The organism is Pseudomonas sp. o96-267, from assembly GCF_003935465.1.
GTDB lineage: Bacteria > Pseudomonadota > Gammaproteobacteria > Pseudomonadales > Pseudomonadaceae > Aquipseudomonas > Aquipseudomonas sediminis.
Map to the genome: position 1 here is coordinate 1 of NZ_RHQP01000029.1, position 55,705 is coordinate 55,705.

Annotated in this window: 57 protein-coding genes and 1 pseudogene (1 of these 58 cut by a window edge); 33 read left to right on the forward strand and 25 right to left on the reverse strand. The window is 57.7% G+C overall.

Annotated features, from left to right (window positions below; genetic code table 11):
• The first annotated feature begins 129 nt into the window (after nt 1–129).
• Nucleotides 130–381: a hypothetical protein gene (locus EGJ86_RS18380; protein ID WP_125836097.1), complete on the forward strand. Its 252-nt coding sequence runs from the start codon at nt 130–132 to the stop codon at nt 379–381.
• 121 nt (nt 382–502) lie between these two features.
• Here the strand turns inward: EGJ86_RS18380 and EGJ86_RS18385 are convergent, their stop codons facing one another.
• The 3 genes from EGJ86_RS18385 to EGJ86_RS18395 form a co-directional block, all read right to left on the reverse strand.
• Entirely contained in the window at nt 503–1,315 is an 813-nt protein-coding gene (locus tag EGJ86_RS18385) for a TIGR02391 family protein (RefSeq protein WP_125836098.1), read from the reverse strand.
• A 47-nt stretch (nt 1,316–1,362) separates the two neighbouring features.
• Nucleotides 1,363–2,130 carry an NYN domain-containing protein gene (locus tag EGJ86_RS18390; RefSeq protein ID WP_125836099.1) on the reverse strand — a complete coding sequence of 256 codons (768 nt, stop codon included), beginning with the start codon at nt 2,128–2,130 and terminating at the stop codon, nt 1,363–1,365.
• Nucleotides 2,131–2,325: 195 nt separating this feature from the next.
• Nucleotides 2,326–3,912 carry a hypothetical protein gene (locus EGJ86_RS18395; RefSeq protein ID WP_125836100.1) on the reverse strand — a complete coding sequence of 529 codons (1,587 nt, stop codon included), beginning with the start codon at nt 3,910–3,912 and terminating at the stop codon, nt 2,326–2,328.
• A 136-nt stretch (nt 3,913–4,048) separates the two neighbouring features.
• Between EGJ86_RS18395 and EGJ86_RS18400 the strand changes: the two genes are divergently transcribed.
• The 8 genes from EGJ86_RS18400 to EGJ86_RS18435 all read left to right on the forward strand — a co-directional run bounded on the left by EGJ86_RS18400 (nt 4,049) and on the right by EGJ86_RS18435 (nt 13,719).
• Complete coding sequence (locus EGJ86_RS18400) at nt 4,049–4,327, forward strand: AbrB/MazE/SpoVT family DNA-binding domain-containing protein (RefSeq protein ID WP_372237975.1); 279 nt, start codon at nt 4,049–4,051, stop codon at nt 4,325–4,327.
• 183 nt (nt 4,328–4,510) lie between these two features.
• Complete coding sequence (locus EGJ86_RS18405) at nt 4,511–6,910, forward strand: type I restriction-modification system subunit M (RefSeq protein WP_125836101.1); 2,400 nt, start codon at nt 4,511–4,513, stop codon at nt 6,908–6,910.
• Nucleotides 6,907–8,091 (forward strand): restriction endonuclease subunit S, encoded by a 1,185-nt coding sequence (locus EGJ86_RS18410; RefSeq protein WP_125836102.1) that lies wholly within the window; start codon nt 6,907–6,909, stop codon nt 8,089–8,091. The genes EGJ86_RS18405 and EGJ86_RS18410 overlap by 4 nt, the downstream gene beginning before the upstream one ends.
• Before the next feature lie 13 nt (nt 8,092–8,104).
• Nucleotides 8,105–9,049, forward strand: coding sequence for a hypothetical protein (locus EGJ86_RS18415; RefSeq protein WP_125836103.1), 945 nt, complete (start codon nt 8,105–8,107; stop codon nt 9,047–9,049).
• Nucleotides 9,046–9,573 carry a hypothetical protein gene (locus EGJ86_RS18420; protein ID WP_125836104.1) on the forward strand — a complete coding sequence of 176 codons (528 nt, stop codon included), beginning with the start codon at nt 9,046–9,048 and terminating at the stop codon, nt 9,571–9,573. Before EGJ86_RS18415 ends, EGJ86_RS18420 begins: the two co-directional genes overlap by 4 nt.
• A gap of 42 nt (nt 9,574–9,615) precedes the next feature.
• On the forward strand, nt 9,616–12,723 hold the full coding sequence (locus EGJ86_RS18425) for a type I restriction endonuclease subunit R (protein WP_125836105.1): 3,108 nt from the start codon (nt 9,616–9,618) through the stop codon (nt 12,721–12,723).
• The gene (locus EGJ86_RS18430; protein WP_125836106.1) at nt 12,713–13,432 is read left to right on the forward strand and encodes a M48 family metallopeptidase; all 720 of its coding nucleotides are present in this window, start codon (nt 12,713–12,715) and stop codon (nt 13,430–13,432) included. The genes EGJ86_RS18425 and EGJ86_RS18430 overlap by 11 nt, the downstream gene beginning before the upstream one ends.
• An 80-nt stretch (nt 13,433–13,512) precedes the next feature.
• A complete protein-coding gene (locus EGJ86_RS18435; protein ID WP_125836107.1) occupies nt 13,513–13,719 on the forward strand; it encodes a DUF4113 domain-containing protein in 207 nt (68 codons plus the stop codon).
• On the opposite strand, the gene EGJ86_RS18440 is transcribed toward EGJ86_RS18435, so the two are convergent.
• The 5 genes from EGJ86_RS18440 to EGJ86_RS18460 all read right to left on the reverse strand — a co-directional run bounded on the left by EGJ86_RS18440 (nt 13,662) and on the right by EGJ86_RS18460 (nt 19,075).
• Nucleotides 13,662–14,501, reverse strand: coding sequence for a hypothetical protein (locus tag EGJ86_RS18440; protein ID WP_125836108.1), 840 nt, complete (start codon nt 14,499–14,501; stop codon nt 13,662–13,664). The genes EGJ86_RS18435 and EGJ86_RS18440 overlap by 58 nt on opposite strands.
• 133 nt (nt 14,502–14,634) lie before the next feature.
• Nucleotides 14,635–15,012 (reverse strand): hypothetical protein, encoded by a 378-nt coding sequence (locus EGJ86_RS18445; RefSeq protein ID WP_125836109.1) that lies wholly within the window; start codon nt 15,010–15,012, stop codon nt 14,635–14,637.
• Between the two features lie 208 nt (nt 15,013–15,220).
• Nucleotides 15,221–16,582: a DUF1329 domain-containing protein gene (locus EGJ86_RS18450; protein ID WP_125836110.1), complete on the reverse strand. Its 1,362-nt coding sequence runs from the start codon at nt 16,580–16,582 to the stop codon at nt 15,221–15,223.
• A gap of 256 nt (nt 16,583–16,838) precedes the next feature.
• Entirely contained in the window at nt 16,839–18,005 is a 1,167-nt protein-coding gene (locus EGJ86_RS18455) for an alkane 1-monooxygenase (protein ID WP_125836111.1), read from the reverse strand.
• Between the two features lie 35 nt (nt 18,006–18,040).
• Nucleotides 18,041–19,075, reverse strand: a complete 1,035-nt coding sequence (locus tag EGJ86_RS18460; protein ID WP_125836112.1) for a 2Fe-2S iron-sulfur cluster binding domain-containing protein — start codon at nt 19,073–19,075, stop codon at nt 18,041–18,043.
• Between the two features lie 146 nt (nt 19,076–19,221).
• Between EGJ86_RS18460 and EGJ86_RS18465 the strand changes: the two genes are divergently transcribed.
• Nucleotides 19,222–20,238, forward strand: a complete 1,017-nt coding sequence (locus tag EGJ86_RS18465) for an AraC family transcriptional regulator (RefSeq protein WP_125836113.1) — start codon at nt 19,222–19,224, stop codon at nt 20,236–20,238.
• A gap of 286 nt (nt 20,239–20,524) precedes the next feature.
• Here the strand turns inward: EGJ86_RS18465 and EGJ86_RS18470 are convergent, their stop codons facing one another.
• The 6 genes from EGJ86_RS18470 to EGJ86_RS18495 form a co-directional block, all read right to left on the reverse strand.
• A complete protein-coding gene (locus EGJ86_RS18470) occupies nt 20,525–21,307 on the reverse strand; it encodes a hypothetical protein (RefSeq protein WP_125836114.1) in 783 nt (260 codons plus the stop codon).
• 9 nt (nt 21,308–21,316) lie between these two features.
• Nucleotides 21,317–21,580 carry a hypothetical protein gene (locus EGJ86_RS18475; RefSeq protein WP_125836115.1) on the reverse strand — a complete coding sequence of 88 codons (264 nt, stop codon included), beginning with the start codon at nt 21,578–21,580 and terminating at the stop codon, nt 21,317–21,319.
• Between the two features lie 49 nt (nt 21,581–21,629).
• Entirely contained in the window at nt 21,630–22,283 is a 654-nt protein-coding gene (locus EGJ86_RS18480) for a hypothetical protein (protein WP_256672474.1), read from the reverse strand.
• Between the two features lie 535 nt (nt 22,284–22,818).
• Complete coding sequence (locus EGJ86_RS18485) at nt 22,819–23,124, reverse strand: hypothetical protein (RefSeq protein ID WP_125836117.1); 306 nt, start codon at nt 23,122–23,124, stop codon at nt 22,819–22,821.
• 486 nt (nt 23,125–23,610) lie between these two features.
• Nucleotides 23,611–24,009, reverse strand: coding sequence for a hypothetical protein (locus EGJ86_RS18490; RefSeq protein ID WP_256672475.1), 399 nt, complete (start codon nt 24,007–24,009; stop codon nt 23,611–23,613).
• A 2-nt stretch (nt 24,010–24,011) separates the two neighbouring features.
• The gene (locus EGJ86_RS18495; RefSeq protein WP_125836118.1) at nt 24,012–24,458 is read right to left on the reverse strand and encodes a hypothetical protein; all 447 of its coding nucleotides are present in this window, start codon (nt 24,456–24,458) and stop codon (nt 24,012–24,014) included.
• A 231-nt stretch (nt 24,459–24,689) separates the two neighbouring features.
• Between EGJ86_RS18495 and EGJ86_RS18500 the strand changes: the two genes are divergently transcribed.
• The gene (locus tag EGJ86_RS18500) at nt 24,690–25,199 is read left to right on the forward strand and encodes a hypothetical protein (RefSeq protein WP_125836119.1); all 510 of its coding nucleotides are present in this window, start codon (nt 24,690–24,692) and stop codon (nt 25,197–25,199) included.
• Nucleotides 25,200–25,204: 5 nt separating this feature from the next.
• Here the strand turns inward: EGJ86_RS18500 and EGJ86_RS18505 are convergent, their stop codons facing one another.
• Together EGJ86_RS18505 and EGJ86_RS18510 are read right to left on the reverse strand one after the other, a co-directional pair.
• Nucleotides 25,205–26,383 carry a helix-turn-helix domain-containing protein gene (locus EGJ86_RS18505; RefSeq protein WP_125836120.1) on the reverse strand — a complete coding sequence of 393 codons (1,179 nt, stop codon included), beginning with the start codon at nt 26,381–26,383 and terminating at the stop codon, nt 25,205–25,207.
• A 236-nt stretch (nt 26,384–26,619) separates the two neighbouring features.
• Entirely contained in the window at nt 26,620–28,251 is a 1,632-nt protein-coding gene (locus EGJ86_RS18510; protein WP_125836121.1) for an NAD+ synthase, read from the reverse strand.
• A 328-nt stretch (nt 28,252–28,579) separates the two neighbouring features.
• On the opposite strand from EGJ86_RS18510, the pseudogene nadE reads away from it, so the two are divergent.
• Nucleotides 28,580–28,888, forward strand: a pseudogene (gene nadE, locus EGJ86_RS18515) (NAD(+) synthase); the annotation flags it as partial.
• An 85-nt stretch (nt 28,889–28,973) separates the two neighbouring features.
• Here the strand turns inward: nadE and EGJ86_RS18520 are convergent.
• The gene (locus EGJ86_RS18520) at nt 28,974–29,159 is read right to left on the reverse strand and encodes a hypothetical protein (RefSeq protein ID WP_125836122.1); all 186 of its coding nucleotides are present in this window, start codon (nt 29,157–29,159) and stop codon (nt 28,974–28,976) included.
• 131 nt (nt 29,160–29,290) lie between these two features.
• Nucleotides 29,291–29,857: a dCTP deaminase gene (gene dcd, locus EGJ86_RS18525; RefSeq protein WP_004423764.1), complete on the reverse strand. Its 567-nt coding sequence runs from the start codon at nt 29,855–29,857 to the stop codon at nt 29,291–29,293.
• A 300-nt stretch (nt 29,858–30,157) separates the two neighbouring features.
• Between dcd and EGJ86_RS18530 the strand changes: the two genes are divergently transcribed.
• Complete coding sequence (locus EGJ86_RS18530; RefSeq protein ID WP_004423761.1) at nt 30,158–30,367, forward strand: cold-shock protein; 210 nt, start codon at nt 30,158–30,160, stop codon at nt 30,365–30,367.
• A gap of 307 nt (nt 30,368–30,674) precedes the next feature.
• Here EGJ86_RS18530 and apbC read toward each other — a convergent pair whose 3' ends face one another.
• On the reverse strand, nt 30,675–31,763 hold the full coding sequence (apbC, locus tag EGJ86_RS18535; protein WP_106732988.1) for an iron-sulfur cluster carrier protein ApbC: 1,089 nt from the start codon (nt 31,761–31,763) through the stop codon (nt 30,675–30,677).
• Nucleotides 31,764–31,925: 162 nt separating this feature from the next.
• On the opposite strand from apbC, the gene metG reads away from it, so the two are divergent.
• The 10 genes from metG (at nt 31,926) to EGJ86_RS18585 (ending at nt 41,922) form a co-directional block, all read left to right on the forward strand.
• Nucleotides 31,926–33,962, forward strand: a complete 2,037-nt coding sequence (gene metG / locus EGJ86_RS18540) for a methionine--tRNA ligase (protein WP_125836123.1) — start codon at nt 31,926–31,928, stop codon at nt 33,960–33,962.
• Nucleotides 33,963–33,983: 21 nt separating this feature from the next.
• Nucleotides 33,984–34,751, forward strand: coding sequence for a DUF4349 domain-containing protein (locus tag EGJ86_RS18545; RefSeq protein ID WP_125836124.1), 768 nt, complete (start codon nt 33,984–33,986; stop codon nt 34,749–34,751).
• Between the two features lie 133 nt (nt 34,752–34,884).
• Entirely contained in the window at nt 34,885–35,469 is a 585-nt protein-coding gene (gene rsxA / locus EGJ86_RS18550; protein WP_013714594.1) for an electron transport complex subunit RsxA, read from the forward strand.
• Nucleotides 35,466–36,041 (forward strand): electron transport complex subunit RsxB, encoded by a 576-nt coding sequence (rsxB, locus tag EGJ86_RS18555; protein WP_017361671.1) that lies wholly within the window; start codon nt 35,466–35,468, stop codon nt 36,039–36,041. The genes rsxA and rsxB overlap by 4 nt, the downstream gene beginning before the upstream one ends.
• Complete coding sequence (gene rsxC / locus EGJ86_RS18560) at nt 36,038–38,482, forward strand: electron transport complex subunit RsxC (protein ID WP_125836125.1); 2,445 nt, start codon at nt 36,038–36,040, stop codon at nt 38,480–38,482. Before rsxB ends, rsxC begins: the two co-directional genes overlap by 4 nt.
• Nucleotides 38,483–38,622: 140 nt before the next feature.
• Nucleotides 38,623–39,654, forward strand: a complete 1,032-nt coding sequence (locus EGJ86_RS18565) for an RnfABCDGE type electron transport complex subunit D (RefSeq protein WP_125836126.1) — start codon at nt 38,623–38,625, stop codon at nt 39,652–39,654.
• A gap of 2 nt (nt 39,655–39,656) precedes the next feature.
• Nucleotides 39,657–40,292 carry an electron transport complex subunit RsxG gene (gene rsxG, locus EGJ86_RS18570; protein WP_125836127.1) on the forward strand — a complete coding sequence of 212 codons (636 nt, stop codon included), beginning with the start codon at nt 39,657–39,659 and terminating at the stop codon, nt 40,290–40,292.
• Nucleotides 40,289–40,996, forward strand: coding sequence for an electron transport complex subunit E (locus EGJ86_RS18575; RefSeq protein WP_125836128.1), 708 nt, complete (start codon nt 40,289–40,291; stop codon nt 40,994–40,996). Before rsxG ends, EGJ86_RS18575 begins: the two co-directional genes overlap by 4 nt.
• Nucleotides 40,993–41,631: an endonuclease III gene (nth, locus tag EGJ86_RS18580; RefSeq protein WP_084341346.1), complete on the forward strand. Its 639-nt coding sequence runs from the start codon at nt 40,993–40,995 to the stop codon at nt 41,629–41,631. Before EGJ86_RS18575 ends, nth begins: the two co-directional genes overlap by 4 nt.
• Before the next feature lie 111 nt (nt 41,632–41,742).
• Nucleotides 41,743–41,922 (forward strand): PA3496 family putative envelope integrity protein, encoded by a 180-nt coding sequence (locus EGJ86_RS18585; protein WP_106732995.1) that lies wholly within the window; start codon nt 41,743–41,745, stop codon nt 41,920–41,922.
• 56 nt (nt 41,923–41,978) lie between these two features.
• Here EGJ86_RS18585 and gloA read toward each other — a convergent pair whose 3' ends face one another.
• The 3 genes from gloA to EGJ86_RS18605 form a co-directional block, all read right to left on the reverse strand.
• Entirely contained in the window at nt 41,979–42,371 is a 393-nt protein-coding gene (gloA, locus tag EGJ86_RS18590; RefSeq protein ID WP_106732996.1) for a lactoylglutathione lyase, read from the reverse strand.
• Between the two features lie 213 nt (nt 42,372–42,584).
• The gene (locus EGJ86_RS18600) at nt 42,585–43,802 is read right to left on the reverse strand and encodes an argininosuccinate synthase (RefSeq protein ID WP_075746225.1); all 1,218 of its coding nucleotides are present in this window, start codon (nt 43,800–43,802) and stop codon (nt 42,585–42,587) included.
• 114 nt (nt 43,803–43,916) lie between these two features.
• Nucleotides 43,917–44,864, reverse strand: coding sequence for an OmpA family protein (locus EGJ86_RS18605; protein WP_125836130.1), 948 nt, complete (start codon nt 44,862–44,864; stop codon nt 43,917–43,919).
• Between the two features lie 153 nt (nt 44,865–45,017).
• Between EGJ86_RS18605 and pyrC the strand changes: the two genes are divergently transcribed.
• From pyrC to EGJ86_RS18620, 3 genes are all read left to right on the forward strand, one after another.
• Nucleotides 45,018–46,064, forward strand: a complete 1,047-nt coding sequence (pyrC, locus tag EGJ86_RS18610) for a dihydroorotase (RefSeq protein ID WP_125836131.1) — start codon at nt 45,018–45,020, stop codon at nt 46,062–46,064.
• Nucleotides 46,061–46,735, forward strand: coding sequence for a ribonuclease T (rnt, locus tag EGJ86_RS18615; RefSeq protein WP_099522109.1), 675 nt, complete (start codon nt 46,061–46,063; stop codon nt 46,733–46,735). Before pyrC ends, rnt begins: the two co-directional genes overlap by 4 nt.
• A gap of 176 nt (nt 46,736–46,911) precedes the next feature.
• Nucleotides 46,912–47,130: a bacterioferritin-associated ferredoxin gene (locus EGJ86_RS18620; RefSeq protein WP_004423711.1), complete on the forward strand. Its 219-nt coding sequence runs from the start codon at nt 46,912–46,914 to the stop codon at nt 47,128–47,130.
• A gap of 69 nt (nt 47,131–47,199) precedes the next feature.
• Here EGJ86_RS18620 and EGJ86_RS18625 read toward each other — a convergent pair whose 3' ends face one another.
• On the reverse strand, nt 47,200–47,571 hold the full coding sequence (locus EGJ86_RS18625; protein WP_125836132.1) for a DUF5064 family protein: 372 nt from the start codon (nt 47,569–47,571) through the stop codon (nt 47,200–47,202).
• Between the two features lie 95 nt (nt 47,572–47,666).
• Entirely contained in the window at nt 47,667–47,984 is a 318-nt protein-coding gene (locus tag EGJ86_RS18630; protein ID WP_064494293.1) for a DUF2288 domain-containing protein, read from the reverse strand.
• 295 nt (nt 47,985–48,279) lie between these two features.
• On the opposite strand from EGJ86_RS18630, the gene EGJ86_RS18635 reads away from it, so the two are divergent.
• The 6 genes from EGJ86_RS18635 to EGJ86_RS18660 all read left to right on the forward strand — a co-directional run bounded on the left by EGJ86_RS18635 (nt 48,280) and on the right by EGJ86_RS18660 (nt 54,285).
• A complete protein-coding gene (locus EGJ86_RS18635; protein WP_125836133.1) occupies nt 48,280–49,401 on the forward strand; it encodes a branched-chain amino acid ABC transporter substrate-binding protein in 1,122 nt (373 codons plus the stop codon).
• Between the two features lie 115 nt (nt 49,402–49,516).
• Nucleotides 49,517–50,440, forward strand: a complete 924-nt coding sequence (gene livH / locus EGJ86_RS18640; RefSeq protein WP_099522111.1) for a high-affinity branched-chain amino acid ABC transporter permease LivH — start codon at nt 49,517–49,519, stop codon at nt 50,438–50,440.
• Nucleotides 50,437–51,708: a high-affinity branched-chain amino acid ABC transporter permease LivM gene (locus tag EGJ86_RS18645; RefSeq protein WP_372237976.1), complete on the forward strand. Its 1,272-nt coding sequence runs from the start codon at nt 50,437–50,439 to the stop codon at nt 51,706–51,708. Before livH ends, EGJ86_RS18645 begins: the two co-directional genes overlap by 4 nt.
• Entirely contained in the window at nt 51,705–52,472 is a 768-nt protein-coding gene (gene livG, locus EGJ86_RS18650; protein ID WP_099522112.1) for a high-affinity branched-chain amino acid ABC transporter ATP-binding protein LivG, read from the forward strand. Before EGJ86_RS18645 ends, livG begins: the two co-directional genes overlap by 4 nt.
• A 3-nt stretch (nt 52,473–52,475) precedes the next feature.
• Nucleotides 52,476–53,177, forward strand: a complete 702-nt coding sequence (locus tag EGJ86_RS18655; RefSeq protein ID WP_125836134.1) for an ABC transporter ATP-binding protein — start codon at nt 52,476–52,478, stop codon at nt 53,175–53,177.
• Between the two features lie 247 nt (nt 53,178–53,424).
• Complete coding sequence (locus EGJ86_RS18660; RefSeq protein WP_125836135.1) at nt 53,425–54,285, forward strand: DUF6279 family lipoprotein; 861 nt, start codon at nt 53,425–53,427, stop codon at nt 54,283–54,285.
• 19 nt (nt 54,286–54,304) lie between these two features.
• On the opposite strand, the gene ung is transcribed toward EGJ86_RS18660, so the two are convergent.
• Complete coding sequence (gene ung / locus EGJ86_RS18665) at nt 54,305–54,994, reverse strand: uracil-DNA glycosylase (RefSeq protein ID WP_125836136.1); 690 nt, start codon at nt 54,992–54,994, stop codon at nt 54,305–54,307.
• Nucleotides 54,995–55,141: 147 nt separating this feature from the next.
• On the opposite strand from ung, the gene EGJ86_RS18670 reads away from it, so the two are divergent.
• Nucleotides 55,142–55,705, forward strand: the 5' portion of a protein-coding gene (locus tag EGJ86_RS18670; protein WP_125836137.1) for an HDOD domain-containing protein. The gene runs 252 nt beyond the window's last position; only the first 564 of its 816 coding nucleotides appear in the window; the start codon lies at nt 55,142–55,144; its stop codon lies beyond the right edge, outside the window.

The window sequence follows — 55,705 nt, forward strand, 5'->3', positions numbered from 1 at the left end:
CGTCTTGCTCATGGTGTCTCCGGTTCGGAGCGACAGTGTCGCTCATGAGTCGGTTACACAAAAATTCGTACACCCTCGGTTTCGAGACAGCCAAGGGTCGCGTTAGCGGCCCTTTTTATTGAGCAAGATATGACGCGCGTTCAAGAGAGGGCTCTGTGGGCGGTAGTGCTAACGGCCTTTGGCGCCCAGAAGGTGGAGCAGATGATCAGCGCTCACCTGAGTCTGATGCAGCGTAACGGTCAGTTCGACGAGCAGCTGGGCTTGGTGAGTGCTGAGGGCATGGCGGAGTTGGCGGGGATTCTGTTGGCCAATATTGAGACAGGTGAGCGACCACTGCTGGGTTCACATCGCACGATGAATCGACGCACTTTCGTGTGTTGAGACAGGCAAAGAGCCAACTGGCAATCCTCATCCTGGCCGACCTCCCGATTGACCTTGACCCTCCGGGGTTGCGTAGGCTGAGGGCTCAGCTTGATCTGAGTGTTTGAGCGCCAGGAGAGCTCTACTGGCCTCCAGCCAGACTGACACCATCAAGCTTGCGGTGAACCAGCGACACCAGTGAGAAGATGTCTAGCGCGTCCTGTTCAGACATGGGCCAATTGGTTTTTGTCGCATGGGCTAGAGGGTTACGAACTGCCCCGAACAAACCAATCAGCAGGTTGGCAAAGCCTCTTTGCTCGCTTTTCTCGGATTCGGTGTTCAGCGGCCCTAGTGCCAATACGGGGGACTGACCAGTGAAGGCCTTATTGACCAGGTCAGCGCCATCACCGCCCAATCCAGAAAGATCGCGGATCCTTTGTGCGACCCCCTTGGTCGCCTCAAATACGGCGTGAAAATAGTTCTCATCCAGTAGCTCAGAGCGGCAGTATTTATAGACTTCCTCGTGTACAGATCGGTTTTCCAAGGCCGATTTGAGTTTGCCTGCGCGGGCGAGAGCGGCGTCTAGGGTCGCTGCCCGATTAGCATGGCCAACCTTGCCGTCGTCGCGTACATAAAAGCCTGAAAACGCCAGAACCACATTGAGTTCGTTGCGTCTCCAGATGAAGGACTCACGGTCTCTGGCATAGCTCACTGGGTTCATCGCTGCGTTGATGAACTGAATGAGGTGATTGCCGACCTGGTGCTTGTTTTGGGCGGCGGCGAGCGCGTTGTAGAGGCGTTTCCATTTGGTATTGCCGGGGTCTACATCCTCAACCCGGATCTCTTGTAGTAGCCAGCCGATCTGGGATCCGCTAAGGCCTCGTGCAGTATCGGCCAGTACGCGGGAGACAGCCTCAAGGTCTTGAGGGCTGAAGGGTAGTATCCGATTACTCAAGGCCGGTCTCCGTTAGGCTATTCATGCGCTTTGCTTGCGAGATGAGGTCAAGCAGAGGTCGCAAGGGCAGGCTCTTGGCTTTGTGCTGACGTCTGTTTGCGAATGGTTCGGATAACCATGGCCGTCCCGCGCATCTCAACATCGAACAGCTCCGAGGTGCGTATGAGATCGCCCAGTTTCTGATAGCCATAGTTCACCACAGAGAACGAACTGTTGTTGTGGATGTAGTCCGATGCCCTGCTGAGAAGCGACCAGCCATCATCCCCGGCTGTTTGGTCTGCCGCGTTTCGAAGCAAGCGCACTAGGGATGTGTCGCAACGCAGCTCATTTCGAGACTTTTTCCGGGGTTGTTCGTCCTGAGAAACCTTGTCGTCGTCTGCGGCCCGTACAAGATTCTCCACGTAGATGAACGACGTGCATGCATGCACAAAGGCAGAAGGAGTCTTCTTCTCGCCAAAGCCATACACCGGGAAGCCACTTTCTTGAAGGCGTAGAGCCAGTGGAGTGAAGTCGCTGTCGCTGGTCATCAGGGCAAAAGCGTCGATGTTCTTGCTGTACAGCAGATCCATCGCATCGATGATCATGGCTGCGTCAGTTGCGTTCTTGCCCTTGGTGTAGGCGAACTGCTGCATCGGGCGGATAGCGAATGGATGGAGCCGCTCAACCCAGCCAGAGAGACCGTCGCTCTTCCAGTCACCATGAGCATGTCGTACGTTGACCATGCCGTATTTGGCGAGCTCTTCCAGCACGCCTTCAATGGCACTGTGACTGACGTTGTCGCAATCGATCAACAAAGCAATTCGTTTCTGGTGCATCAAGTGTCGTCCTTGTAAGACTGCGTTTGCTTGAACGTTGCAACCATGCGCAGGGGCTATGCAAGCGCTGTAATTATATTGGTGATTCTGAGAGGTGCTTGCCCCAGAGCGACTCTCCAGCCTGTTATTATGTGCATGTTCAACTTGAGCGGTTAACATAATTTCATTACCACCATCTGTCCCTGAACGTAAACGCTATAGTTTCTTGCCATTAAGCAACCACCCAGTCAATATGTCGATTTCCTGAATGATCAGACGATTCTTTCCAGGGAGATTGAACTTAGGCAAAAGCGTTTCGGGATCACGGGTGGAGCCAGGAGTGTACCCTAGTAGACCAGCATATTTTGCGGCTTCGCCTCCCAATGAATCATAAAACCGGTCAAATACCTCTTCTTCACCATTGCGAGATAGCACTTTAAACTGCGATTTGCAGAATGCGCATACTTGCACATAAAAAGGAATGAACAGAGGGCCTGCGGAATACTTAGCCTTTTCAAGTGCCTGCTTGAAATGTTTTAGTGCGCTTTCACTGGCGCCGGTTAGCATGAATCTACTAGCCAATGACCAGTCTTCAATCCACGCTGGAGTGTTTGTTAAGTTGGATAGCCATTCTTTTTCAAAAAACTTCAGATAATCCTTTTTGTATAGAACTGCAAGCCCGTCAGGTATGGCGGTGTCGCAGGACAAAAATGCCCCTATTGATCTAAGGTTTGTCAAGAATTCATGGTACGCTCCAAACGCATCATCCAATAATTTCTCATCGACTACGTCGTCATGCAGTATCTGATCAATGCAGTCGCTGATTGGAGTGGCGCTGTCTAGGGTTTTAATCTTTGGGTATTGGGGTTGAGTGCTGGGGTCAAAATCGCCTATCTCGGTGGCATGCATATACAGGTTGTGGGACACAAAGGCACAAAAAGCTTTGTTGGCAAACCCATGCCCCTCAGCCTCCGCAGGCAAAAGACACGCAAGCGGCTTGATAAATGGATAAATAACTTCCCATTTTATTTTGCCTTCCTTGCTCATTCGCTCAAATACCTGCTTTGACTGCGTACTGACCGGCTTTGACGAGAAATCTAATCCCCATAGCTCGCTGTCAGTCAGGTTGCAGTTAACGGATTGCTTACGAAGAGCGTGAAACTGGTGAAGTTTGTACGGTGTCACCCCAGTTTCCTTACAGAATTTCTCGACAAACTCACGCAGAGGCCATCTGCTCGTTTCTGTACTCTTACCGAGGACTCCCCTTGGCTCCACATCGGAGATAGCTCTGACCAGGTCGATCATTGTGCCTGCAAGAAAACCTTGGTAGGCATCAATGCAGTCTTCAGATGTTGCCGAGTACTCCCTTATGAACTCTCTGTAGTGTAGCAACGCTGAAGTGTAGAGTTTCGCTGCAAGATCGGAAACTTTCGAGGCTCCGTATTTCTCATGGACGAGAATCTCGATATAGCCTGTTAACTCCCTGAGTTCTTCGTATGAGGAGTAATCCTCTTTGGCCAGATAGGACACATAGGACTGAATGGTCTTGCTCTTTTTTACTTCCTGCTTTGATTCCGGTGCGATCTGAGTCGTGACGGACACAAGCTCGTCGAGAGACCCATAAGTGCCGTTCTCTCTCTTAATTGCCTCGAAAGCAGATCTCAATGCTTCCCGCCTGGCCTTTTCACTGGCAGGTACATGAAACTCGACACTCTTCCCGTCGCTGCTCCAAAGGCCTAGGCAGTCACATAGCACCTTGTTGAAATGACCGAGTGTTGGGAACTGAAAGGCTGTAGATAACATTTTGGCTCTCGCTCTATCGATTTCTCGTCACTTTAAAGTGAGGCCACAAGTTTTCTAGGTATCAAAATGTCGATGGCACTGTCGTGTAGTTCAGAATGCCAAAATGTGGCTTCAGCGCTTTGCGGTTGGTAACTGTATGGCAACGTTGCTCCCTCCCGATGAAACCGTCCTGCCCAAGGCGATACTGGGCCATACTGAGTTCTTTAACCGTGAGATCAAAGCCATGGCTACATCAGAGAGCTGGCGAGTTGTCTGCCAAGACCCAGGAGATGGTAGCGGAGACGTCATCGTTGAGCTTCCTCCGGCGCTACTGGAGAAGCTTGGCTGGGCTGTGGGAGATGATCTGGTCATTGAGGGCGACAAGGAAGGAATCTCTTTAAAACTCAAGCCTCGATCCGCCGATGCCGCATCCTAGAGGCTGATGTGGCGTTGGCGCCTGTCTTTCAGAAATTCAGCATCTCGATGGCAATTCTGCTGCCGCCCATAGATGAGGCCTGCTCCACATTTCTGATACTCTCGCCCCATCCTTCGGCAGGGACGCGGACGAGGTCATGAGCCTCAGCTACCTGCCATTTCGCATTGCAAGGTAGTACGCCCGATGGCAATCAAGAAATCCGAACTCTATTCCTCCCTCTGGAAATCCTGCGACGAGCTGCGTGGCGGGATGGATGCCTCGCAGTACAAGGACTATGTCCTGGTGCTGCTCTTCGTGAAGTACGTTTCGGACAAGTACGCAGGCGACCCCAACTCGCTGATCGAGGTGCCGGAAGGCGGCAGCTTTGCCGATATGGTGGCGCTCAAGGGCGACAAGGAGATCGGCGACAAGATCAACCAGATCATTGCCCGCCTGGCCGAGGCCAATAACCTCACCGGCGTCATCGACGTGGCCGACTTCAACGACCAGGAGAAGCTCGGCAAGGGCAAGGAGATGGTCGACCGCCTGTCCAACCTGGTCAGCATCTTCAACTCGCCGGGGCTGGATTTCCGCAGCAACCGCGCCCAGGGCGACGACATCCTTGGGGATGCCTACGAATACCTGATGCGCCACTTCGCCACCGAGTCCGGCAAGAGCAAGGGCCAGTTCTACACCCCTGCTGAAGTGTCGCGGATCATGGCCCAGGTTATCGGCCTGGCCGGTGCCACCGACAGCAAGCAGAGCATTTACGACCCGACCTGCGGCTCGGGTTCGCTGCTGCTCAAGGCCCACGACGAAGCCAAGAGCGTCACCGGCCTGGATCTGGCCATCTACGGCCAGGAAATGGACAACGCCACCAGCGCTTTGGCCAAGATGAACATGATTCTGCACGACTGCCCCACGGCGGAAATCTGGAAGGACAACACCCTTTCCGCCCCGCATTTCAAAGACTCGATGGGCAACCTCAAGCTGTTCGACTTTATCGTCGCCAACCCGCCGTTCTCAACCAAGGCCTGGAGCAATGGCTTCAACCCGGCAGAGGATGAGTACAGCCGCTTTAGCTACGGCATCCCACCGGACAAGAACGGTGACTACGCCTTCCTCCTGCACATGCTCACTTCACTGAAGAGCACCGGCAAAGCAGCGGTGATTCTGCCCCACGGTGTTTTGTTCCGTGGTGGTGCTGAAGGTTTGATCCGCAAGCGCATCCTCCAGCAGGGCTATATCAAAGGCATCATCGGCCTGCCCGCCAACCTGTTCTATGGCACCGGCATTCCTGCCTGCATCATCGTGCTGGACAAGGAAGGCAGTGCTGGTCGCAAGGGCCTGTTCCTGATCGACGCCAGCAAGGGTTTTATCAAGGACGGCAACAAGAACCGTCTGCGTGAGCAGGACATCCACAAGATCGTCGATACCTTCACCCAGCAGATTGAGGTGGAGAAATTCGCTCGACTGGTGCCAATGGCTGAGATCGAAGCCAACGACTTCAACCTGAATATCCCGCGCTATATCGACACCAGCGAAGCAGAGGATCTTCAGGACATCGAGGCCCACCTGCATGGCGGCATTCCCGAGCGGGATATCGAGGCCCTGCATCCCTACTGGCAGGTCATGCCTAACCTGCGCGGCGCACTGTTCGAGCCCCTGCGTCCCGGCTATCTCAGCCTCAAAGTCGCCATCAGCGAGATCAAGCCAACCATCTTCGGTCACGCCGAGTTCGACGCTTTTCGCCAGACGGTGGCGGGCCTGTTCGAGGCCTGGCGCGCCGATCACCGCCCGAACCTCGCCGGCATCGCCATTGGCGACCAGCCCAAGGCACTACTCAAAGAGTTGGCAGAAGACCTGCTGCATCGCTTCGAGGCCGCGCCGCTGCTGGATGCCTACGACGTCTACCAACACCTCCAGGACTACTGGTACGCCACTTTGCAGGATGATGTGTACCAACTGGTGATCGATGGCTGGCAGCCGCTGATCGCCAGCGGCCCAGCCAAGGGCGAGCCCAATACCGATCTGCTGCCGCCCGAATTGATAGTACGCCGCTATTACGCCGCCGAGGCTGCCGCCATCACTGAGCTGGAAGCGAAGCGCGACGTCATCAGCCGCGAGCTGGAAGAGCTGGACGAGGAGCAGGGCGGAGAAGACGGCCCATTGGTTGAAGGCAAAACCGATAAGGGCAAACTCACCTCCGCCAGCGTCAAGGCTCGCCTCAAGGCGATCAAACACGACCTCGACGCCGACGAAGAGCGCCAAGCGCTGGAACACTGCCTGGCGCTCATCGAGCGTGAAGCCGAAGCCAGCAAAAAGGTCAAAACCGCGCAGAAAATGCTGGATGCCAAGGTGCAGGCCCACTACGCCCAGATCAGCGAAGCCGAGCTGAAAACCCTGGTGGTCGACGACAAATGGCTGGTCACCCTGCAAACCGATGTACAGACCGAACTAGATCGCGTCTCGCAGGCACTCACCGGGCGTATCCGCCAGTTGGCCGAGCGCTATGCCACACCGCTGCCGGCTCTGAATGCCGAGGTGGAAGCACTAGCGGCCAAGGTCAATGCGCATCTGACCAAGATGGGGTTTGCGGTATGAGTGCCGAGGTAAAACCGGGGTATAAACAGACTGAGTTGGGAGTGATCCCGGAGGACTGGGATGTCAGGCCGCTCGGGCAATTGGTTCATGCCGTCGAGTATGGCTCCTCAGCCAAATCCTCTTCTTCGGGAAAAATTCCTGTGCTCAGAATGGGGAATCTACAAGAAGGTAAAATAGACTGGAGTGATCTCGTTTTCACTGATAACGAAAGCGAGATCGCGAAATACCTTCTTAATCCAGGGGATGTCCTGTTCAACAGGACAAACACCATTGACCTCGTCGGGAAAGCCGCTATTTACAAAGGCACCCGACCAAGCATATTTGCTGGCTATCTAATCAGGATAAAAGAAAAAAAAGACCAGATTGACTCCCGCTATCTTAACTACTTCCTTAACTCTAAATTCGCCAAAAATTATGGTCTGAAAGTCCTTAGTGTCGCTGTTGGGCAGGCGAATATTAATGGACAAAAACTCAAGACATACCCAGTTGCACTGCCACCTACAGTTGATGAACAAATCTCTATCGCCACAGCAGTATCAGAGATGGAGGAGTTTATCAGCAGCCTAGAGCAAATGATCGCCAAAAAGCGTGACATCCAGCAAGCCGTTATGCAACAACTCCTCACCGGCCAACGCCGCCTGCCAGGGTTTAGTGGGGAGTGGGAGGTAAAACGGTTAGGTGACGTTGTAGAGATAAAGAAAGGGCAGTTGATTACAGAAAAGCTAGCATCACCAGGAGATATTCCAGTTGTTGCAGGCGGAAAGAAGCCAGCATATTTCCACAGCGCAGCAAACCGCAGTGGAAAAAACATCACGATTAGCGCGTCAGGAGCAAGTGCTGGCTACGTCGCTTTTTTTGAGACACCTATATTCGCATCCGATTGCTCCACGATTGGAGAGTCGGACAAATACGAAATCCTCTTTGTTTATTATTTTTTAAAATCTCGCCAAGAAGATATTTATAAGGCCCAAACTGGTGGAGCACAACCTCACATTCACCCGGCTGACATATATCCGCTAGTGGTCACCTGGCCCGACAAGGCAGAGCAGACTGCCATCGCCACCATACTCTCCGACATGGATAGTGAACGAGCCATGCTCGAAGCCCGTCGCGACAAAGCAAAGCAACTCAAGGTGGGTATGATGCAGCAACTTTTGTCAGGCAGTTTGAGAATAATATAGAGAGGAAGGTAAGTTGAAAGTAAAGCTATACGGATTCGAAGTTGAGTCTAGTTCTTCAAGCATAACCATAGACGCCCTGATGGCAAGCATGGAGAAAAAGTCCGGACTGCCAGACAACTCCAGAAATATCGAAAGAAGGATATTTATCGACTGTAGTTCACATGCCGAATACCACTCAGGACTTGTTGTTACCGTGAAGGATCAAAAGCGGTTTTGCCGTTTAGAGGGAAGCGGCGGACAGATAAAAATCGCCGTGGAGAACTTAAAGGGAGACGACAAGCTTATGGAGTTTAATTTTTTTGTATTGAACAAAAAGAACGGAATAGGCTTATATCAGCACTATCATAACTCATGTGGCCTCAACATATTTGGCGCGTATCTAAGCTCTGAGTTTACGAATCTACGGCAGTCCTTAATTGATGATGAAACAGAGGCACTAGAGCTCGCTAATGGATCCATAAGTGAGTCACAGAAAAAAGAAATTCGGAGAAAGTTTAAATCAAAGCTTATATTCTCACAGCTCGTCAGAAAAGAATCACTAGAGAAGATCCTGGGTGAATATAAGAAGCTAAAGGCTTTTGAGTACGAATTCTCCGCAATAGACTCCAAGGTGCGTGAAGGTATACCTCTCTCTAACTACGCAAAAAAAATACGAGAGAAATTGACCTTTGCCAGCGGCTGGGGAGTCCCGATTCTATCTTCTGCTATTTCAGAAGCAATTGATAAAATCAAGCCGAGCACTGGAAGAATATACGCAACAAACCAAGAGGGCGACGATGTCTCCATAAGGGTTTTCAATATTCCCGATAACTTTGGCGAGGAAGATTTCGACGACGTAGCTTTAAAGCTCAACAACCTTAATCTGCAAACTTTCTCATCACATCAAGTATCGCTTGACTTAATAGCTGTCTGTAAGTCAAAAGATTACAGGCATATTTTTGAGGCCAATGTCAAATGAAAAAGACTGCACTCTGGCTGCTGCTTTTTGCGCTATTGATTGCAGCTGCCGGATATATAGTCAGCTTACTCATTTTTTGCGATCCGCTCACTACAAAATCACTTACTTGTCACCCGCTAAAAAGCTTTCCCGAATATTACGCCGACAATATTAGAGGCCATCTATTTGCTGGCTTCTTGGCGCTCGGAGGCTTTCTGCTCTCGCTAAAAACCTTCATTATCGTAACAATGAAGGAAAATGTTTATGACAATCCTAAATATATTGAAAAATGGCAGTCGGCAAATAAAGAAAACCCAAGCCTTAAGCTCTACTTGCCACTAAAGCAATTAAGTGACTTCCTGTATTATGCAATTATTGCATCTATCTCCACAGCTGTATTTCAGTTGACTATTGGCCTGTATGAGCATTGGATTACTGCACTAATCTCTACAGCCTCATCAATATACGCCACATTGCTTTTGTCATGGTGTCTGCTGCTAATAAAACGAAATCTTGATACTTGGTTTGAGTATCTGGACACCTAATAAAATGGTCGTTCTTATTTTTAATTTGACGCAGGAAGTAATATGAGCCTAGTCGGCCAGATTGAGAAAAGAACCCAGCTGCGCGTTGGTATGTTATTTCAGCAGAAGCTGGGCTATAAGCACCTCGGCGACTGGGCCGACCGCCCTAACAACGCCAATATCGAGGCGGAACTGCTGCGTGGCTGGCTGCTTGAGCAGGGCGCTGAAACTAATCTCGCCAGCCGGGCCATCTTCGAGCTGAACAGAGCTGCCAATGACGCCAGCAAGGGGCTTTATGACCGCAACAAGGCGGTCTATGAGCTGCTGCGCTACGGGGTGAAGATCAAGCCTGAGGTGGGTGAGAACACTCAGACGGTGTGGCTGATCGACTGGAAGCATCCTGAGCGCAACCACTTCGCGATTGCCGAGGAAGTCACCGTCAAAGGCGCTGATGCCAAGGCGCATACCAAGCGCCCAGATATCGTGCTCTATGTAAATGGTATTGCCCTTGGCGTACTGGAGCTGAAGCGTTCCAAGGTGGCAGTCAACGAGGGCATCCGGCAGAACCTGGATAACCAGAAGGCTGAATTTATCCAGCCGTTCTTCTCCACCATGCAGTACGTGATGGCTGGTAACGACACTCAAGGCATCCGTTACGGCACCATCCAGACTGGTGAGAAGTACTACCTCACCTGGAAAGAGGAAAACGCTGACAGCGCCGCTGCCGACAACCTGCTGGATCGGCATCTGCTTCAGCTGTGCAACAAGACGCGCTTTCTGGAGCTGATCCACGACTACATCGTGTTCGACAGTGGGGTGAAGAAGCTCTGCCGACACAACCAGTACTTTGGCATCCGCGAGGCGCAGCGCTACCTGCGTCGGCGCGAGGGCGGGATCATCTGGCACACCCAGGGCTCGGGTAAGTCCCTGACCATGGTCTGGCTGACCAAATGGATTCGGGAAAACATCCAGGACTCGCGGGTGCTGATCATCACCGACCGCACTGAGCTGGATGAACAGATCGAGAAGGTGTTTACCGGCGTCAATGAGCAGATCGTGCGCACCACCAGCGGTGCCGATCTGATCGACAAACTCAACCAGCCTTCACCCTGGCTGCTGTGCTCGCTGATCCACAAGTTCGGCACCCGCGAGGATGCCGATGTAGAAGACTTTGTGGATGAGCTGCGCAAGAGTCTGCCGCCAGACTTCCACGCCAAGGGCGACCTCTATGTGTTCGTCGACGAGTGCCACCGCACCCAGTCCGGTGAGCTACACAAGGCGATGAAGGCCATCCTGCCCAATGCCGTGTTTATCGGCTTCACCGGCACGCCGCTGCTAAAGGCCGACAAACAGAAGAGCATCGAGGTGTTTGGCCGCTATATCCACACCTACAAGTTCGACGAAGCGGTGTCCGATGGCGTGGTGCTCGATCTGCGCTATGAAGCCCGCGACATCGACCAGAACATCACCTCGCAACAGAAGATCGATCAGTGGTTCGAGGCCAAGACCAAGGGTCTGAACGACCTGGCCAAGGCCCAGCTCAAGCAGCGCTGGGGCACCATGCAGAAAGTGCTGTCGAGCCAGTCGCGGCTGGAGAAGATCGTCGCCGACATCCTCCTCGATATGGCCACCAAGCACCGCCTGGCCGATGGCCGGGGCAATGCGATGCTGGTCACCAGCAGCATCTTCGAGGCCTGCAAGTGCTATGAGCTGTTCTGCAAGGCCGGCATGGGCGATAAGTGCGCCATCGTCACCAGCTACAAGCCTTCGCCTGCTGACATCAAGGGTGAAGCCACTGGCGAAGGACTGACCGAGAAGCTGCGTCAGTACGCCATCTACAACCAGATGCTCGGCGACAAAGATCCGGAGACCTTCGAGAAAGAGGTCAAACAGCGCTTCATCAAAGAGCCGGGCCAGATGCGCCTGCTCATCGTGGTGGACAAGCTGCTGACCGGTTTCGACGCGCCTTCAGCGACCTACCTCTACATCGACAAGCAGATGCGCGACCACGGCTTGTTCCAAGCCATCTGCCGGGTCAACCGCCTGGACGGTGAAGACAAGCAGTACGGTTACATCATCGACTACAAGGACTTGTTCAAGCAGCTGGAAGGCGCCATCGGCGACTACACCAGCGGCGCACTGGATGGTTACGACAAGGCCGATGTGGCAGGCCTGCTGGAAGACCGGCTGAGCAAAGCTCAGGAAGACCTGGAGGAAGCCCGCGAGACAATCAAGGCCCTGTGCGAACCGGTGGAGAGGCCCAAGGACACGCCAGCCTATATTCGCTTCTTCTGCGGCACCGACTCAGGTAACGCCGAGGTGCTCAAAGCCAACGAACCGAAGCGCCTGAACCTGTACAAGATGACCTCAGCACTGATTCGCTGCTTCGGCAATCTGGCCAACGAGTTGGAAGAAGCCGGGTATAGCGCCAGGGAAATCAGCGAGATCAAGGATGAGGTTGATCACTTCACCAAGGTGCGCGACGAGGTGAAGCTGGCCAGTGGCGATTACATCGACCTGAAGGCCTATGAGCCGGACATGCGCTTTCTGATCGACACCTACATCCGCGCCGATGACAGCGAGAAGATCTCCGCCTTCGACGATATGTCGCTGATCGAGCTGATCGTCGAGCGTGGTGTCGATGCGGTGGACGCGCTGCCCAAGGGCATCCGCGAAAGCCAGGAAGCCGTGGCCGAGACCATCGAGAACAACGTGCGCAAGCTGATCATCGACGAGTCGCCGATCAACCCGAAGTACTACGAGACCATGTCTTCGCTTCTCGATGCGCTGATCGCCAAGCGCAAGGAAGACGCCATCAGCTATCAGGAGTATCTGGATGAGGTGGTGAAGCTGGCTCAGCAGGCTAAGAACCCCACCAGCTCGACCAACTATCCTGGCTCGATCAATAGCGCTGCCCGCAAAGCGCTTTATGACAACCTAGGACACAATGCAGGCTTGGCATTGGCTGTAGATGCCGCTGTGCTAGATAGCCGGCAGGACGACTGGCGTGGCAATGCCATGAAGATCAAGCGCGTGCGCCTGGCGATCAAGAATGTGCTGGATCAGTGGGGTAAAGACGCCGCTGAGGGCTTGGGCAACTATTCGGCAGGACAGGACAACGAACGGCTGGATGCCTTGCTGGAACTGGTCAAGCATCAGCATGAGTATTGAGTCCCGCAGCATCACGGTCAGCGGTTTGACCGTGGAGGTCGTGCGCAAACCGATCAAGAACCTGCACCTGGGCGTTTATCCGCCGCAGGGGCGCGTGCGGGTGGCTGCTCCGATGGCGGTCGACGATGAAGCGGTGCGCCTGGCTGTAGTGGGCAAGCTGGGTTGGATCAAACGCCAGCGAGCAAAGTTTCAGGCCCAGCCCCGGCAATCCCAGCGGCGCATGGTCAGCGGCGAAAGCCATTACTTCCTGGGGCAGCGGTATCGCCTGCGCGTGCACGAGAGTAGTGGCACAGCACTGCATATAGCGCTGCGCGGGAAGGCCTGCATGGATCTGTTCGTACGCCCGGAGACCACCGTCGAGCGACGCGAGCAGGTGCTTCAGGACTTCTATCGCGCCGAATTGAAACGCCTGGTGCCAGAGCTACTGGAAAAGTGGCAGCCGACGTTAGGTGTTGAAGTGCGCGCCTGGGGCATCAAGCGCATGAAGACCAAGTGGGGCACCTGCAACATCGAAGCCCGGCGCATCTGGCTTAACCTGGAGCTGGCCAAGCAGCCGGTGCAGTGCATGGAGTACATCCTGGTGCATGAACTGGCGCACCTGCATGAGCGGCATCACAACGAGCGTTTCACCGCCCTCCTCGACCTGCATTTGCCACAATGGCGAACACTGCGCGAGGAACTGAATAGTTCAGTGCTGACAGAGTTTTAAGGGCTGACACATCAACCCAGTGTGGTGAGTGGACGCCAGATCTTTTAGCGCCCAAACCAAGGTCTGGCGCTGAGCGGTTGATGGCTGTTGTCGCCCAGATCAATGATCATGAAGGCCGTGGCACTTTGCGTATTGGCCGAGTATCGGCGAAACCGGTGTGGGCGATGCGCCGGCAGATGCTGAGTCAGAGGTTTACGACAAGGTGGGATGAGGTGATCGGTGTTCGTGGCTACTCGATACATCCGCATGCGGTGCAAACGCGATATTCTTTTAAATATAGCCCCTGACTGCAAATTTCACAGTTAGAAAATGGACGGCTAACTTCTTCAGACTCAGCCCGAAATGAGCTTATGTACAAGTCAGATATCCCCATGTTGCAAATGTCATCGTAGCTATATTTGCTTTCACACTCAGCGCAGGAAAACGTCGCGTCTTCTGCCGCTCCTGATCGAGACGGTTGTACAAGGGGCGACGAGCAGCTAAGGCAACAAAACTCTAAGAATATTTTTTTGATAACATCATGGTGGAATACTAGAGAGCCTATGGCTAGGGTATTCTTTTCAATTTCGTATTCATATACTTCATAGGCATGCAGAAGGATCTGCCAAGCTTCGTCACCAAGTACGTCCCTAGCATCCAGCTTTAAATTATGCGACAAAAACCGACTGATTATTACGAAACAATCTGCTAACAGCTCAGCAATTTCATCTTCAGATAAAGGGCTAAAAAAGTGTTCTATTTCGTTGCGGTGTTTATTGATACGATCAAATGCATCCCATTCGACAGGAATTCCAAGAGATTTAAATCGACTTTTAATTCCAGCAACATCAATAGTTTTGTTACCAACCCCCTTCCAGATCACCGCACCCTGTGAATCTATAGTAGGAACGACATTTTGCTTGATCAAAGCCGCATTGGTTTCTTTCCCACTCAACAAAAATAACTTGTGTTTGAAGAGTAGCAGGATACCTGCGTAAATATTCCTAACGCTAGAAACTAATCGCTCATCAGATTGATAGTCATCTAGACCAATCTGAATCGAGCGAATGGCGTTATCTAGTAGACTCACTAAAAACTCTCCACTAAAAACATGAACGAAACAGGTGTGGCTTTACTAGCAGACTTCGGTATATGGCATTCCTTGCAGGTATCATTACTGCGTCTCATGGCCGGTAGCAGCTCTAGTCAAAGCGACTCTCATGTCATTCTGACTTGGAGATCGTCTCCCTTACAATTGCAGAGTGTTTGATCTTGCCCTTTGTTGCCGTGACCGTCTGCGTAGTCGTCAAAACCTCAAGCTTGATCTCAAACTCGTCGCTGTAAAGTCTGTTCTGAAAGAGACGGGTCAGATGCTCAGCGAACTGCTCCGCCAGCTCACTACTGTCGAGATATAGCGTCTTGTATGAAAGCCGGCCAGTGGGTGTCGAATACAAGCCCTTCACGACGTCATCGCCCCGATAGTGACCATCACGCAAGTTCGAAGGAACCAACCTGCTGGGCATCTCGACTCTGATCGTGGCGTACTCGACAACCGACTTGTTCTTGAAGTCTCCAGCATCGCGTAGCTTTGTGTGCTTCATGACTAATCATCCTTTCTGGTTAGAAGCAGAGTGCCAGTTCGTTCGATGAATAGCGACTGGCCGATTCCAGCCTGTTGCTACCGGCAACTGTCGGCCAAAAGCAGACATCCGCTCGCAAAAATGCCCGGCTTCCACCGGGCAAAGGGAGATAGGGCTGAAGCCCTTCGTCTTAATCAGCGCGCAGATTAGGGTTGGGCGCAGGGGGGAGTCAACGAACACCAGCTAGGCGTAATGCAGCAGGGGTAAAATCACTTTCCGAAGCGCGGAAGGTAAAGTCGTAACCCTGTTTTTCCTCATTCTTCATCCCCATCGCTAGATACCGGCCCGCTTGCAGGTCATAGATTGCTTCCAGCGTGAACCAAGGCACTTGCACGTTGTAGTAGTACTGGGAATGTGCCTCGGACACCCGCCAGAGATTGCCGCGCCCGTCGTAGTGATCAATCTCGGCGGCCTGCCAGGTGTCTTCATCGATGTAGAAATCACGCTTTCGATAGACGTGTCTCTCTCCTGGCTTCAGCGTCGCGGTGACGTGCCAGACACGGTGCAACTCATAGCGAGATAGATCTTGATTGATGTGTCCCGCCTTGAGAATGTCGCTGTACTTCAGCCTTGGAGAGTCCAGTTGGTAGCTGTTGTACGGGATGTAGATTTCCTTCTTGCCAACTAACTCCCAGTCGTAGCGATCTGGTGAGCCGTTGTACATGTCGAAGTTGTCCGAAGTTTGTAGGCCATCTGAGGCCGTACCAGGGCCGTCATAAGACACTTGCGGCGCGCGGCGGACACGGCGTTGGCCAGCATTATAGATCCATGCCAAGCGAGGTTCTTTAACTTGGTCGAGGGTCTCATGTACCAGCATCACATTGCCTGCCAGTCGAGATGGCGCGGTCACACGTTGCTTGTAGTAGAACAGGACGTTGCTCAGTGTGTTGGCGTCGTAGTCCCTTAGGTTGCCGCGATAACTGAACTCCTCCTGAAAGTAAACCATGGTATACGCACCATTCACTTGAGGAGTTGCTTGTGTAACGAACCGGCGCATGCTGCCGCCACGGTAGCGCGTGATGTGGTTCCAGATCACCTCCAGCCCGTTTTTCGGAATTGGGAATGGGTACGCTTCTTTGAAATCCTCAAGGCCGTTACCGCTTTTCACCAGCTTGGTTGATATCGCGTTGATCTTAGCGGCTGCTGCGATATTGGGAGGAACACTCGCCGATCTATGAGTCGGATACACCGGAATTCGATACGTCTCCGGGTAGCGCTTAAACATCGCGTACTGCCCCGGCGTTAGCCTATCTCGATATTGATCGACGTTCTGAGCCGAGATCACGAACAAAGGACTCTCGCCGCTAAACGGGTTCGCTAGAAAACCTTTGCTATCCACTGCACCGGCATTCTTTGGCAAGCCCCCCGTCCACGCCGGAATCGAGCCATCGGCATTCCCAGCCATCTCGGCCCCTAAAGGAGTCAAGGTGGCCCCCAGCTTCGCTGCTTCTTCAGGAGATACCGCTGCAATGGCTCCGGTAGCGAACACGGCCATTGCCAGCACACCAGTTGTTAGTAGATGTCTGTTCATACTGTTCTCATCATTGTTCTTGTTTTCAGAGCTGAATGGGCTGAGCGCCCTAGCTGATATGTGCAGCCAGCAAGTGAGGCAGACGTGACGCGTCCAAACAGAGCCAGCAAATACAGTGGCTGGATGCCCTCATAGCCAGTAACTGTCAGGCACAGGTGTCCGCTATCGGCAAAGCCGATACTCATGCAGCGAACTCACTTGATTAGCGAAATGTCGACAGCCTGGGCAGGACAGGCTGTCTTCTGCGACAGAGCCGCTAGCTCGTCGCTGCCTTCATGGCGGCGATTCCGCTGTGCTTATTAGCTTCGCGGGCCAGTTGTCGTTCTTCTTCATTGGCGAAGTCGCGATCCCATGCCAGCACCTTAGGCGTCATCAAGTGGTGCCACAGCGGTGGGATCAGGGCGACCACGATTGTTGTCAGGTAACCACCAATCATCATTGGGGCATCAGGGAATGGCCTGAGATCCTGATATGGCACCTCGCCTTGGGCGTGGTGATGAGAGTGACGAGTCAGATTGAACATGGCCCAGGAGCTAATCCGTTTATTGGTGTTCCAGGAGTGACGAGGCTGCACCGGTGTGGCCGGGTTGCGCACCATTCCGTAGTGTTCCATGTAGTTGACGATCTCCAGCAGAGCCTTACCCCCCAACGCGCAAAGGGTGAAGAACAAGGCCGCTTGCCAGCCGCCAATGACGTATGCCGCAGCGACTAACAGCAAGCTCATCAAATGCCCCCGCAATACGGCATTGTGCCAACCGTATCGGCTTTTCCCCTTGCGAGTGAGGCGGCGTGTCTCGATCTCCCACGCGCTCAGATTGCCCTTGAGGGTCGATACCAGAACATGGAAGTAGACGTTGCGCCCGCGCGGCGCAGTTGCTGGATCTTCGGTGGTGGAGACATAACGGTGATGACCATAAACGTGCTCAATGGAGAACACTGTGTCGAAACTAAAAGCCAGTAACCAGCGGCCTATCAGCATAGACACCGGGTCCCAGGTACGGTGGGTCAACTCATGAGCCGTAATAGTTCCGATGATGCCGATCATCAGTGCTGTCAGCAGCCAGGCTGAAAAGTGATGACCAACAGCCGTAGCATCTCGCGCAGAGAGTAAGTCATAGCCGCTGAGCTGACTCAGCGCAGCACCGAACCCCAAGACATCACCGTCGCTAACACTCCATACGGCTGCAAAAACAATGATGCTTAAGAGAGGTAGTGCCAACCATAGCTGCACGGTCAGGATGCTTGGGTAGCTGAACTGAGGAGTACTGGTGTCGTCACCGCAGACTGCGTCACCGATGATGTAGATCGTCAATACTGTCACTAGCCCGGCAGTAGTCCAGGCCCCACCCAGTAGGATGGCTGCTACAGAAAGCAGACCGATAACGTGGAACAAAAAATACTTTAAGTAATGCAGTGCGTTCATGGCCGCCTCTGTTTGTTTTTTAATGAAAGCCCCGTTCAAGCACTGACAGGTAGTGGCTGGAGCTGGGTGATGAAGCGATCTGCATGAATGTGCTCACGAGGCACTCCAAGATCGCGAAGAGTTTCTACGGCGTTGTCGATCATCGCTGGAGGGCCACACAAGTACGCGTGGGAGCCAGACTCAAGACAGCCCGAAATGTGATCAGTGACCAGGCCACGCGCGCCCTTCCAATCCGCATCAAGTGCTGAGGCGGAGAGAACCGGCATGAAGTGAAACGGTGCTTTCCAGAGCGCAGCAAACATCTGGATCATGTCTAGCGCGTATAGGTCGCGTTCCTCACGAGCACCAAAGAGCAGAGTTACCGAACGTGAGGCGCCTGCAACTAAGGCCTCTTCCAGTAGGGCCATAATTGGAGCCAAACCACTGCCACCGGCCACCAGTAACAGCGGAGCAGTGGACGAACGCAGGTAGAAATCGCCCAATGGGCCGCTCAGTGCCACGCCCTGACCAAGTAATGACTGCTCATCAATCAGAGTGGTCAGACGCCCACCTGGAACCTTGCGGATGAAGAAACTCACCTTGGAGTCCGGTTGAGGGCGGCTAGCAAAGGAAAAACTACGTGAGTACTGCGGCAGAGCCTCTAGACAGAGGTCTGCATACTGACCAGCCTTGTACGACAGGCTTTGTTCAAGCTGCACAACCAGACGTGTGATGTCATGGGTCAGCTTCTCTTGGCTTACTACCTTGCCCCGGACTTGGTGTCGAGCCTGAGCTTTGGAAAGATCTACTTCAATCTCCACATGCCCCTTTGGCACGCTCTGACATGCAAGGATGTACCCTGCATCCAGTTCATCGTCGCTAAGGATGTAGCTGGACTCGGTAAGCTCCTTCACCTGGCCTGACACCAGTCGACACTTGCAGCTTGCGCAGCCTCCGACCCGGCAGCTGTGCGGGAAATCGATTCCTTGGCGCAAGGCTGCTCCCAGTAATGTCTCGCCGGGAGAGACAGCAACCTTGGTGGCATTGATCATCGCCGTCGCAGACCGCTGCCTAGTAAAGAATGAAAACATGCGTCCTCCTGTTCTACTTTTTGGATCGGGACAACTAGATCCTAAGGACGTAGAGCAGGAGCGAGAGAGCGCATCAGTTGACAATCACGGGGTCATTAATTGACATTTTGCCTTGTGATCAGCCTCCTTTTGCGGTGCGAGCTTCAATGTCTGACTTCCTCCTCCCCGTGCAGTACCTGCGGCAGATTGCTGAGCAGCTACGTGTTATGGGCGCGTCGCCTGACGCCTGGCTAGCCGACTGCGGTGTCCAATCCCAGGAGTTGGATGACCAGCATTACCAGCCCAGCATTGAGCTGTTCAGCCAGCTTATGGAGCAGGCGCTTGTACGGAGTAACGAGCCTGCATTCGGCCTTTTGCTAGGCGAGCGGCTGATCATCAGCACCCATGGTGCTCTGGGTTTCGCTGCGCTACAGGGAGGCTCGCTGCGCCAGGTCATCCTGCTGTTAGAGCGCTACCTCGCAGTGCGTACCAGTTTGCTCAGAGTGCGGCTTGAACATGAGGAGAGCTGCCAGCGGGAACAACTCCGGTTCGTCGCCGCCTACAAGCTCGGCTCGATTGAGCGGACAGTGATGGAGGCCATACTGCTGGCGGTGAAGAATATTATTGATGCACTGAGTCCTGGCAGTTTGAGCATCGAGCGAATCAACTTTCCGTTCCCCACCCCCAGCTATGCAGATCTAGCTAGAGAGATATTCGGCTGTGCTGTCGAATATGACCAACCATGGGCCGCCATCTCGTTCAATCAGTCGGCACTGGATGTACCGCTGCGCATGGCCGACCCGGTTGCTTTCCACGAGGCGGAGTTGATTTGCCAGAGAGAGCTGCAAAAAATTAGCGAAAGCACATCGCTTGGCAGCCGCATCCGTCGACTTATGCTTGAAAGGCAAACCGGATTCCCTAGCCTTGTGGTTGCTGCCCGTCTGTTCTACATGACCCCACGCACCCTGCACCGCCACCTCCAGGCAGAGGGCACCAGTTTCAAGCAAATACTCATGGAGGTGAGACACTCACTCGCGTTAGAGCACATCAGCTCTGGAAAGCTCTCGGTGGAGGAGATAGCACTGACACTTGGCTACAGTGATGTCGCGAATTTCAGACGCGCATTTAAGCAATGGGAAGGCGTATCTCCCTCTGAATACCGAGGCATGAAACCTTCCGTGTAGCAGATTGCTCAGCACGATCTGCTTCTACTAGGACGTCCTGGTCAGCGTCTGCTTATGGCCGGTTGCTGCCTATCACTGGGGTCTAGGAGCTTTCTTCCATTTCCTCCAAGGCGTAACTATGAGTCCATGCTGGCTGTAGGATGCGCAATCCAGTCTGGCCGGCAAGCTCAGCGCCAAGATGAAAGGCAGCCTCTTCAGCGGCTGCGGTGCTTCAATGATGACCAACACCACTGCAACACCATCAAAACGTGAGTGGCACACCTGCTAAGCAAGCGCCTGGGATGCTTCAGGAGCGTTCCCTAATATCTCGCTGAAGGACAGTATCGAACCACTTCGGCGTCGTTTCACCAGCGTTTCCATAGATGCTGCCTGGCAGGGACTGCCAGAACTCGACAATGGAGCTGGAAAACTCATCCAACTGATCGTTGGAAACGGCAAGATGGGTGTGATCCAGCCAAACGGCATCGGTGAGGTCGGCTCCGGGGAAAAGGGCTCGCAGGAATTCGGGATGCTTTTCTTTCAGCTTTTCCAGAGATTTGCCGTCTCCGTGCTTGTAAACATTCACGACATAGCGGCACGCACTCAGCTTTTTGAGATAGGTGGAGTCCTTCTTCGCTAGACCAAGGCTGTCCAGGAACTCTTCGATGTCCTCAAAACTGGCTGACCAGATTTTGTTAGTGACATGTTTGCCGATATGCCAATGCCGTATCTCCTTCAACAACCAGCCACGGAGCTGCTTGTCCCAGGCGTGAAACATTCCTGCGACAAGACTGAGACGGGTTTGGTCTCGCAGCTCGGTCAGTAGCTGGTAGTACTCGATGCCCACATGGTAGGCGTCCTCTTCGAAGTCCCCTGGATCGTGCCGGTCAGGGTCAAAGCGGTGCGCGTGGTCTTCTAGCCAGCGCGTCCCGGCCTCGTCCGCTTCCTGCTCCATGTTCTCAAATTGGGAGAGCAGCTTCTTTTTTCCCTGCTCGATGTAGAACCGGTGCTGCTCAATCAGCGACTGACGAAACGGCTCCCACATCTGAAAGTATGCGTAAGTGTTTTTGTTCTCTTCGGGCTCGTTCATAACCACTCCTCAGTAGCGCCGAAAGAAGCCGTGGATTTCGGGGCGCTCCCTCAGAGCCAAAGCCAGCACTGCCATTGACTGATTGAGAAGCTCATCGTCTCGTTCGGATCCCTCGACGAGATCCACATGGCCAGTGCCTCCGTCGCGGTACTTCGCGCCATGAGCCAGGTTATTCCGAGCTCGACGGATCGCCAGAAAGAGATCCGCCGTGTTCTTAACAGGCCCGCTGTCCTTCCACCCCAGCGCTCCATCCGCTTGCTTCACCTGCTTCATAGGAGGACGGTTACCTCAGTCGGAAAACGTTGCAACAGTGCCTAGAGGTTCAGGGGCTCTGAGTCCTTTTGAGCTCGTGGAAACCATGCAGGTCTTCGTCCCACAAAAAGCCCGCCAGTTTTGAAACGCTGACGAACCACTCTGCGCGCTCGTCTTCGATGATGAGCACAACACGTCTATTGCTGACGAAGTCGCCGTCGTAGCTCATCGAGTAATCATCGATCTGTAGTCGCTCGCCAGGCTGTATGACTGCTCCGGCTGCTATGCCGTCCGCGAAACCGCTGCCGGCAGTTTGGTACTCATCGATGCCGTCATCTGCACTCGCAAAAGCGTACAAGCGGCGACGAATGTAGGTAACAGCCTGGCTCGTTCTATTCACCAGGAACACTGGCTGTTTATCAGAGCACCAGCTGAAGTATGGGATTGCCAGGAACAGCCCACCAACCTTTTCCTGCTCGAAGGCATCAAGGTTGGCGCCAGCGAGTAAATCTGCAATCTCCCTTCGGCGCCGGGACAGCAAATCGAAGACGTCTTCATCATCGGCTGGTCTAAAACCTGTGAAGGCGTTGAACGCATCGCATGCGATATCTAGACGTGCGTAGCGAGCTAGCTGCGCTGCGTACTGTTCTGCCACACCTGGGTGGCATCTCTGTGCGAGCCGAGAGGTCAGCTTCGTCACTTCGTCGCGGATCGACTGGCGCATCAGGGCTTCGGCTAATCTTTTGACTCTATGGTTAGGCCGAATGTGTCATCGGCGCTGGGCTCGTTGTAGAAGGGATGCTTGATCCGGCGCTCCTGCCGCAAGTAACTCAAAGCACTGACAAAGCAGATCTGGCATAGGGGAGCAAAGTAGAGGTCACTTCCTCCATTGTCGTTCGGACGGTCTCCATGCAAGGCGCCACAACGCTCCTCAAGGCATGGATCGCCACATACAAAACAGTGGATTGGTTCGGCTGTTTTATTCTGATTAACCATCCTGATCACCTCGCATTTGGACATTGGCTGTAGACCGCAGCAAGCCCTGCTTGTGGTCAAAAAAGACTGGCTACAGCGTCAAGGCTGGTTATCTTGCGCAGAACATCGCCCATTAAAAGATAAGCTGAGATGAAGCCTGCTTCAAATTTGTACATAGGGCTTGTGCGAAAAAAATCGCCGACGTCCCAACTGCGGGTGATATCGTAAATAACAAGGGGCCGATTAGCAGCTGAGCAGCATCCACACTATGTAAATGCAAAATTTCACAATTCAATTTCGATTTCCAATTTTTTACGCAGTACGCGCCGTATCGCTTCCGTATACATTGGTGTATCAAGTCGACGGAAGGCCTCCCAAACTTCCCAATAGAAAGCTAGCAGAGCAGTGTGAGCCCATCGTCCGCACTCGTTTTTTGCATTTTCCATCACGCTATCTATAGCATTTCGATAGTCGTCTGGCGCTGACCTGTCACATGCCTCCGCACAGAGGTATAAGTACTCCTTCTTGAGTTCGCATAAATCTTCAATCGTCTTCGCGATGATCCGATACTGGTCGGCTGCCGTCAGCATTAATGCATTGCCTTGGTAATAACCACAGAGGGAAAGTGTAGACGACTCTCCGCAACGCATACATCAACAGGTGTCAAAATAATCGGACATCAGCCTATCCCAGTAAATCGAAGGTTAGTGGTTCGGGGAGTCAGTGCAACAGACGCAGGGGTAAGCGCAGCTTAGCCTGAACAGAGGCGTTGAACTGCATCAGCGAATACCACCCGATTTTGCGTTCAAAGGTCGCGATTACGTAGAAACTGCCGCTCGTGGTATGTAGTACCCAAAAACCGTTTTCTTGATGAAGGTGAATTACATCAGACGTGCGGATTGTTGTCCCTTCTTTAAATACTTTCCGTGAGCTGCGATGGCTGAACACGCGACCCACGCCAGACCTGGCGAAGATATGGACATCAGTCAGGTATCCAGTCACTCGCCATGAAAACTGTGTGTTTTGTGCTTTGATCAGGCGTAGCTTGGTGCGTCTTGATAGGCCGGCTGCTAGCATCAAAAAATGCGCCCAAGGGTCTCAAGAGAAGCTCTTGTTCTGATGCCATCGCCGATCAGGATGTAAATCGTATTTAGTGTCTTGAAGATGAACCCGTCTTCGAATTTATGGAGATAGCTTGTGCGCACAAAGTCACCCACATCCCACCTGCGCCGACTGTCGTAAATCACGGTATGGGCGTAGATGACGACTGGCTGGCGGTTGGTTCTAGCTAGCTCGGCGCGTTGCTCTGGAGTTACATCTAGGTCGATCCAGCGCCATTTGGAGACAAGGCAGTACTCGGCGTATGGGTAACGTTCGCGGACGATCCTTACAGCTTCTTCCTGGCTGACCTGAGCTCCTAGCATTGGTATGCCATCACCATGGAGTAGCTCGGTCACTTCTTCCAGCCCGGTCATCTTCAGTTACCGAAGTAGCGCTGAGCTGGGCGCTTCGCTGTGTAGTGAACGACGTCAGTACCCATTCGCACTTTGCTGGCCATCAAGTCCCTAGGGCCACCAAACCGGTAGCAGCCGAACTTGGTAAGAACGCGATGGAATACTTCGCCACGAGTTGTTTGCCCTTCGCTGAACTCGTAAACGTCGGCAACACCTATCCCCACGTTGTCGGGAAAGGAGCAAGGAAAAACTGCTTGGAATGAACGCACACAGAGTCCCTCCCCTGGGGCGGCTAGGATCTGCTTAACAAGCGCGGCGTCGTTCGTAGAGATCGTTCGGACGATGGTCTTTTCTGTCGAGCACGCGAGGGTGATGTGCATCCAGTGCACGCTGCCTTTTTTGTTAAGGCACCACAGCCCCGAGCTTTCAGATTTGAACTCAACATCTATATGTCCAGCTTGGGTAGTCATGTGTGTCTCCGCTTCGAATATTTACTCAGTCGCTATTTCGCCCAGCAGGCAGATCGCGATCACTGGCGCTGGGCCGTGATTGGGCGTTGAGCCTGCTGGGGTCTAATGCCTTGGGCTTTCGTTTGATGTCATGGCGCCTGCTGCGAGGTGTCGGTAATTTCTATTGGCATTAATTGACGGGGTTTTCTGATAAGCTCGCGCGACATTTAATTTATCGTAGACGATAAAGAGATGTCGCGTCAAAGCTGCTCTGATGCTCAGTTTTTGGGCTCAAACAAAATGCGCTACGAAGCGGTGTTGGGGCAGGTGCTGCGAGACGTTAGGTTGCACGCCGGTCTCGCACTCACTGATTGCGTTGCGGTGATGACCGCTGCGAATCTCAGTCAGGTCGAAAACGGTCTGGCAGTCATCAAGATCGAGTCCATGGTTGGGCTCTGCGAAGTGCTTGGCGTTGCTCCAAGTGACGTACTTTTGATTGTTGAGGCGCGCCTTTCGGGTCTGCGTGTTGAGGAGCAGATCGCTGTGAGCACTGCACGGCTTGGTGCGTTGCTGGGTACAGGCAGCCTTGCTCTGGCTGCGCCAGTTGACGCTGTTCGCACTATAGCGAGGCAGAGAAGGGACAATGTACGTGCCGAGGTGATGCGGATGCAGCGTGAGGGGTTGCACAAGCAAGAGGTTGCTCGCCGGCTAGGGGTGACAGTCAGGACAGTGCAGCGGCACTGGCCTAAGGGCGACGAATGATTGCGCTATTCGGCTGACTCTAGCTGATTAGCTAGGCGCTGCTCTCTGACGAATTGCTTGAACTGTTCGAAGTTGAGCGAATCAACCTCGCCTGCTGTTTCAATGACGATCTCCTGCTCAAGGGGCTCAGGAAGCTCACTGCCCAATATGCGCAGACGGAGACGGAAAGCGCCAGGGGCATGAGGGATAAACGCCAACGTTTCAGAGCGCCCCTGCTCACCCGGCAGGAGGGATCCAAGGCGTATATGGCATGCCAGTGTTGGGCCGCGTTCGTCTATCTGCAATGCTCGACTTTGACGCTCAATGACGTCCTGTACCGTTGTCAGACGGCTGGCTAGGTTCCAATCAGCCTCAGGCTTCTTGGGTAAGTCGCATCCTGGGAGCAATTCAAATGATTGAGCATCCAGCGCGTCAACAGAGACTTCAAGCTTTGCATTTGACAGCTGCGTGCTGGATTGATTGACCAGCACAAACTGCATCTCGATCAACGCTTCGTCTACTCGCACGTATTCGGCATATTCCCTCCAGAAGTCGCGATTGTCTCGCTCCAGGGCCGAGTAAACGTGAATGTCGAATGGGCCTGAGGGTTCCCGTTGCCTTACGAAGTCCGGGAACCTCTCAGCAAACCGCAGATATTTGTGGGCAAAGGTACTTGGGAGGGCTTCATTTTGCGGGGTGAGTACGGACAGATCTAGCTTCAGCTCTTTACGTCCGTCATCGTTGATTGCCATTGCAGTGGCTTCTGGTGGCTCAGCTTCATCTGTACTGCTGCCACGGCGAACATACACCACATTACTCTTGAGCCTGCCGTAAGCATTGGTGATGTAAAACGGACGCTTCTGCTTCGGGATAGTGATGACACCGACAGTCATCCCCTCGTACAAATGCTCTTCGTAGCTGAAGGTCAGCTTCGGTTTGACCTTGCTATTCACAAACTGCTGTATCCGAGAATCGTCGATGCTGTCTTGAATGCCAACGACCTCAGCGGGGTGGGGACGGTTATCCTTGAACCCCAAAAGGATATAGCCAGGGCCTTCGCGCCATGAATTAGCGATGGCGAGTATGTCCTTGAGCATCTCTGCTTTATCTACCTCGCTTCCGCCGTTGAAGCGGTACTGGGCAGACTTAAAGTCGATGTCAGGGCCTTCGCTTCTGTAGCGCAGTCTGCTCAGCAGCTCGATCATCTACGCACTCACTCCCTGACATTGGTGTGAGCTCAATTTGAGCATGATGACCGTCTAAGCGGTAGGTCGGATGCACTGAGCGATCAGAGAGAGCTTAGTCTTCGACTACCCAGTGGCATTCCGGAATGGGTAGAGGCGCGCCTGGCCATCTCCAGTTAGCGCCATCCACTTTCAAGAAAGGCTACTAGCTTTGCCGATCTAGGCATCGCTGCCCGAAGACTCAAACTATTTGATGATTACTCGCCAATGCTCCAACCTGAAGTGATTGGGTAGCGACGATCCCGGCCAAATCCGCGCTCGGTAACTCGCGGGCCAACAGCTGCTTGTCGACGTTTGTACTCATTCAGATCGACCAGTCGAATCACCTTGTAGACCAAATCCTTGTCGAAGCCATGCTCGATGATTGCGTTAGCAGAATAATCCTGCTCGATGTACAGGCGCAGGATCTCATCGAGGACAGGGTAAGGGGGCAAAGAATCTTCGTCCTTCTGATCTGGCGAAAGCTCTGCTGATGGTGGACGGTCAATTACCCGTTGCGGAATGACATACCCAAGCGTGTTGCGATACTCACTCAAGCGGAACACGAGAGTCTTGGGCACATCCTTCAAAACATCGAACCCACCTGCCATGTCCCCATAAAGGGTCGCATACCCGACCGCCATCTCACTTTTGTTACCCGTGGTCAGCACCAGATACCGCTTCTTGTTGGAGATCGCCATTAGCAAGGTGCCACGACACCGGGCTTGGAGATTCTCTTCCGTGGTGTCTTTGGCCAACCCTTCGAACATTGGTGCGAGCGTATTCAGAAATGCCTCAACCATCGGGGCAATAGGAAGCACGCTGTACCTGACCCCCAGGATATCCGCCTCCTCTTTGGCATCATCCTGACTCATCTGGGCGGTGTAGTGGTAAGGCATCATGACCGCTTCAACGTTCTCAGCGCCCAAGGCATCAACCGCGATAGCGAGACACAGTGCAGAGTCAATGCCACCAGAGAGGCCAAGCACCACGCCTCTGAAACCATTGCGCCGGACGTAATCACGAACGCCAACCACCAAAGCCTGGTAAACGCTTGCCTCCAAACTGAGAAGTTCATTCATCAAGCCAGCCACCGGAGTCATGCAGCCGTTCTTGATCTCAAAATCGGAAACAAACAGGCCCTCTTCGAAAGCCGGCGCCCGCTGGGTAACTATGCCCTGTCCATCAACAACAAAGCTGTTGCCATCAAAAACGAGTTCATCCTGGCCTCCCACCTGATTGACATAAACCATCGGAATAGCGGATTCGCATGCGCGCTGCGCAAGGAGCCGTTCGCGCTCAGCTTGCTTGCCTCGGTGGAAGGGGGAAGCATTGAGGGTCAGCATCACCTGCGCGCCGGCTTCGCGGGCTTGCTGGAGAGGCTCGGCAAACCAGATATCTTCACAAATCGTGAGACCGACCTTCACGCCAAACAGGTTCACGACACATGGTTCAGTGCCAGGCTCGAAGTAGCGTTTTTCATCAAAGACCCGGTAATTGGGCAGACACTGTTTGTAGTACCTGGCGATCACCTTGCCTTCAGAAATGACTGCGCAGCTGTTGTAGCGCACGCCATCTTCGACCCAGGGGAAGCCGATCACTACCGCAATGCCCTGAGCCGCTTCCTGAACTTGGAGTAGTGCTTTTTCCATCCGGCTCTGCATGCTTGAGCGGAGGAGCAAGTCCTCAGGCGGATACCCGCAAAGGGTTAGCTCTGGGAACACAATGACCTGGGCATTGAGGTCATCGCGCGCCCTGCTTGTTGCTTCGATAACCTGCTCAACATTACCGCGAACATCCCCAACACGGATGTTCAGCTGGGCCATCACCACTCTCAAACGTTGCACCACTCAGCCTCCAAATTTGCTTTGAGCAAGATCTACTAGATGCAACGCCGGCCTGCTGGGGTTGGCTGCATCAGGGAAATGCTCTACCCGCGAACAGAGCTCACATCTGCTGGCTAAAGGGCATTCCCGTGCGTAGGAACGATATCGTGCTCGGGTGTTTGCATTATGCCCTATCCCCTACCGAACCACGCTCCAATTGGCCCGCTGGGCTGGTAGAGAAAATATTTTTGGCTCATACTAGAGATGTGCAGTTTTTATTTTTGCACATCATAATGCCCGCCACCAAAGCCTTACCAGATATGGCAATGTGCACTTTTCGGGGTGGTGGAAAGTGATGGGCTTCTTCACCAAGTTCGGCGACGGCGCCTGCGACCTCGCCCCGCTATCCGGCCTGGTGAAGAACCAGGTACGCGCCATTGCTAAGCACCTGGGCGCACCGCAGCACCTGGTGCAGAAGACGCCCACCGCCGATCTGGAAGAGCTGCGCCCGGGCAAGCCGGATGAGGAAGCCCATGGCGTCACCTACGCCGAAATCGATGCCTTCCTGCATGGCGAGAAAGTCAGCGACGAAGCCTACGCCACCATCGTGCGCACTTACGACAACACGCGGCACAAGCGCGAGCTACCGCTGGTGCCCTGATAGTCGCAGGCATAAAAAGAAGCCGGGCAATCGCCCGGCTTTTTTGTCTGCACTGCAAATTAACGCCACTACCCGGCAATGCGCTCTAATGGCGCGGCGAGCGCGCGAAGACCTGACGAGGCCGGCACTCGGCCACTGGTGCTGGCGGCGGTTGATCGGGCAGTGTCGGCTCACCAGGCTCCTGCGGCGGCAAAGGCCTTCCTGGCTGGTCAGGAATATCGGGTTCGGGTTGGCCGGGAATGCCTCCCGCATTGAGATAGAACAAAGACATGGGCCGCTCTCCTGAACGTGGACTGTTACAGGTGGAGCGCCACATGGGCGGGAAATTCAGGCTATCCGACAAAACGCTAGTGCGCACAAAAAAGCCGGGCTAAGCCCGGCTTTGTGACAACGCTTCGGCGATCAGGCCTTGGGCAAGGTCACGCCGGTCTGCCCCTGGTACTTGCCACCGCGATCACGGTACGACACCTCGCAGGCCTCGTCGGACTGCAGGAACAGCATCTGCGCCACACCTTCGTTGGCATAGATCTTCGCCGGCAGGTTGGTGGTATTGGAGAACTCCAGGGTCACGTGACCTTCCCACTCCGGCTCCAGCGGCGTGACGTTGACGATGATGCCGCAACGCGCATAGGTGCTCTTGCCCAGGCAGATGGTCAACACGTCACGCGGAATACGGAAGTATTCGACGGTACGGGCCAGGGCAAAGGAGTTAGGCGGAATGATGCAAACGTCGCTCTTGATGTCGACGAAGCTCTTCTCATCGAAATTCTTCGGGTCGACGATGGCCGAATGGATGTTGGTGAACACCTTGAATTCATCAGCGCAGCGTACGTCGTAGCCGTAGCTGGAAACACCGTAAGAGATGACGCGGCTATCGTCGGCACCGCGTACCTGGCGCTCGACGTAGGGCTCGATCATGCCGTGTTCCTGGGCCATGCGGCGAATCCACTTGTCCGATTTGATGCTCATGGCGAGGTGTCCTGAGTGGGCTATTGCAAGAAAAGTGAGCGCATCTTACCGATGCAGGCGCCACGCTTCAAAGAGCGCAGCCTCCAGCGCCGGAGATTATTTGCAAAAAAGCTGCATCGACTATTCGCACTTGGCGATAAAAACACGTATGGTGTCCCCACTGTGCTGCATGTGTCACCGCGAATCGCTACTTGATGCCTAGATCTCGATCCAAACATCGTCCGACTCCTAGTACTCGTTGCACTCAGTCCCGGCCTGGGCTTTTCCAGGGCTGCTATTACTTTTGTTAGGAGACATCACATGTCCAATCGTCAGACTGGCACCGTTAAGTGGTTCAACGATGAGAAAGGCTACGGCTTCATCACCCCGCAATCCGGTGACGACCTCTTCGTACACTTCAAAGCCATTCAGAGCGATGGTTTCAAGAGCCTGAAAGAAGGCCAGCAAGTGACTTTCGTGGCCACCCGTGGTCAGAAAGGCATGCAAGCTGAGGAAGTTCAGGTTGTCTAACCTGCACTGACCTGCTTGAAAAAAGCCCCGCCTAGTGCGGGGCTTTTTTATGGGTGTTTGCACGCCCTGTAGGAGCGGATTTATCCGCGATTCGCGGCTGAAGCAGAATGCCGCCCAGCCGCTCCTACAGAATCGGGATCGGGGCAATGGGAAAATCGCCAAGCCAGGACCGAGTCGCCTGCATGGCCCTCTCCCGCCCTTCGGGCACCCTCGACTTGGGCATCCTGCGTCGCTCTACCTCCTGCATCCATGCAGTCGTCTCCCACAAGCGGGAGAGGGTCATCAGAAAGCCGCTGCGCGGCTGCTTTTAGTCCTCGCTGATCTCGATGCTGGGCATCGCCGGCTTACCCGCCAGGGCGATACGTGCTCCGACCTTGCGCGCCAGGTCCTGATAGATCATGGCGATCTGGCTTTCTGGATCGGCAATGGTGGTGGGCTTGCCGTCATCGGCCTGCATGCGAATGGCCATCGACAGCGGCAGCGAGGCCAGCAGCTCGACGCCATATTGCGCAGCCAGCTTCTCACCGCCGCCCTCGCCAAACAGGTGTTCGGCATGGCCGCAGTTGGAGCAGATGTGCACGGCCATGTTTTCCACCACGCCCAACACCGGGATGTGCACCTTGCGGAACATTTCCACGCCTTTCTTGGCATCGAGCAGCGCCAGGTCCTGAGGCGTGGTGACGATCACGCTGCCAGCCACCGGCACCTTCTGCGCCAGGGTCAGCTGGATATCGCCGGTGCCCGGCGGCATGTCCACCACCAGGTAATCGAGATCGTTCCAGGCGGTCTGGGTGATCAACTGCAGCAAAGCGCCACTGACCATCGGCCCGCGCCAGACCATAGGCGTGTTGTCGTCGGTGAGAAAGGCCATGGACATCACCTGCACGCCATGAGCTTCGAGCGGCACGAACCACTTCTGATCCTTGACCTGCGGGCGCGTGCCTTCGGCGATGCCGAACATGATGCCCTGGCTGGGGCCGTAGATATCGGCATCCAGAATGCCGACCCGCGCGCCTTCACGCGCCAGCGCCAACGCCAGGTTGGCAGCGGTGGTGGACTTGCCCACCCCGCCCTTGCCCGAGGCCACGGCAATCACGTTCTTCACACCAGCCAGGGCCGGCACCTGCGCCTGGCCCTGGTGCGAGTCGATTACGCAGTCGACCTGCACCCGCGCGCTCTCGACTGCATCGAGATTTTCCAGCGCCATCTGCAGCATCTGCGCCCAACCGTTCTTGAACAAACCAGCTGCATAGCCCAGCTCCAGACGTACGGAAACACGCGCGCTCTGGATGTCGATCTCACGCAGGCAACCGGCGCTGACCGGGTCCTGATCGAGATGGGGGTCGGTGAACTGACGCAGACAGGCTTCGACCGCTTCGCGGGTGACGGCACTCATGCATGAACTCCAGAAGGCAGCGGAAAAACAGGCCGGCATCATAGCAGCAGCACCGCACCATGCGCGGCACATCGAGCATGCTTGCCTGCAGCAGGTGGCTTGCAGCCTGCCGCTGCTTTATAGTTGCCGACTTCCCTCGTTTTACCAGTGCAGCCGATCACCATGACCGAAGCCCGCAAGATTCTCGTTACCAGCGCCCTCCCCTACGCCAACGGTTCGATCCACCTCGGCCACATGCTCGAGTACGTGCAGACCGACATGTGGGTGCGCTACCAGAAGCTGCGTGGCAACCAGGCCATCTATGTGTGCGCGGACGACGCACACGGTTCGGCCATCATGCTGCGCGCAGAAAAGGAAGGCATCACATCCGAGCAGTTGATCGATGGTGTACGTGCCGAGCACATGGCCGACTTCGCCGACTTCGGTGTGGACTTCGACAATTACCACTCGACCCACTCCGACGAGAACCGCGAGCTGTCGGCGGCCATCTACCTGGCGCTGCGCGACAAGGGGCATATCGCCACCCGCGCCGTGACCCAGTATTTCGACCCAGAGAAAGGCATGTTCCTCGCCGACCGCTTCATCAAGGGCACCTGCCCGAAATGCGGTACCGAGGACCAGTACGGCGACAACTGCGAGAAATGCGGTGCCACTTACTCGCCAACCGAGTTGAAGAACCCGCGCTCGGCAATCTCCGGCGCGGTGCCGGTGCTCAAGGAGTCGCAGCACTTCTTCTTCAAGCTGCCGGACTTCGAAGCCATGCTCAAGCAGTGGACGCGCTCCGGCGCGCTGCAGGAAGCGGTGGCCAACAAGATCGCCGAGTGGCTCGATGGCGGCCTGCAGGAGTGGGACATCTCCCGCGATGCGCCCTACTTCGGCTTCGAGATTCCGGACGAGCCGGGCAAGTACTTCTACGTCTGGCTGGACGCGCCGATCGGCTACATGGCCAGCTTCAAGAACCTCTGCAGCAAACGCCCGGAACTGGACTTCGACGCGTTCTGGGGCAAGGACTCGACCGCCGAGCTGTATCACTTCATCGGCAAGGACATCGTCAACTTCCACGCCCTGTTCTGGCCGGCCATGCTCGAAGGCGCCGGCTACCGTAAGCCCACCGCGGTCAACGTGCACGGCTACCTGACGGTCAACGGCCAGAAAATGTCCAAGTCGCGCGGCACCTTCATCAAGGCGCGCACCTATCTGGACCACCTGAACCCGGAATACCTGCGCTACTACTACGCCTCCAAGCTGAGCCGTGGCGTGGACGACCTCGATCTGAACCTCGAGGACTTCGTGCAGAAGGTCAACTCGGACCTGGTCGGCAAGGTGGTCAACATCGCCAGCCGTTGCGCCGGTTTCATCCACAAGGGCAATGCCGGCCTGCTGGTCGCCGCCAACCCGGAACCCGAACTGTGGGATGCCTTCCAGGCCGCCGCGCCGAGCATCGCCGATGCCTACGAGGCGCGTGATTTTTCCCGTGCCATGCGCGAAATCATGGCGCTGGCCGACCGCGCCAACGCCTGGATCGCCGACAAGGCGCCCTGGGCACTGAACAAGGTCGAAGGCAAGCAAGCCGAGGTACAGCAGATCTGCGCGCTGGGTATCAACCTGTTCCGCCAACTGGTGATCATGCTCAAGCCGGTGCTGCCGAAGCTGGCCGCCGAGGCAGAAGCCTTCCTCAATGTGAAGCCTCAGTCCTGGGCCGACCTGGCGCTGCCGCTGGCCAACCACCAGCTGAATCCGTTCAACCCGCTGCTGACCCGCATCGAGCAACCGAAAATCGAAGCCATGATCGAAGCCTCCAAGGAAGACCTCGCCGCCGAAGCGCCCAAACCACAAGGCAATGGCGAACTGAGCAAGGACCCGCTGGCTGCCGAGATCAATTTCGACGCCTTCGCTGCCGTCGACCTGCGCATCGCCCTGATCGAAAAATGCGAATTCGTAGAAGGCGCCGACAAGCTGCTGCGCCTGTCGCTGGATATCGGCGACGAAAAGCGCAATGTGTTCTCCGGCATCAAGTCCGCCTACCCGGACCCGAGCAAGCTGGAAGGCCGCCTGACCCTGTACGTCGCCAACCTGGCGCCGCGCAAGATGAAGTTCGGCATCAGCGAAGGCATGGTGCTGGCCGCCGGCCCCGGCGGTGAGGAAATCTACCTGCTCAGCCCGGATAGCGGCGCCAAGCCAGGCCAGCGCGTCAAGTAACTCCAGCGCCAGGAGGCAATGATGAAACCATGGATGGTCGTCCCCCTTCTGCTGATTCTGGCGGGTTGCTCCGATCAATCAGGCACACCGCTCGGCGGTGCCCTGCAGGGTGAGCGCAACAAGGCCGGTAGCTACCTGGCCTATGAACACCACGTAGGCATCGAGCTGGCTGCAGAGCAGATCAGCGAGCGGATCGCAGCCACCCGCGAAGCCTGCATGGCCGAGCGTTTCGGCGCCTGCAGTCTGATCGCCGCGCAGCAGAGCAGCGGCCGTGCGCCACGTGGCGAGCTGACCCTGCGTATCGCGCCGGATGGTGTCGAGGCCATTACCGCACTGGCCAGCGAGGGCGGTGAGCTGACCAGCCGTACCACCCGCGCCGAAGACCTGGCCCTGGCCGTTGCCGACAACCGCCGCCAGAATGAGCAACTATTACGCCAGCAGCAGACCCTGCAGCAATTCGAGAAGCGCGATGGTCTGGCCGTCGCCGACCTGCTGGCCCTGGCCCGTGAGCAGGCCGCCCTGGAAGTGCAACTGCAGGCACTGGCGCAGGAAGCCGCCCAACAGCAGCGCCGCCTGGATACCAACCTGCTGACCCTGAACTTCAGCAGCCCCTACGAAAGCTCGCCTTTGGGCCGCATCGGCGACGCCTTCTCGCGCCTGACGGACAACCTCGCCGAAGGCACCGCCAACCTGATCGAGTTCATCGGCTACAGCCTGCCTTTCCTGATTGTGCTGTTCCCTGTGGCACTGGGTTTGCGCAAGCTGTGGCGGCGCCTCACCAGCCGCTGAAAAGAGCCATACTGCATGTGACGCGAGGTCGCCGAGGGCAGGCAATTCGCCGCATCCGGCTTGTATGGCCGGGGCGGCTTCCCGATAATAGGCGCCCTTTTCCTATGGCCTTTGCGCACTCGACGGCAATCCGATGACCGAACTCGTCCTGATCATGGTCAGCGCCATCCTGGTCAACAATTTCGTGCTGGTGCAGTTCCTCGGCCTGTGCCCGTTCATGGGCGTGTCGAAGAAGATCGAAACCGCGATCGGCCTCTCCCTGGCCACCACCTTCGTGCTCACCCTGGCGGCCATGTGCAGCTACCTGGTGCAGCAGTACGTGCTCAAACCGCTGGACCTGGAATTCCTGCGCACCATCAGCTTCATCCTGGTGATCGCCGTGGTGGTGCAATTCACCGAGATGGTGGTGAACAAGACCAGCCCACTGCTCTATCGCGTCCTGGGCATTTTCCTACCGCTGATCACCACCAACTGCATCGTTCTTGGCGTCGCCCTGCTCAACGCCAACAAGGCCGAGTTCACCTTCATCACCGCCACCGTCAACGGCTTCGCCGCCGGCCTGGGTTTCTCCCTGGTGCTGGTACTGTTCGCCGCCATGCGTGAGCGTATCGCCATCGCCGACGTGCCGAAGTCCTTCCAGGGCGCGGCTATCGGCATGATTACCGCCGGGTTGATGTCGCTAGCGTTCATGGGCTTCTCCGGGCTGATCAAGCTATGAGCCTGGTTCTGGTCGCCGTTCTCGCCCTGCTCGCGCTGTGCCTGATCGCGGGCGCCATCCTCGGTTTTGCCGCGGTGCGCTTCAAGGTCGAGGGCGACCCCATCGCCGAGCAGATCAACGCTCTGCTGCCGCAGACCCAGTGCGGCCAGTGCGGCTATCCCGGTTGCAAACCCTACGCAGAAGCCATTGCCGGCGGCGACAAGATCAACAAATGCCCACCCGGCGGCGAAGCCACCATCGCCGCCCTGGCCGATCTGCTCGACGTCGAGGCGGAACCACTGGACGCGGTGGAAGGCGAAAAGCCGCAGATGGTCGCGTTTATCCGCGAAGCAGAGTGCATTGGCTGCACCAAGTGCATCCAGGCCTGCCCGGTGGATGCCATCGTCGGCGCGGCGCGGCAGATGCATACGGTGATCGTCAGCGAGTGCACCGGCTGCGACCTGTGCGTCGAGCCCTGCCCGGTGGACTGCATCGACATGATCGAAGTTGGCAGCACCGTGCAAAGCTGGAAATGGGACAAGCCGCTGGCACCCGGCCAGTTGATCGCCAGTGACCGGGAGCAGGCGGCATGACCGTGCAGGAAAAGTTCTGGGATATCCCCGGCGGCATCCATCCCGCCGAGCGCAAGGAGCTGTCCAACCGCACATCGATCCAGCAAGCGCCATTGCCCAAGCGCCTGGTGTTGCCGCTTGGTCAGCATATCGGCGCTGCCGCCGAACCCTGCGTGGCGGTCGGCCAGCGCGTGCGCAAGGGCGAGAAGATCGCCAATGCCAATGGCTTCGTCAGTGTGCCGTTGCATGCACCGACTTCCGGCAGCATCGCCTTTATCGGTGAGCAGCCTTATCCGCATGCTTCCGGCATGCTGGCGCCGGCCATCGTCATCGACAGCGATGGCCTGGACGAGTGGATCGAGCTGACGCCGCCAGCCGACTACCGCAGCCTTGAGCCAGCCGAACTGCTGACGCTGATCCGCGAGGCCGGCATCAACGGCCTGGGCGGCGCCGGCTTCCCCACGGCGGTCAAACTCACTGCAAGGCCGACGCAGAAGATCCACACACTGATCATCAACGGCACCGAATGTGAACCCTACATCACCGCCGATGACGTGCTGATGCGCGAACGTGCCGTCGAGCTGGTCGCCGGTATCGAGGTACTGGCCCATCTGATCCAGCCACAGCAGGTGCTGATCGGCATCGAAGACAACAAGCCCGAGGCCATCGCCGCCGTACGCGCTGCCTGCATCGGCCGCGACTACCAAGTGCGAGTGTTCCCGACCAAGTACCCGTCCGGCGGCGAGAAACAACTGATCCAGATTCTCACCGGCGTCGAGGTGCCCAGCGGCGGCCTGCCCGCCGATATCGGCATCCTTTGCCAGAACGTCGGCACCTGCGTGGCCATCCACGACGCCGTACTGCTGGGCAAACCGTTGATCTCGCGTATCACCACCCTCACCGGCGAAGCGCTGGTGCGCCCCGGCAATGTCGAGGCGCTGATCGGCACGCCGGTGGGCGAGCTGCTGGCGTTCGCCGGGCTCGACCCGAGCAAGATCAATCGCCTGATCATGGGCGGGCCGATGATGGGCTTTACCCTGCCATCGCTGGACGTGCCCCTGATCAAGACCAGCAACTGCCTGCTGGCCAGCACCGCCGCCGAACTGCCGCCACCACCGCCGGCCATGCCCTGTATCCGCTGCGGCGAATGCGCCGAGGCTTGCCCGGCCAGCCTGCTGCCTCAACAACTGCACTTCTTCGCCCTGGGCCAGGAACACGAGCAGCTCAAGGCGCACAATCTGTTCGACTGCATCGAGTGCGGCGCCTGCGCCTACGTCTGCCCGTCGAGCATCCCACTGGTGCAGTACTACCGCGCAGCCAAGGCGGAAATTCGCGAGCTGGAACAGAAGCAACTCAAGGCCGAACACTCCAAACAGCGCTTCGAGCAACGTCAGGAACGCCTGCGCCGCGCCGAGGAGCAGAAGGAAGCCGAGCGCAAGGCCCGCGCCGAGAAAGCCGCCCGCGCCAAGGCAGCACAAGCCGAAGCCCCGCCTGCTGCCGCAGCGGCGCCGGCCGATGAAGCGCTGAAGAAACTCAAGATCGAAGCCAGCATGGCCCAGGTCGCGTTGAAGAAGGCAGAGAAACAGCTGGCCGCCCACGACACGCCCGAACTGCAGGCGCAGGTTACTGAGCTGCGTGCAGCAGCCGAAGCCGCGCAAAAAGCGCTGGCCAATGCCCAGGCAGCAGCACCAGCCCCGGCGCCCAAACCGGCCGGTGACGACGCGCTGAAAAAGGCCAAGATCGAAGCCGCCATGCTCAAGGCGCAACTGCGCAAGCTGGAGAAGATAGAAACTCCGGACGACGAACAACAGGCCGAGATCGCCCGCGTGCGCCAGCAACTGGAAGCCGCCGAGAAGGCCCTGGCCGAGTTGGACAGCCAGAAGCCCACAGCCGCTGCCAAACCCGCTGGCGACGAAGCGCTGAAGAAAGCCAAGATCGACGCCGCCATGCTCAAGGCACAATTGCGCAAGCTGGAAAAAATCGAGAACCCGGACGACGAGCAGCAGGCCGAAGTCGCCCGTGTACGCCAGCAGCTCGAAGCCGCCGAGAAAGCCCTGGCCGAGTTGCAGAGCCAGGCGCCGGCACCAGCCGCCAAACCCGCCGGCGACGATGCGCTGAAAAGAGCCAAGATCGAACTGGCGATGAAACGCGCCGAACTGAAGAAGGCAGAAAAGGCCGGCAGCGACGACACCGCGCTGCAACCGCTGCGCGATGCCCTGGCCGCCGCTGAACAAGCGCTGCACGCCGCAGAAGCGGCCTCGGGCAAACCGGCACCGGATCTGGTGCGCACCGAACGCCCCGGCGTGGATGCTGATCTGAAAGCCTTTAAAACCGAAGTGGCCTTCGCCCGATCAGACCTGCGCAAGCTGGAACGTGACGACAACACCACTGCCGATGCACTGGAGCAGGCGCGCACACGCTTGAGCGAAGCAGAACGCAAGCTGGCCGAATACCAACCCTGACAGCCGCCCCGGATTGCATCCGGGCTACAAAAGATACCCCGTCGCGCCGGAGCCCCCGGGCGGCACAGACAACCGTAGCCCGGAGGCAATCCGGGAACCGCGCCCAACAAGGCGCCGCGACAGTAACGACCGGAGCGCCGATGGCCCTGCCCCGCATCACATCGCCCCACGCCACGGGCAGCAACCGTACCCAGCAGGTCATGCTGCAGGTGCTGCTGGCCACCGTGCCGGGCATTCTCGCCCTGACCTGGCTGTTCGGCGCCGGCAACCTGTTCAATCTGGTCTGGGCCAGCCTCTGCGCCCTGGGTTTCGAGGCTGCATTGCTGGCTGCACGCAAACGCCCGATCGCGTTCTTCCTCAAGGACTACAGCGCCCTGGTCACCGCCGTGCTGCTGGCCTTGGCCCTGCCGCCCTACTCGCCCTGGTGGCTGACGCTGATCGCCTGCGGTTTCGCCATCGGCTTCGGCAAACAGCTCTATGGTGGCCTCGGACAGAACCCGTTCAACCCGGCCATGGTCGGCTACGTGGTGGTGCTGATCTCCTTCCCCGTCGACATGACCAGTTGGCCCGCGCCGCATGGTGTCGCCGCGCTGGATGGCATCCAGCATATCCTCGGTATCGCCAACCTCCCGGACGGCTGGGCCCAGGCCACCGCGCTGGACGCGCTGAAGGTGAACAAGAGCCTGACCATCGACGAGCTGCACGCCAGCAACCCGGCCTTCGGCCATTTCGGCGGTGCCGGCAGCGAGGTAGTCAATCTGGCCTTCCTAGCCGGCGGCCTGTATCTGCTGCATAAACGCCTGATCACCTGGCATGCGCCAGTGGGCATGCTTGCCGCGCTGTTCATCATGAGCCTGCTGTTCTGGAACGGCAGCGGCTCGGATTCCAACGGCTCGCCGCTGTTCCACCTGCTCACAGGCGCCACCATGCTCGGCGCCTTCTTCATCGTCACCGACCCGGTATCCGGCGCTACCAGCAATCGCGGACGCCTGGTGTTCGGCATCGGCGTCGGCGTGCTGGTCTACGTGATCCGCACCTGGGGCGGCTACCCGGATGCGGTGGCATTCGCCGTGCTGCTGATGAACCTGGCGGCGCCGACCATCGACTACTACACCCGGCCACGCAGCTACGGCCACCGCAAGCCCAATAGCGGCTTCAAGCTGGGAGAATGAGCATGCTGCCGGAAATCAGCCGCTCGATGCTGAAAAACGCCCTAGTGCTTGGCCTGTTCGCCATCGGCACCGTCGGCACCGTCGCCCTGCTGCAACAGGGCACCGCCGAGCGCATCGCCAATGCCGAGCGTGAAGCGCAGGTGCGTGCCCTGGCGGAAATCCTGCCGGCCGGCAGCTACGACAATCACCTGCTGGATAACCGCATCGAGCTCAACGTTCCCGAGCTGGGCCATCGCAGCCCGCAGTCGGCCTACCTAGCGCTCAAGGACGGCCAACCCAGCGCACTGATCCTGCCGGTGACCGCACCGGACGGCTACAGCGGCGCCATCCACCTGCTGGTGGGCATCTTCGCCGATGGCCGCCTGGCTGGCGTACGCGTGCTCAGCCATAAGGAAACGCCTGGACTGGGGGACAAGATCGAACTGGCCAAGAGCGACTGGGTACGCAGCTTCGAGGGCAAATCCCTGAACGACCCTGGCGAAGAGCGCTGGGCGGTGAAAAAGGATCGTGGCGACTTCGACCAGTTCGCCGGCGCCACCATCACCCCGCGCGCCGTGGTCAAGGCAGTGCACGGCGCCCTGCGCTACTTCGATACGCACCGCGCCCAGTTGCTGGGCCAGGTGGAGGACGAGCAATGACCAGCTACCGCGAAATCACCCTCAACGGCTTGTGGAAGAACAACCCGGCGCTGGTACAACTACTCGGCCTCTGCCCGCTGCTTGGGGTGAGCAACTCCACGGTCAACGCCTTGGGCCTGGCCCTGGCCAGTGCGGTGGTGCTGGTGTGTTCGAACACCGCCGTGTCGCTGGTACGCGGCGTGGTCAACACCGCTGTGCGTCTACCGGCCTTCGTCATGATCATCGCCGCGCTGACCACCTGCATCGAACTGCTGATGCAGGCCTATACCTACGAGCTGTACCAGATCCTCGGCATCTTCATCCCGCTGATTACCACCAACTGCGTGATCCTCGGCCGCGCCGACGGCTTCGCTGCCAAGCACGATCCGGCCCGCGCCGCCTACGACGGCCTGATGATGGGCCTGGGCTTCGGCACCGTGCTGGTGCTGATCGGCGCCATCCGTGAGCTGCTTGGCACTGGCGCACTGTTCGCCAACATGCACCTGCTGTTCGGCCCGATTGCCGCCGACTGGAAACTCACCCTGGTGCACGATTACCGCGGCTTCCTGCTGGCCATCCTGCCACCGGGCGCGTTCATCGTTCTAGGCCTGCTGATCGCCGGCAAGAACCGCATCGACCAGATCGCCGCCGAACGAGCCAAGGCCGCCGCGCCCGAGCAGCCTGCCCAAAGCCGCCGCGTTCGCGTTACCGGAGTCATAGAATGAACGCAGCCAAACGCCAGGAAATCTTCCGTCGCCTGCACGAAGACAACCCCGAGCCGAAAACCGAGCTGGCCTACAGCACCCCCTTCGAGCTGCTGGTGGCGGTAACGCTTTCGGCCCAGGCCACCGACGTCAGTGTCAACAAGGCCACGGCCAAGCTGTTTCCCGTGGCCAACACGCCGGAGGCGATCTACGCCCTGGGCGTCGAGGGTCTTTCCGAGTACATCAAGACCATCGGCCTGTACAACAGCAAGGCGAAGAACGTCATCGAGGCCTGCCGCCTCCTTATCGAGAAGCACGGCAGTGTGGTGCCGGACAACCGCGAAGACCTCGAAGCCCTGCCCGGCGTCGGCCGCAAGACCGCCAACGTGGTACTCAACACGGCGTTTCGCCAGTTGGCTATGGCCGTGGACACGCATATTTTCCGCGTCAGCAACCGCACTGGTATCGCGCCAGGCAAGAACGTGGTCGAGGTAGAAAAGAAGCTGCTCAAGTTCGTGCCCAAGGATTACCTGCTCGACGCCCACCATTGGTTGATCCTGCACGGGCGCTACGTCTGCACCGCGCGCAAACCGCGTTGTGGCGCCTGCCGCATCGAAGACCTGTGCGAGTACAAGGCGAAAACCTCCGACGATTGATCGACCATAGAATCTGGCGATCTCCTGATTGAAAAAATCTTTTTTACCCGCTCAATTTTTGTCGCTATAAGGTGCGCAAATGGCCCCAGTCACTGGCCTGGAGTGGAATAGATGAGCACTGACAAAGAAGACCTCGAACTGGACGAAGACTTTGTCGCGGAAGAATCGGACGATACCGAGCCTGCGGTGGAAGTCGCCAAGACCAACCTGACCAAGCGTCGCATCATCGACAACTTCCTCGAAGAGCGTCGCCTGCACAAACAGCTGGCCGAATACGATTTCGATATCTGAGTATCGAGCTGCACAGAAGAAGCCCCGCTGATTGCGGGGCTTTTCGTATGTCTCGATCAGACGCGGCGAGACGGTGAAAGCAGTTCGATCTTGTAACCGTCCGGGTCCTCGACGAAGGCCAGGATACTCGTGCCGTGCTTCATCGGGCCCGGCTCACGGGTGATCTTGCCGCCACGGCCGCGAATATCCTCGCAGGCCTTGTAGACATCCTCGACTTCCAGAGCGATATGGCCGTAGCCGGTGCCGAGCTCGTAGTGCTCGACGCCCCAGTTGTGAGTCAGCTCGATCACGCTGTTGTGCGCCTCGTCGCCGTAGCCGACGAAGGCCAGGGTGAACTGCCCATCCGGGTAGTCCTTACGGCGCAGCAAAGTCATGCCCAGCACTTCGGTGTAGAAGGCAATGGACTTGTCCAGATCGCCGACGCGCAGCATGGTGTGCAGCAGTCTCATCAGATTCACTCCCGTAAAAAGCAGAACCCCGGCACATGGCCGGGGTTCTTGTGGCGCAGGTGGCTCAGCTTAGCAGGCCGTTGAAAAACGTAGGCGAGGCAGGCAAGACAAGGCAAAAACGGCCGAAAAAGCGCCGTTTACGAGCTGTAAATGAGCATTTTGAGGCCGTTTTTAACGCAGCATTGCCAACGCAGGTAGTTTTTCAGCAGCCTGTTAGACCAGCTTGCGACCCTTGCCTGCAGCAATACGCATACGCAGAGCGTTGAGCTTGATGAAGCCTGCCGCGTCCTGCTGGTTGTAGGCGCCGCCATCTTCCTCGAAGGTCGCGATGTTGGCATCGAACAGCGAATCGTCGGACTTGCGGCCGGTGACGATGACGTTGCCCTTGTACAGCTTCAGGCGGACCACGCCGTTCACGTTGGCCTGGGAGGCGTCGATCATCTGTTGCAGCATCAGACGCTCCGGGCTCCACCAGAAACCGTTGTAGATCAGGCTGGCGTATTTCGGCATCAGCTCGTCTTTCAGGTGAGCCACTTCGCGGTCGAGGGTGATCGACTCGATGGCGCGGTGGGCCTTGAGCATGATGGTGCCGCCGGGGGTCTCGTAGCAGCCACGGGACTTCATGCCGACGAAGCGGTTCTCGACGATGTCCAGACGGCCGATGCCGTTCTCGCCGCCGATACGGTTCAGTTCAGCCAGTACGGTCGCGGGGCTCAACTCCTTGCCGTCGATGGCGACGATGTCACCGGCGCGGTAGGTCAGCTCGATATAAGTCGGTGCGTCTGGTGCTGCCTCAGGAGAGACAGTCCATTTCCACATATCTTCTTCGTGCTCGGTCCAGGTGTCTTCCAGCACACCACCTTCATAGGAGATGTGCAGCAGGTTGGCATCCATGGAGTACGGCGACTTCTTCTTGCCGTGGCGCTCGATCGGGATGGCGTGCTTCTCGGCGTAGTCCATCAGCTTCTCGCGCGACAGCAGGTCCCACTCGCGCCACGGGGCGATGACTTTCACACCCGGCTTCAGCGCATAAGCGCCCAGTTCGAAACGCACCTGGTCGTTGCCCTTGCCGGTAGCACCGTGGGAGATGGCGTCGGCGCCGGTCTCGTTGGCGATTTCGATCAGGCGCTTGGCGATCAGCGGACGGGCGATGGAAGTACCCAGCAGGTACTCGCCTTCGTAGACGGTGTTGGCGCGGAACATCGGGTAGACGAAATCGCGAACGAACTCTTCGCGCAGGTCGTCGATGTAGATTTCCTTGACGCCCATTGCCTGAGCCTTGGCGCGGGCCGGCTCGACCTCTTCACCTTGGCCGAGATCGGCGGTGAAGGTCACCACTTCACAGTTATAGGTATCTTGCAGCCACTTGAGGATCACCGAGGTGTCCAGGCCACCGGAATAGGCCAGAACTACCTTTTTGACGTCCGCCATGCCATCACTCCACGGGTTGTACGGTAAAACCCGTGATTCTACTGGCCTCGCGCCTCAATTTACAGGGGCGCGACAGCTTGTGATGACGAAGCGACGGGAAGAATCGGCTTTTTTCTAGGAAGGCGTACTTCCGGCCGGGTCAACCGGGGGGCTCGGTGGAGCGGTCTGCGGTGCGCTCTGTACCGGGGCGTCCGACGCGGGCATACGATCCAGGCGCAGGGTCGCACGGCGATTCTTGGCGCGATTGGCTTCGTTGTTGTTCGGCACCAGCGGGTAGCGCTCGCCGTGAAAGCGCATGGTGATCTGCTCGACCGGTATGCCGCCGGCCACCAGATACTCCTGCACGGCCAGCGCGCGGCGGCGTGACAGGTCACGGTTGGTCAGGCGATTGCCGCTGTTGTCGGCATGGCCGTCGATCTGGAAGCTGTTGATGGTGGGGTCGGCCTTGACGAAGTCGAGGATGATATCGAGCTTGGCCTTGGCCATCGGATCGAGATCGATGCCGCCACCGGGAAAGCCAATCTGCGCCTGGCGAATCTGATCAAAATTGACCGGTAGCAGCTTGGCGGTACAGGCCTGGTAATCATCATAGGCCTTGTGAAACTTGACCGGCAGCAGCCGCACTTCCAGGTTATCGCCACCATTGAGCGTGCGATGACGCACCACCGGGCTGCGCCCTTCGAGCAAGCCGGTTAGCAGGCGTGAGCCCTGCTCCTGCGAGCTGTTGAAGGGCACCTCGCCATTACCGACGCTGACCACTCCGAGGTTGATATCGCCGCGTCCTGGCTGCCAGGGCGCTGCTGCAGCGAGCAAGGTCGCCGACCCCACGCCCATCCAGCGCTCACGCGCCTTGAGACGAAAAGTGACCTGCTCGCCAGCACGGCGCACGAACTCACCACTGCCGAAATTACTGATCGGCTGACTCAGGCGACATTCGAACTGATCGCCCTCGACCGTCCACTCCACCTTTTCCAGCCGCGTCTGGAAACTGATGGCATGCGCTGGCAGGCACAAGGGCATGCCAGCCAGCAGGCTGATCAGAAGGAAATTGGGCGCACGCACGGTCGACTCCACGGCGGTTCACGGCATTCTCACGGAGTATCGGTCAGGCGCGCGGAAACTTGACACCCGGCGTGCGATTGTCGCGTCGGCGCGAGCGCGAACAGGCGCTTTTCAGTTACCATGCGGCCACGTTTTACCCGCCTGGAAGCCTCCATGTCCGACCGCCTGACTCTCCTGCGTCCCGATGACTGGCACATTCACCTGCGCGACGGCGCGGTGCTGCCACACACCGTCGGCGATGCCGCGCGCACTTTCGGCCGCGCCATCATCATGCCCAACCTGGTACCGCCGGTACGCAATGCCGCCGAGGCCGATGCCTATCGTCAGCGTATTCTCGCTGCACGCCCAGCTGGCAGCCGCTTCGAGCCGCTGATGGTGCTCTACCTCACCGACAACACCAGCCCCGAGGACGTGCGTGCGGCCAAGGCCAGCGGTTTCATGCATGCCGCCAAGCTCTATCCGGCCGGCGCCACCACCAACTCCGACTCGGGCGTCACCAGCATCGACAAGATCTTCCCGGCGCTGGAAGCCATGGCCGAAGTCGGCATGCTGCTGCTGGTGCATGGCGAAGTGACCCGCGCCGAGATCGACGTGTTCGACCGTGAGAAAGCCTTCATTGATGAGCACCTGACCCGTGTAGTCGAGCGTTTCCCGACACTGAAGGTAGTGTTCGAGCACATCACTACCCGCGACGCGGTGCAGTTCGTCGAGGCCACCTCGGCCAACGTCGGCGCCACCATCACCGCGCATCACCTGCTGTACAACCGCAACCACATGCTGGTCGGCGGCATTCGTCCGCACTTCTATTGCCTGCCGATCCTCAAGCGCAACGTGCACCAGGAAGCCCTGCTCGACGCCGCCACCAGCGGCAACGTCAAATTCTTCCTCGGCACCGACTCGGCACCGCACGTCAAGCACGCCAAGGAAGCCGCCTGCGGCTGCGCCGGCTGCTACACCGCCTATGCGGCCATCGAGCTGTATGCCGAAGCCTTCGAACAGCGCAACGCGCTGGACAAGCTGGAAGCCTTCGCCAGCTTCCACGGCCCGGACTTCTACGGCATGCCGCGCAACAGCGACAGCATCACCCTGGTGCGCGAAGAGTGGACCGTACCGGCCACCCTGCCGCTGGGCGACAACAGCGTAGTACCGCTGCGCGCTGGTGAAACCCTGCGCTGGAAATTGCTGGAGGCTCAGGCGTGAGCGAAGACAACTACGACGACGAACTCGAGCCGAGCCTGCCGTCCGGCCCGCGCACGCCCATGGCAGCGCGCTTTCGCGGTTATCTGCCGGTTGTGGTGGATGTGGAGACCGGCGGTTTCAACTGCGCCACCGATGCCCTGCTGGAAATCGCCGCGACCACCATCGCCATGGACGAGAGCGGCTTTCTGTATCCGGATCACACCCACTTCTTCCGCATCGAACCGTTCGAAGGCGCCAATATCGAACAAGCTGCGCTGGAGTTCACCGGCATCAAGCTCGACCATCCGCTGCGCATGGCCGTCAGCGAGGAGCACGCGCTGGGGGAAATCTTCAAGGGCCTGCGCAAGTCGATAAAATCGGCCGGCTGCAAGCGCGCCATCCTGGTCGGCCATAACAGCAGCTTCGACCTCGGTTTCCTCAATGCCGCGGTGGCGCGTTGCGGCATCAAGCGCAATCCCTTCCACCCGTTCTCCAGCTTCGACACCGCGACCCTCGCCGGTCTCGCTTATGGCCAGACCGTGCTGGCCAAAGCCTGCCAGACGGCCGGTATCGAGTTCGACGGCAAGGAAGCGCACTCGGCGCGCTACGACACCGAGAAAACCGCTGAGCTGTTCTGCGGCATCGTCAATCGCTGGAAGGAAATGGGCGGCTGGGACGAGTTCGATCAGTAACACGCAATCTCTCGCGTACATTAAAAAACCGGCCTAGGCCGGTTTTTTAATGTCTGGCCAACGGCCGAAAACCGTTCGTCAGACACTGCGAGCATTCGCAATAGATCTTTGACAAGCATTCTCATTAACATTAGTATCCGACCCATCGAACAGAACCACCAAGACGAGCCTTGCTTATGTACGTCTGCCTCTGTGAAGGTGTCACCGATACTCAAATCCGCGATGCGGTCTACGAGGGCTGCTGCAGCTATCGTGAAGTACGCGGCACGCTCGGCATCGCCAGCCAGTGTGGCAAGTGCGCTTGCCTGGCCAAGCAGGTCGTACGCGAAACCATCGCCGAAGTGCAAAGCAGCCAAGCCTCGCTGGCCTACCCTGCAGGTTTCGTCGCAGCCTGAAACACGCCCCCGAAAATGAAAAAACCGGATCTCAGCATCCGGTTTTTTTTCGTCCTCGAACAGCCAGGGTCACGTCAGACCATCACGTTCCAGATGATCGAGGTCTACCGCCTCGCCCGGCTTGGCGTGCAGCTTGGCACGAATGTCCTCGAAGATCGCATCGTATTCGGCATGCGCCCGCATGATCGGGCTGTGATTGGGCGGCAGGCCATGCTTGGCCACCAGGCGGGAGATCACGCTGGCGAAGTTGAACGCAGTATCGCGATGCATCTCGAAGACTTCCTCGAATGCCCTGCCCTCTATCTCGCCCACCAGGCGCCCATGCAGCATGGGCCCTTCTTGCGAGTCCTTGCGCACCTCATAGTAGAAATCGATGCTGTAACCAGGTTGCCCGCCCAGACCGAGCGGGTTGCTGCGATGCAGATGACCAGGTTCGAACATGGGGCTCACTCCTTTGCCATAGCGCTGCTAGGGGCTCCCTACCGGGAGCATGCGAAGAGTCTAGCTCGCTGCTCACAGCCCAGCAGCGCGCCATTTCAGTGCAGGGTCGAATCCCCTGCTCGTTCCTGTACCAACACCCAGGGGGCGACCACGACTGCCCACAACTGCGGGTCACGCGAAAGCAGATCTTCGGCGCGTGAGTCTTCGAGCTTGCACAACAGGCCTTGGTTCATCCATTGCGCAACGCGAGTCTGATCGTTCTCGGCCACGGCCTGCGCGACCGCCACCAGATCCTCGCCACCCTCGACCCAGAGTAGCGCACCGCGAGCGAAGAACGGCTGCAGTTCCTGCCAACGAATCGGCGCTGTCTCACCGAGCAGCTTGGCATAGAGGGTGCTAGATTGATCCGTCATGGTGTGTCCCGTGTCGATGGCTTTGAATGCAGGCGCGCAATGATAGCGTCGGCAATTGCCCTGGCAAACGCGCGACGCTCGCCAGCCGACCCAGGCCACGCCGTTTTTCTATACATTCCTTGCAATTTAGCGACAACCCCACGTTTCGCCTCCAGTTGCCGGCTTTTCAAGGCGCAAATCCGCGCTCTACACTGTTCCGGTACAGTTGCCGGAGGCATTACCGGGGTCACTGACCCGGTTCTGCAGCTTCGGCCGCAAGAACTACAACAACGAAAAACACAAGAGTGGAGCACTCATGAACAAGGCTACTAAGCAGATTTCCAAGCTGTTCGCTGCAATGGCACTGGCGGGGGCGGCCAGCTATTCGATGGCGGCCGACAACATCAAGATCGGCCTGGCCGGTCCGGTGACCGGTGCTGTTGCTCAATACGGTGAGATGCAATTCATCGGCGCCAAGATGGCCATCGAGCAGATCAACAAGGCCGGCGGCGTGAACGGTGCCCAGCTCGAAGGCGTGGTCTACGACGACGCTTGCGATCCGAAGCAGGCCGTTGCCGTTGCCAACAAAATCGTCAACGACGGCGTCAAGTTCGTGGTTGGCCACCTGTGCTCCAGCTCCACTCAGCCGGCTTCGGACATCTACGAAGATGAAGGCATCCTGATGATCACCGCGGCTTCCACCAGCCCGGACATCACCGCTCGTGGCTACGAGCTGGTCTTCCGCACCATCGGTCTGGACAGCCTGCAAGGCCCGACCGCCGGTAACTTCATCGCCGACCACATCAAGCCGAAGAACGTTGCTGTCATCCACGACAAGCAGCAGTACGGCGAAGGTATCGCCACCGCGGTCAAGCAGACCCTGGAAAGCAAAGGCGTGAAGGTTTCCCTGTTCGAAGGCATCAACGCCGGCGACAAGGACTTCTCCGCGCTGATCGCCAAGCTCAACCAGGCAGGCGTCGACTTCGTCTACTACGGCGGCTACCACCCGGAGCTGGGCCTGCTGCTGCGCCAGACCAAAGAGCGTGGCCTGAACGTCAAGTTCATGGGTCCGGAAGGCGTGGGTAACAAGGAAATCTCGGCCATCGCTGGCCCGGCTTCCGAAGGCCTGCTGGTCACCCTGCCGAAGTCCTTCGACCAGGATCCGAAGAACAAGGCGCTGGTCGAGGCCTTCAAGGCCAAGAACGAAGACCCGAGCGGTCCGTTCGTGTTCCCGGCTTACGCTGCCGTTCAAGTCATCGCCGAAGGCATCGAGAAAGCCGGCGACACCGATACCGCCAAGGTAGCGGCTGCGCTGCGCGCCAACAGCTTCGACACCCCCACTGGTTCCCTGGGCTTCGACGAGAAGGGCGACCTGAAGGACTTCAGCTTCGTGGTGTACGAGTGGCACCAGGACGGCACCAAGTCCGAAGCCAAGTAAGCTTCCTGTCTGAGCCAAAGCCCACTGCGCGAGCAGTGGGCTTTGTTTATTAGAAGAATTCCGGCCTCGCGCTGCGCCACAAGCGCCGCTTTACGCGCTGCCCAGGAGTTAGGCAATGCCTGATCTTTATCACTACCTACAACAGCTGATCAATGGCCTGACCATTGGCAGTACCTATGCCCTGATCGCCATCGGCTACACCATGGTCTACGGCATCATCGGCATGATCAACTTCGCCCACGGCGAGGTTTACATGATTGGCTCGTACGTAGCCTTCACCGTTATCGCCGGCCTCGCCATGTTCGGCCTGGAAGCAGTGCCCTTCGTGATGATCGCGGCCTTCGCCGCCACCATGATCGTCACCAGCGCCTACGGCTACAGCATCGAACGGGTGGCCTACCGCCCCCTGCGCGGCGGCAACCGTCTGATCCCGCTGATCTCCGCGATCGGGATGTCGATCTTCTTGCAGAACGCGATATTGCTTTCGCAAGACTCCAAGGACAAAGCCATTCCCAACCTGCTGCCCGGCAATTTCATCCTCGGTGAAAGCGCGGCCAACGGCGTGGTGGTGTCCTACATGCAGGTGCTGATCTTCATCGTCACCTTCGTCACCATGATCGGTCTGACCCTGTTCATCTCCCGTTCTCGCCTGGGCCGCGCCTGCCGCGCCTGCGCCGAAGACCTGAAGATGGCCAACCTGCTCGGTATCAATACCAACAACATCATTGCCCTGACCTTCGTCATCGGTGCGGCACTGGCTGCCATCGCCTCCGTACTGCTGGGCATGAACTACGGCGTGATCAACCCGCACCTGGGCTTCCTCGCCGGTATCAAGGCCTTCACCGCTGCGGTACTCGGTGGTATCGGCAGCATTCCTGGCGCGGTGCTCGGCGGCCTGCTGCTGGGCGTGGCCGAAGCATTCGGCGCCGATATCTTCGGTGATCAATACAAGGACGTCGTGGCATTCAGCCTCCTGGTGCTGGTGCTGCTGTTCCGCCCGACCGGCATCCTCGGCCGTCCTGAGGTGGAAAAAGTATGAGCACCGCTATTACCAAGAATCTCAAATCCGCGATTTTCAGCGCCCTGCTGGTGCTGATCATTTCCTACCCGGTTCTGGGCCTGAAACTCTCCACCGTCGGCATCAGCCTGCGCGTGGAAGGCGCCACCGCCTTCGAACTCTGGTGTATCGGCGGCGCTGCCACGCTGATTTTCCTCTGGCAATTGCTGCGCGACCGGCTGACCCCGGCCTGGGCCAAGCTGCCCAAACTGCCCAGCGGTTCCGGTGAGATCGGTAACTTCCTCACCCTGCCTTCCACCCAGCGCTGGATCATTCTGGCGATGATCATGGTGGCACTGGTTTGGCCGTTCTTCGCCAGCCGGGGTTCGGTGGATATCGCCACGCTGATCCTGATCTACGTGATGCTCGGCCTCGGCCTGAACATCGTGGTCGGCCTCGCCGGCCTGCTCGATCTGGGCTACGTCGGCTTCTACGCCGTCGGCGCCTACAGCTACGCGATTCTGGCTCACTACTTCGGTCTGGGCTTCTGGCTCTGTCTGCCGCTGGCCGGCATGATGGCTGCGCTGTTCGGCTTCCTCCTGGGCTTCCCGGTGCTGCGTCTACGCGGCGACTACCTGGCTATCGTGACCCTGGGCTTCGGCGAGATCATCCGCATTCTGCTGCGTAACCTCACCGAACTGACCGGTGGCCCCAATGGCCTGAGCATCGCCAACGAGAACAAGCCGACGCTGTTCGGTCTGTCCTTCGAGCGCCGTGTACCCGCCGACATGCCGACTTTCCACGGCTACTTCGAAATCGCCTACAACTCGCAGTACAAGGTGATCTTCCTCTACCTGATCGCCCTGCTGCTGGTGTTGCTGACCCTGTTTTTGGTCAACCGCCTGCTGCGCATGCCGATCGGCCGCGCCTGGGAAGCACTGCGTGAAGACGAGATCGCCTGCCGCGCGCTGGGCCTGAACCCCACCGTGATCAAGCTCTCGGCCTTTACCATCGGCGCCAGCCTGGCCGGTTTCGCCGGCAGCTTCTTCGCTGCGCGCCAGGGTCTGGTGACGCCAGAGTCGTTCACCTTCATCGAGTCAGCGATGATCCTCGCCATCGTCGTGCTCGGCGGCATGGGCTCGCAGCTGGGCGTGATCCTCGCTGCCATCGTCATGGTGATGCTGCAGGAGATGCGTGAGCTGAGCGAGTACCGCATGCTGATCTTCGGCCTGGTCATGATTTTCATGATGATCTGGCGCCCGCAAGGGTTGCTGCCGATGCAACGTCCCCACCTGGAGCTGAAGCGATGAGCCGCACGATTCTCGAAGTAAGCGGCCTGTCCATGCGTTTCGGCGGCCTGCTGGCCGTCAACGGGGTGGGCCTGAACGTCAAGGAAAAGCAGGTGGTCTCGATGATCGGCCCGAACGGCGCCGGCAAGACCACTGTATTCAACTGCCTGACCGGTTTCTACCAGCCGAGCTCGGGTAGCATCCGTCTCAACGGCGAAGCGATCGAAGGCCTGCCGGGGCACAAGATCGCGCGCAAGGGCGTGGTGCGCACCTTCCAGAACGTGCGTCTGTTCAAGGACATGACCGCGGTGGAAAACCTGCTGATCGCCCAGCACCGTCACCTCAACACCAGCTACCTGGCGGGCCTGTTCAAGACGCCAAGCTTTCGCCGCAGCGAACGTGAAGCCATGGACTTTGCCGGCTACTGGCTGGAGAAGGTCAACCTGGTGGACTTTGCCAATCGCGAAGCCGGCACACTCGCCTACGGTCAACAACGTCGCCTGGAAATCGCCCGCTGCATGATGACCCGTCCGAGCATCCTCATGCTCGACGAGCCAGCCGCAGGTCTGAACCCGCGCGAAACGGAAGACCTGAAAGAGTTGATCGGCGTGCTGCGCGACGAACATAACGTCACCGTACTGCTGATCGAGCACGACATGAAGCTGGTGATGAGCATTTCCGACCACATCTACGTGATCAACCAGGGCACTCCCCTGGCCGACGGCACGCCGGACGACATCCGCAACAACCCGGACGTGATCAAAGCCTATCTGGGGGAGGCGTAATCCATGCTGAGCTTCAATAACGTCTCAACCTTCTACGGCAAGATCCAGGCCCTGCACGACGTCAGCATCGAAGTGCAGAAAGGCGAGATCGTCACCCTGATCGGCGCCAACGGTGCCGGCAAGTCGACCCTGCTGATGACCCTGTGCGGCAACCCGCGCGCCACCAGTGGCAGCATCCGCTACCTGGGTGAAGAGCTGGTGGGCATGGATACCCCGGAGATCATGCGCAAGAGCATCGCCATCGTGCCGGAAGGCCGTCGCGTGTTCGCCCGCCTGACCGTCGAGGAAAACCTGGCCATGGGCGGTTTCTTCGGTGACAAGGCGGACAATCAGGAGCAGCTGGACAAGGTCCTGCACCTGTTCCCGCGCCTGAAGGAACGCTTCGCTCAGCGCGCCGGCACCATGAGTGGCGGCGAGCAGCAAATGCTCGCCATCGGTCGTGCGCTGATGAGCAAGCCCAACCTGCTGCTGCTCGACGAGCCGTCGCTGGGTCTGGCGCCGATCATCATCCAGCAGATCTTCGACATCATCGAGCAACTGCGTAAAGACGGCGTGACCGTGTTCCTGGTCGAGCAGAACGCCAACCAGGCGCTAAAACTGGCAGATCGCGGCTACGTGCTGGAGAACGGCCATATCGTCATGCGCGGTAGCGGCGAAGAGCTGCTCAGCGACCCCAAGGTGCGCGACGCCTACCTTGGCGGCTAAGCGTAACTTGCGACATCGGAACCGCCCTTCGGGGCGGTTTCTTTTTATCCGCGGGAGTACCACGGCCGGCATTGATTGGATCGCCCGCAAGCGGGCTCCTACAAACATCAAGACCGCCGCCTCCTGTAGAAGCCGGCTTGCCGGCGATCATGGTCTGCTGGCGAACTCTTAAGCGAATATTTCCACCCTCTTGCGTCAAATGTACCGAGTATTAGTCTCAACAACTCTGCCCTCGCGAGCCCAGATCATGCGCAAGTCTCTGCTCCTGCTACTGGCCATCACCCTGCTGCTGAGCGCGTGCAGCCGTGTCGGCCTGGCCTATCGAAACCTCGATTGGCTGATCCCATGGAAGCTCAGCGACTATGTGGCACTGACCAGCGAGCAGAGCGCCTGGCTCAAACCCCAGTTGCAGGAGCACCTGGCCTGGCATTGCAGCGTCGAGCTACCGCACTATCTCGACTGGCTGCAACGCAGTCAGCAGGCACTGAGCAGCCGTGACAGCGAGCTGATGGCCAGCCAGTTGGCCGACTTCGAACAAGCCATGCAACGCATCGCCGTGGAAATAACCCCCAGCACCATCGAGCTGCTGCGTGGCCTCAGCCCGCGTCAGGTCGATCAGCTATTGGCGGCCATGGACGAGCAGAACGCCAAGCTGCGTGAGGAGTTTCTCGAGCCGCCCGTGCAGGAGCAGATCAGCCGGCGCGCCGAGCGCATGGAGGAGCGCCTGCAACCCTGGTTCGGCACCTTGAACGCCGAGCAGCGCGAGCGGGTGCAGAGCTGGGCACAGGGCCTGGGCGAACAGAACCAGGTCTGGCTGGAAAACCGCATGGCCTGGCAACAGGCGCTGCGTGAGGCGCTGGAAGTGCGCCGTGGCGACGACTTCGCTGCGCGCATGACCGCCCTGCTGCAACAGCGCGAGCGCTTCTACACCATCGCCTACCAGGCCAGCTTTGATAAGAATCGTCAGGCCATGGCTGAGATGATCGTCGACCTGGTCGCCCAGGCTGACTCAAAACAGATGGCGCGAGCCGACAAGCGCCTGAAAAGCCTTCATGCCGATCTGGCCGCGCAGCAGTGCACGGCTGATCAGGCAGTTGCGCGGCGCTAAGCAGGCCTCGGAAGCGGGCTCAGAGCGCCGGCAAGCGCCAGTCGATGGGGCTCATGCCATTTTGGCTGAGGAACTGATTGCAACGGCTGAAGTGACCGTTACCAATGAAGCCGCGATGCGCCGACAACGGTGACGGGTGCGGCGAGCGCAGCACCAGGTGCTTGGTCGGGTCGATCAGGCGCTGCTTGCCCTGAGCGTGGCTGCCCCAGAGCAGGAACACCAGCTTGTCCTGATGCTCGCTGACCACTTCGATCACCCGGTCGGTAAAGAACTGCCAGCCCTTGCCCGCGTGCGAGCCGGCGTTGGCGCGTTCCACTGTCAGTGAGGTGTTGAGCAGCAGCACGCCCTGATCGGCCCAGCTCTGCAGGTAACCATGGGCCGGGATGTCGATATTGAGGTCGCGCTTGAGCTCCTTGTAGATATTCACCAGCGACGGCGGCGTCTGCACGCCCGGCTGCACGGAGAAGCACAGGCCATGGGCCTGACCGGGACCGTGGTACGGGTCCTGGCCGATGATCACCACCTTGACCTGAGCCAGCGGCGTGGAATTGAGCGCATTGAAGATCAGTGGACCCGGCGGATAGATTTCCTTGCCGGCCGCCTTCTCCGCCTGCAGGAACGCACGCAGCTCGCTCATGTAAGGCTTGTCGAACTCCTCACGCAGCGCGTGTTTCCAGCTGGCTTCGAGCTTGATGCGATCGTCGGTCATGCGGTTTTCCTGCAGGGTCAAAACAAGTGCAGGCACGCTAGTGAAGGGGGCCGGGCAAGTCAAGGCAACAGCTGTGCATCGGCTTTAGGCCAAGGCTCTGCTAGCATCTCAATACGCCGCTGCGGTTCCACGGAAGCCCCCGCCATCATGTCGCTGTCCCCCGAAGCCATCCGCTTCGCCCTGCTCACCCGTTTTCTCAAAGGTCAGGCAAAAGTGCCGCAAATGCCGGAAGCGGCCATGCGCATTCGCCAACTGCTGGACGACCCACGCACCTCGCTGGAACAACTGGCGCGGGTGATCAACAGTGATCCCCCGCTGGCCGCCTATCTCATGCAGTTCGCCGAAAGCCCGCTGATTCGTGGTGCGCGGCCGTGCGTGTCGATGCGCGACCTGCTCGCCCGAATCGGCACTCGCCAACTTGGCACCCTGGTACTGGGGTTCACCGCGCGAAATCTCTTCGCCAGCAAGGAAAAAGCCTTGCAGCAAGCCTTCCGCCAGCGCTGGCGCAAGGCTCGCGAGCGCGCCGCGTTCTGCGCCGCCCTGGCGCAGCGCTGTAACCAGGCACTCGATGAGGCCATGCTCGCCGGCCTGCTGCAGGATATCGGCAGCCTACCCCTGCTGGCGGAGCTGGAGCATTGGCCGGATTTCCCGCGTGATGCCGAGCACCTGGATGGGCTCTGCGATTACCTCTCCGGCGACATCGGTGCACTG

Excerpts from the sequence above, each read along its gene's own strand:
- EGJ86_RS18390 (WP_125836099.1), bottom strand. The coding sequence starts at position 2,130 with ATGCACCAGAAACGAATTGCTTTGTTGATCGATTGCGACAACGTCAGT.
- dcd (WP_004423764.1), bottom strand. The coding sequence starts at position 29,857 with ATGAGCATCAAATCGGACAAGTGGATTCGCCGCATGGCCCAGGAACAC.
- livG (WP_099522112.1), top strand. The coding sequence starts at position 51,705 with ATGAGCCGCACGATTCTCGAAGTAAGCGGCCTGTCCATGCGTTTCGGC.
- rsxA (WP_013714594.1), top strand. The coding sequence starts at position 34,885 with ATGACCGAACTCGTCCTGATCATGGTCAGCGCCATCCTGGTCAACAAT.
- EGJ86_RS18635 (WP_125836133.1), top strand. The coding sequence starts at position 48,280 with ATGAACAAGGCTACTAAGCAGATTTCCAAGCTGTTCGCTGCAATGGCA.
- EGJ86_RS18430 (WP_125836106.1), top strand. The coding sequence starts at position 12,713 with ATGAGTATTGAGTCCCGCAGCATCACGGTCAGCGGTTTGACCGTGGAG.
- EGJ86_RS18420 (WP_125836104.1), top strand. The coding sequence starts at position 9,046 with ATGAAAAAGACTGCACTCTGGCTGCTGCTTTTTGCGCTATTGATTGCA.
- EGJ86_RS18585 (WP_106732995.1), top strand. The coding sequence starts at position 41,743 with ATGAGCACTGACAAAGAAGACCTCGAACTGGACGAAGACTTTGTCGCG.
- EGJ86_RS18475 (WP_125836115.1), bottom strand. The coding sequence starts at position 21,580 with ATGAAGCAGGTGAAGCAAGCGGATGGAGCGCTGGGGTGGAAGGACAGC.
- EGJ86_RS18625 (WP_125836132.1), bottom strand. The coding sequence starts at position 47,571 with ATGTTCGAACCTGGTCATCTGCATCGCAGCAACCCGCTCGGTCTGGGC.
- EGJ86_RS18395 (WP_125836100.1), bottom strand. The coding sequence starts at position 3,912 with ATGTTATCTACAGCCTTTCAGTTCCCAACACTCGGTCATTTCAACAAG.
- EGJ86_RS18460 (WP_125836112.1), bottom strand. The coding sequence starts at position 19,075 with ATGTTTTCATTCTTTACTAGGCAGCGGTCTGCGACGGCGATGATCAAT.
- apbC (WP_106732988.1), bottom strand. The coding sequence starts at position 31,763 with ATGAGTGCCGTCACCCGCGAAGCGGTCGAAGCCTGTCTGCGTCAGTTC.
- rsxB (WP_017361671.1), top strand. The coding sequence starts at position 35,466 with ATGAGCCTGGTTCTGGTCGCCGTTCTCGCCCTGCTCGCGCTGTGCCTG.
- EGJ86_RS18410 (WP_125836102.1), top strand. The coding sequence starts at position 6,907 with ATGAGTGCCGAGGTAAAACCGGGGTATAAACAGACTGAGTTGGGAGTG.
- EGJ86_RS18660 (WP_125836135.1), top strand. The coding sequence starts at position 53,425 with ATGCGCAAGTCTCTGCTCCTGCTACTGGCCATCACCCTGCTGCTGAGC.
- EGJ86_RS18435 (WP_125836107.1), top strand. The coding sequence starts at position 13,513 with ATGGCTGTTGTCGCCCAGATCAATGATCATGAAGGCCGTGGCACTTTG.
- EGJ86_RS18645 (WP_372237976.1), top strand. The coding sequence starts at position 50,437 with ATGAGCACCGCTATTACCAAGAATCTCAAATCCGCGATTTTCAGCGCC.
- EGJ86_RS18425 (WP_125836105.1), top strand. The coding sequence starts at position 9,616 with ATGAGCCTAGTCGGCCAGATTGAGAAAAGAACCCAGCTGCGCGTTGGT.
- EGJ86_RS18495 (WP_125836118.1), bottom strand. The coding sequence starts at position 24,458 with ATGACTACCCAAGCTGGACATATAGATGTTGAGTTCAAATCTGAAAGC.
- EGJ86_RS18530 (WP_004423761.1), top strand. The coding sequence starts at position 30,158 with ATGTCCAATCGTCAGACTGGCACCGTTAAGTGGTTCAACGATGAGAAA.
- EGJ86_RS18500 (WP_125836119.1), top strand. The coding sequence starts at position 24,690 with ATGTCGCGTCAAAGCTGCTCTGATGCTCAGTTTTTGGGCTCAAACAAA.
- EGJ86_RS18445 (WP_125836109.1), bottom strand. The coding sequence starts at position 15,012 with ATGAAGCACACAAAGCTACGCGATGCTGGAGACTTCAAGAACAAGTCG.
- EGJ86_RS18465 (WP_125836113.1), top strand. The coding sequence starts at position 19,222 with ATGTCTGACTTCCTCCTCCCCGTGCAGTACCTGCGGCAGATTGCTGAG.
- EGJ86_RS18600 (WP_075746225.1), bottom strand. The coding sequence starts at position 43,802 with ATGGCGGACGTCAAAAAGGTAGTTCTGGCCTATTCCGGTGGCCTGGAC.
- EGJ86_RS18405 (WP_125836101.1), top strand. The coding sequence starts at position 4,511 with ATGGCAATCAAGAAATCCGAACTCTATTCCTCCCTCTGGAAATCCTGC.
- gloA (WP_106732996.1), bottom strand. The coding sequence starts at position 42,371 with ATGAGACTGCTGCACACCATGCTGCGCGTCGGCGATCTGGACAAGTCC.
- livH (WP_099522111.1), top strand. The coding sequence starts at position 49,517 with ATGCCTGATCTTTATCACTACCTACAACAGCTGATCAATGGCCTGACC.
- EGJ86_RS18450 (WP_125836110.1), bottom strand. The coding sequence starts at position 16,582 with ATGAACAGACATCTACTAACAACTGGTGTGCTGGCAATGGCCGTGTTC.
- rsxC (WP_125836125.1), top strand. The coding sequence starts at position 36,038 with ATGACCGTGCAGGAAAAGTTCTGGGATATCCCCGGCGGCATCCATCCC.
- nth (WP_084341346.1), top strand. The coding sequence starts at position 40,993 with ATGAACGCAGCCAAACGCCAGGAAATCTTCCGTCGCCTGCACGAAGAC.
- EGJ86_RS18505 (WP_125836120.1), bottom strand. The coding sequence starts at position 26,383 with ATGATCGAGCTGCTGAGCAGACTGCGCTACAGAAGCGAAGGCCCTGAC.
- EGJ86_RS18485 (WP_125836117.1), bottom strand. The coding sequence starts at position 23,124 with ATGCTGACGGCAGCCGACCAGTATCGGATCATCGCGAAGACGATTGAA.
- EGJ86_RS18490 (WP_256672475.1), bottom strand. The coding sequence starts at position 24,009 with ATGACCGGGCTGGAAGAAGTGACCGAGCTACTCCATGGTGATGGCATA.
- EGJ86_RS18380 (WP_125836097.1), top strand. The coding sequence starts at position 130 with ATGACGCGCGTTCAAGAGAGGGCTCTGTGGGCGGTAGTGCTAACGGCC.
- EGJ86_RS18630 (WP_064494293.1), bottom strand. The coding sequence starts at position 47,984 with ATGACGGATCAATCTAGCACCCTCTATGCCAAGCTGCTCGGTGAGACA.
- EGJ86_RS18455 (WP_125836111.1), bottom strand. The coding sequence starts at position 18,005 with ATGAACGCACTGCATTACTTAAAGTATTTTTTGTTCCACGTTATCGGT.
- EGJ86_RS18655 (WP_125836134.1), top strand. The coding sequence starts at position 52,476 with ATGCTGAGCTTCAATAACGTCTCAACCTTCTACGGCAAGATCCAGGCC.
- EGJ86_RS18565 (WP_125836126.1), top strand. The coding sequence starts at position 38,623 with ATGGCCCTGCCCCGCATCACATCGCCCCACGCCACGGGCAGCAACCGT.
- EGJ86_RS18470 (WP_125836114.1), bottom strand. The coding sequence starts at position 21,307 with ATGAACGAGCCCGAAGAGAACAAAAACACTTACGCATACTTTCAGATG.
- EGJ86_RS18620 (WP_004423711.1), top strand. The coding sequence starts at position 46,912 with ATGTACGTCTGCCTCTGTGAAGGTGTCACCGATACTCAAATCCGCGAT.
- metG (WP_125836123.1), top strand. The coding sequence starts at position 31,926 with ATGACCGAAGCCCGCAAGATTCTCGTTACCAGCGCCCTCCCCTACGCC.
- rsxG (WP_125836127.1), top strand. The coding sequence starts at position 39,657 with ATGCTGCCGGAAATCAGCCGCTCGATGCTGAAAAACGCCCTAGTGCTT.
- pyrC (WP_125836131.1), top strand. The coding sequence starts at position 45,018 with ATGTCCGACCGCCTGACTCTCCTGCGTCCCGATGACTGGCACATTCAC.
- EGJ86_RS18480 (WP_256672474.1), bottom strand. The coding sequence starts at position 22,283 with ATGCGCCAGTCGATCCGCGACGAAGTGACGAAGCTGACCTCTCGGCTC.
- ung (WP_125836136.1), bottom strand. The coding sequence starts at position 54,994 with ATGACCGACGATCGCATCAAGCTCGAAGCCAGCTGGAAACACGCGCTG.
- EGJ86_RS18545 (WP_125836124.1), top strand. The coding sequence starts at position 33,984 with ATGAAACCATGGATGGTCGTCCCCCTTCTGCTGATTCTGGCGGGTTGC.
- EGJ86_RS18400 (WP_372237975.1), top strand. The coding sequence starts at position 4,049 with ATGGCAACGTTGCTCCCTCCCGATGAAACCGTCCTGCCCAAGGCGATA.
- EGJ86_RS18520 (WP_125836122.1), bottom strand. The coding sequence starts at position 29,159 with ATGTCTTTGTTCTATCTCAATGCGGGAGGCATTCCCGGCCAACCCGAA.
- EGJ86_RS18575 (WP_125836128.1), top strand. The coding sequence starts at position 40,289 with ATGACCAGCTACCGCGAAATCACCCTCAACGGCTTGTGGAAGAACAAC.